Genomic DNA, 57,671 nt, shown 5'->3' on the forward strand with positions numbered 1-57,671 from the left:
TCACGGCGGCCCTCTCCGGCACCGCGCGCGACCTGATGGCAGGGGTACGGCACCTCGCCACTCCGTCGCGCCGGGAGGCCGCCTGGGCGCTGTTCACGATGACCCTGATGCGCTTCTGCTACGGCGCCCTGCTGGTCACGCTGCTGATGCTCTGCCGCTACGCCTTATCCTCGAACACCGATGACGGGCTCGCCCTGCTGGGGCTCGCGTTGGCCATCTCTGCTGCAGGATTCTTCGCCGCGGCCGTGGTAACGCCGTGGGCAGCGGGGCGACTTGGCCCGGGCCGCTGGATCATGGTGTGTGCGGCGGCCGCGGCGGTCCTGGTCCCCGCGCTCGGCCTCCCCTTCGCCACAACTCCCATGCTGGCGGCGGCATTCGTCCTGGGGCTGACGACGCAGGGGGCGAAGATCGCGACGGACACGATCGTGCAGACCTCTGTCGAGGACGGCTTTCGTGGCCGGACCTTCTCCGTCTACGACGTGCTGTTCAACGTCGCGTTCGTCGGAGCCGCCGGAGTGGCCGCACTGATACTGCCGCCTGACGGCCGCTCAGCATCGCTCGTGGTCACGGTCGCCGTTATCTACGCGGCAGTTGCGGCGGCTATGGCCCGCTTTGAGTACCGGCCAGTGTCACATCAATGACACAGAGCCACTCCTGACCGCGGAGTTGTCAGTGGGGGCCGGTAACTTACGTCCGTCTTACATCGCGCATTGTTCGCGATCACGCACCCATGTTTCCAGGGGGGACCCCAATGACAACTCCGCCGCCCCAGGGCAATCCATTCGCCCAGGGCCAGAACCCGTACGGCCAGGGCCAGCCGCCGCAGGGCGGGTACCCGCAGCAGCCGGGCCAGCCCGGGTTCCCCCAGCAGGGAGCGCCGTATGCGCCGGTTCCGCCGGCGCAGCCCGCACGCAAGTGGACCTTTAAGAAGATCAAGAACATCGTCGTGGCGGTAGTCGTTGTCTGTGTGGCCATCGGCGGCTTCATAGCCAGCCGGGATGACGCCAACACGGCAAAGGTCGGCGACTGCATGAGCATCGGCAACCCCGACAGCATCACCGACCCGGACCTTGAAGTCGTGGACTGCGGCGACTCAAAGGCCGCGTACAAGGTCGCCGAGAAGAAGGACGGCACTACCGCCGGCTGCGACCGCAACAAGTACTCCGAGTACACGCAGAGCGGCGATGGAGACTCCTTCACTCTGTGCCTTGAGGAGTACTCGTCCAAGTAAGCCTCACGCCGAGGGGCGATGTTTCACGTGAAACATCGCCCCTCGGCGCATCCGTGGACATGTTTCACGTGAAACAGCCCGCACGTCTCGACTCAGCCTTGCTCGGCCCACCATTCCTTGAGCGCCGCCACCGCCGCATCCTGCTCCATCGGCCCGTTCTCCAGCCGAAGCTCCAGCATGTGCTTGTACGCGCGGCCGATGACCGGCCCAGGACCGACACCGAGGATCTCCATGATCTGGTTGCCGTCGAGGTCGGGGCGGATGGCGTCGAGTTCCTCCTGCTCCTGGAGCTGGGAGATCCGCTCCTCCAGGCCGTCGTACGCACGGGACAGCGCCGCCGCCTTGCGCTTGTTCCGCGTGGTGCAGTCCGAGCGGGTCAGCTTGTGGAGGCGGTCCAGGAGCGGGCCGGCGTCACGGACGTAGCGGCGGACAGCGGAGTCCGTCCATTCCCCAGTGCCGTATCCGTGAAAGCGCAGGTGGAGTTCGACCAGACGTGAGACGTCCTTCACCAGCTCGTTGGAGTACTTGAGCGCGGTCATACGCTTCTTCGTCATCTTCGCGCCGACCACCTCGTGGTGGTGGAACGACACCCGGCCGTCCTTCTCGAAACGGCGGGTCCGCGGCTTGCCGATGTCGTGCAGCAGCGCGGCCAGCCGGAGGGTCAGATCGGGTCCGTTCTCCTCCAGCGCCATCGCCTGCTCCAGGACGATCAGCGTGTGCTCGTAGACGTCCTTGTGCCGGTGGTGCTCATCGCTCTCCAGCCGCAGGGCCGGCAGCTCGGGCAGGACATGTCCGGCGAGCCCGGTGTCGACCAGCAGCGTCAGCCCCTTGCGCGGGTGGGCGGAGAGGACCAGCTTGTTCAGCTCGTCCCGCACCCGCTCCGCCGAGACGATCTCGATACGCCCGGCCATCTCCTTCATGGCCGCAACGACCTCGGGAGCCACCTCGAAGTCGAGCTGCGCCGCGAAGCGCGCCGCCCGCATCATGCGCAGCGGGTCGTCCGAGAAGGAGTCCTCCGGCGTACCCGGGGTCCGGAGCACGCGCGCCGCGAGGTCCTCCAGCCCGCCATGGGGATCGATGAACTCCTTCTCCGGCAGCGCGACGGCCATCGCGTTCACCGTGAAGTCCCGGCGGACGAGGTCCTCCTCGATGGAGTCGCCATACGACACCTCGGGCTTGCGGGAGGTCCGGTCGTAGGCCTCCGACCGGTAGGTCGTCACCTCGATCTGGTAGCCGGCCTTCTGCGCCCCCACCGTGCCGAAGGCGATTCCGACCTCCCACACCGCGTCGGCCCACGGACGCACGATCTTCAGTACGTCCTCGGGGCGGGCGTCGGTCGTGAAGTCCAGATCGTTGCCGAGCCGTCCGAGCAGCGCGTCCCGGACCGATCCGCCGACCAGGGCGAGTGAGAACCCGGCCTCCTGGAAGCGGCGGGCGAGGTCGTCGGCGACAGGCGCGACCCGCAGCAGTTCACTCACCGCACGGTGCTGCACCTGGCTCAGGACACTGGGCTTGTCTTCGTTGGCGTTCGGCACAACAGAAGAGGGTACGTGGCCCCGGCGGCCGCGAGCGCCTCCATTAAACGGGCACACTTCTCGCACGGACACCTCTGTCCATACGGGCACAAGGACTGCCCTTGAGGCGCAAGGAAACGCTCCTCTTTATACCCATGCATACGGGACAGACCGACGGCGCGGCCCGATCTTGTGGAGCACTCCGCGGCACTTCCCCTCAGCGCGCATCGTTACCATGCGTGGACGCACATTCCGACGACCACTGACGACGACGAGGGACGGGCGAGCGCGTGGCCGAGGCGGCAGACTTCCAGGGGACGAGTCCCTCACCTGCCCGCCGATGGCTGCGGCGGGCCGGAGCGCTGTTCGCCGGAGCCCCTCTGCTGGCCGGCCTGCTTCAGCTGCCCGCCGCGGCTCCGGCGCACTCCGCCGGGCAGGACTCCCTGAAGGCCTCATCCGGCGGGGGCACGGTGGCCGTCGCCGTGGACTCGCTCACTCCGTCCGTCCCCGGTGACGGCGACACGCTGACCGTGTCCGGCACGGTGACCAACAACGGCAAGCAGGCGGTCACGGACGCACAGGTGGACCTGCGCCTGGGCCCCGCCCTGAACACGCGCTCCGAGATCGACTCGGTCACCCAGCGCACCTCCTACCAGCAGGGCCTGGACGGAGCCCCGGTGGGCGGAAAGTACGTCAAGGCGTTCTCCAAGCTCACTCCGGGCGTCGCCCAGCGCTTCAGCATCTCCGTGCCGGTCGACAAGCTGGACCTCGGCAGGGCAGGGGTCTACCAGTTCGCGGTCTCCCTGTCCGGCGAGACATCCGCACAGCAGTGGGACCAGGTGCTGGGCATCCAGCGGACGTTCCTGCCGTGGCAGCCCGACGACGCCGACACGAAGACGCGGACGACCGTTCTGTGGCCGCTCGTGTCCGCCTCGCACATGACGGCACAGACGGGATCGGACGAGACGCAGACGCCGGTCTTCCATGACGACGACCTGGCGAAGGAGATCTCACCGGGCGGCCGTCTGCAGCAGCTCGTGTCGCTGGGCAAGGAACTCGACGTCACCTGGGTGATCGACCCCGACCTGCTGTCCTCAGTCGACGCGATGACCGAGCCCTACCGCGTCCAGGGCGAGGGCGACAGGACCACGGCGGGCACCCATCAGGCGGTCGCAAGCCAGTGGCTCGCCGAGCTGCAGGAGGCGGTCCAGGACAAGGAGGTCGTCGCCCTGCCCTTCGGCGACCCCGACCTGGCCTCGCTGGCCCACAACGGCACGAACGTCACCGGCTCGCTCAGCCACCTCAAGGAAGCGACCGACGTCGCCGCCGACACGGTCGACTCGATCCTCCACGTGGAGCCGACCACCGACTTCGCCTGGCCCGTGAACGGCGCCGTCGACCCGTCCATCGTCAAGGTCGCCACCTCCGCCGGCGCCGACAAGGTGATCGCCCGCAGCGACAGCCTGGTGGAGACGGGCGGCCTGCCCTACACGCCCTCCGCGGCCCGCCCCATCGGCGGCGGCACATCGGCGGTCGTCACGGACGCACGGATGTCGACGGTGTTCCAGGGCAACCTGACCAGGGCGTCGAGCTCGACACTCGCCGTGCAGAGGTTCCTGGCCCAGAGCCTGGCCCTCAACCTCCAGACGGACAAGCAGCGCAGCATCGTCGTCGCCCCACAGCGGATGCCGACGGCGAGCCAGGCCCAGGCGATCGCCGAGGCGGTGACAGCGCTGCAGGACAGCACGTGGTCCGAGACTCAGGAGCTCACGGCCGCCGCGACGGCCAAGCCCGACGCAGGAGCCACCACCAAGGTGCCGGCGGCGTCCAGGTACCCCTCCTCACTGCGCAAGCAGGAGCTTCCGCGGGCGGCCTTCGAGCAGATCGCGACCACGCAGGACAAGCTCGACAAGTTCAGGGTGATCCTCAGCAACGAGGACCGCGTGGTGACCCCCTTCGGGCGGGCCATGAACCGCGAGATGTCCATGTCCTGGCGCGGCCGCTCCGCGGAGGCCGCCGACTACCGCAACGCCGTGGAGTCGTACATCGACTCCCTGGCCGGTCAGGTCACGCTGATCGACAAATCGGATACCAAGCTCTCCGGGCGCAGCGCCACGATCCCCGTGACCGTGCAGAACAACCTCGTGCAGGGTGTCGAGCACCTGGTCCTCCGGCTCACTTCGACGAGCCCGAGGCGACTCGAGATCGGCGGTGAGGACTTCTTCGAACAGCGCGTCACCGTCTCCGGCGGGCACAGCCAGACGGTGAAGTTCCCCACGTCCGCTCAGGCCAACGGCCAGGCCGAGGTGATCGCCCAGCTGTACACGGAGGACGGCCGGAAGTACGGCGCCCCCGTCAGGTTCAACGTGAAGGTCACCGAGTTCACGGCCACTGTGATGCTGGTCATCGGCGGCGGATTCCTGCTCCTCGTCCTCGCCGGCTTCCGGATGTACACGCAGCGCAAGCGCGCGGCGGCCCGTGACACCGAGGAAGACGGTCCCCAGGAGGCGGCCGAAGCCGACGGCGGACCGGAGAACGCCGATGACGGGCCGGAGAACGCCGATGACGGACCAGAGAACTCGAACGGCTCCCAGGAGCGTCTCACCCCCGAGGATGTCCTCACGGAGGAGTCCGTCACCGGAACCCGGGAAGACGCCCCGGAGCAGCCGAGTGACCCAACACCGGACACCCCAGCGGAAAACGCCGACCCGTCCGGCACGGGTGAGAGAGTGGACCGTTGAGCGATGTCGTGGCCGGTGGGCCCGGGACGATGAGGTGGGGTAACCATGAACGCGCCGTACGACGGTGACCGCGGCCAGGCCGCGGGCAGCTCGGGGCACCCCGAGGGCCCGCCGCCCGAGCCCGGCCAGGTGCCGCCGCAGCAGCCCGCGGACATGTACCTCCAGGACACCTACGCCCAGGACCCCTACCGGGCCCAGGACCTCTCCGCCCAGGACCCGGTCGCGGAGGCGCTGTACGACCGTGCCGCCCACCCGCCGCCCCCGCCGGGCACGTACCAGCCGCAACAGCAGCTGTACGCCCAGCCGCCCCAGTCGCCGTACGCCCCTGACCCGAACGTGTGGGCCCAGACCCCGGCTCCCGAGCCGGAGGCCCCGAACCAGTACCTGCCGTACGGCGACGACCCCCGCACCACCCAGTACATGGGCGTCGACGACCTCGTCTCGCACTCGGCCGGAGATCAACAGGAGCACGACGCCTTCGCTCACCTCTTCCGCGACCAGCAGCAGGGCGGCCATCCGCAGTACCAGCCACCGACCGTTCCGGGGCCTTCCCCGGCACCGGCCGAAGGCGGGCACCCCGCGCCGACGCCACCCCCGGCGGACGAGACCCCAGCCGCGACGCCCGCTCCTGCCCCGGCGCCTCCCGCGAAGAAGGGCGGGCGGGCCGGCGGTCTGCTGAAGTCGAGCGCGGTGATGGCAGCGGGCACGATGGTCTCCCGCCTCACCGGGTTCGTCCGGTCCGCAATGATCGTGTCAGCACTCGGCCTGGGCCTGCTGGGTGAGTCCTTCCAGGTGGCGTACCAGCTGCCGACGATGATCTACATCCTGACCGTCGGCGGCGGCCTCAACTCCGTGTTCGTCCCTCAGCTGGTCCGCGCCATGAAGGAGGACGAAGACGGCGGTGAGGCGTACGCCAACCGGCTGCTGACCCTCGTCATGGTGATCCTCGGTATCCTCACCGCGGTCGTCATGTTCGCCGCCCCGCTCCTGGTCCGGGCGCTGTCGACTCCTCTGGCCAACAACCCCGCGGCCAACGAGACCGCCGTCACCTTCACTCGGTACTTCCTGCCCTCGATCTTCTTCATGGGCATCCACGTGGTGATGGGACAGATCCTCAACGCCCGCGGCCGCTTCGGCGCGATGATGTGGACGCCGGTCCTGAACAACATCGTCATCATCGTGACCCTCGGCGCGTTCCTCTGGGTGTACGGCACCGCCGAGCACTCCGGCATGAAGGTCACGAGCATTCCACCCGAGGGCGTTCGGCTGCTCGGCGTCGGCGTCCTGCTCGGCCTCGTCGTCCAGGCTCTCGCAATGATCCCGTATCTGCGCGAGACCGGCTTCAAGCTGCGGCTCCGTTTCGACTGGAGGGGTCACGGTCTCGGCAAGGCCGCGATGCTCGCCAAGTGGACGATCCTGTTCGTCCTCGCCAACCAGGCGGGCGCCCTCGTCGTCACCCAGCTCGCCACCGCGGCCATCACGGACTCCGGTGTACCCGGGACCGGATTCAGCGCCTACGCCAACGCCCAGCTCATCTGGGGTCTCCCGCAGGCCATCATCACCGTCTCGCTGATGGCCGCCCTGTTGCCCCGTATCTCGCGTTCGGCCGCCGAGGACGACACCGGCGCCGTACGCGACGACATCTCCCAAGGCCTGCGCACGACAGCAGTCGCGATCGTGCCGCTCGCCTTCGGCTTCCTGGCGCTCGGCATCCCGATGTGCACGTTGATGTTCGGCTCTTCGGGCACGAGCGAAGCCACCAACATGGGCTACATGCTGATGGCCTTCGGCCTCGGCCTGATCCCCTACTCGGTGCAGTACGTCGTGCTGCGCGCCTTCTACGCGTACGAGGACACCCGTACCCCCTTCTACAACACGGTCATCGTGGCGGCCGGCAACGCCGCCGCCTCCGCCGTCTGCTACTTCGTGCTCCCGGCCCGCTGGGCCGTGGTCGGCATGGCCGCCTCGTACGGCCTGGCCTACGCGATCGGCGTCGGCGTCGCCTGGAACCGGCTGCGCAAGAGGCTCGGTGGCGACCTGGACGGCGCCCGGGTGATGCGAACGTACGCAAGACTCTGCATCGCCTCGGTACCCGCGGCGCTGCTGAGCGGCGCGGCCTGCTACGGGATCGCCCATGCCCTCGGTCAGGGCGTCCTCGGCTCCTTCGCCGCTCTGCTGGGCGGCGGAGCCGTGCTGCTCGGGGTCTTCTTCGTCGCCGCCCGCAGGATGCGCATCGAGGAGCTGAACTCACTGGTCGGCATGGTCCGCGGGCGCCTGGGTCGCTGAGGCGGGGGTACGCGCACAACCATCGTCCGCCACCGTGTGTCGTGCATAGCGGCGGACTGTGGGCACAATTGGTTTCGGCGTCGGACGGCGCGCACGCAGCCGGACGGCGCGCAACGGATGGGGAGGCAGGAACGACGGTGGCGGAACGGAGCACGGCTGCCGTCGACGTGGCAGACAACAGCGGCGACGAGCCGCTGACCGCACAAGCGGACCAGTCCACGGCCGACGGGGTGGCCAAGAATCGGGAGCGGGACACGGACACCGACGAGGCACAGGGGAGTGGCGGGACCGAGGGTCCCGGAAAGGCCTCACCACCCGAACTGCACAGCGGTCACAAACTCGCCAGACGCTACCGCCTCGAGGAGTGCGTCACCCGTCTGGACGGTTTCAGCAGCTGGCGTGCGGTCGACGAGAAACTCCGTCGCGCCGTCGGCGTGCACATTCTGCCCGCGGACCACACACGGGCCCGTTCCGTTCTCGCCGCGGCCCGCTCCTCCGCGCTGCTCGGCGACCCCCGCTTCGTCCAGGTCCTCGACGCCGTCGAGGAGAACGACCTGGTCTACGTCGTCCATGAGTGGCTCCCCGACGCCACCGAGCTGACCACGCTCCTCGCCTCCGGCCCGCTGGAGGCGTACGAGACCTACCAGATGGTCACCCAGGTGTCCGCCGCCATGGCGGCCGCCCACCGCGAGGGCCTGGCCCATCTCCGTCTCAACCCGAACGCCGTACTGCGCACCTCCTCCGGGCAGTGGCGCATCCGCGGCCTCGCGGTGAACGCCGCGCTGCGCGGCATCAGCTCCGACACCCCGCAGCGCACGGACACGGAGGCCATCGGCGCCCTGCTGTACGCCGCGCTCACCCAGCGCTGGCCTTACGAGAGCGACGCCTACGGTCTGTCCGGGCTGCCCAAGGACGTCGGTCTGATCGCTCCCGACCAGGTGCGTGCGGGCGTTCACCGCGGCTTGTCCGAGCTCGCCATGCGCGCGCTGGCCAACGACGGTGCGACCGCCTCCCGGCACGAGTCCGCGTGCACGACGCCGGAGGAACTGGTGAAGGCGATCGGCGAGATGCCCCGCATCCGCCCGCCGGAGCCCGCGTTCACCGCGCCGCCGGAGTACCAGCGCACGACGTACCAGCAGGGCACCTACGGCCGCCAGACGCCGCACCCTGGCGCCACCCAGCCGGTACCGACCCCGCCGCCCCCGCTGCAGAGCCGCACCGGCAGGGCCCTGAAGTGGGCCGTCTCGGCCCTCCTGATCGCCGCTCTGGGCCTGGGGAGCTGGCAGCTGGCGGATGCGCTCATGGATCAGGGCGGCAAGTCCGACGACACCAACCAGACGCAGACGACGGACGGCGACAACGACAAGAGCCCGGAGAAGCCGGTCAGCAAGCCGATCGCCATCGAAGGTGCCCGTGACTTCGACCCGTTGGGCTCTGACGGCTCCGAGAACCCGGAAACCATAGACAAGATCTATGACACGGCGTCGGGCACGTACTGGCAGACGAGCTTCTACACAAGCTCCGACTTCGGGCGGTTGAAGTCGGGCGTCGGAGTCATCCTCGATCTCGGCAAGGTCCAGCAGGTCGGAAAGGTGACCGTCACCTTCGTGGGCCACACCTCCGTCGAACTCCGGGCCGCCTCGGGCGACACCGGCACGGAGCCGACGTCTCTCGACAGCTACACAAAGGCAGCCGAAGGTTCCGGCGAGAGTGTGACGCTCAAGCCGGGCAAGTCCCTGAAGGCCCGCTATCTTCTGATCTGGCTGACCGATCTGCCCAAGCAGGTCGACGACGGCAAATTCCGCGGCAGGGTCGTGGATGTCAAGGTGACCAGCTGAGAGTGAGGGGGAGGGGGTCCGATGGCAGATGGCAACACATACCGTGACACGAGCGATCAGGACCTTCTCTCCCGCCACGTAGAAGGCGACCCCGACGCCTTCGGTGAGCTAGTACGGCGGCACCGTGACCGGCTGTGGGCCGTGGCGCTGCGGACGCTCGGCGACCGCGAGGAAGCCGCTGACGCCGTCCAGGACGCTCTCGTATCCGCCTACCGTGCCGCCCACACCTTCCGGGGCCAGTCGGCCGTCACGACCTGGCTGCACCGGATCACGGTGAACGCCTGCCTGGACCGCGCCCGCAAGGCGGCCTCCCGGAAGACCTCCCCGGTCGACGACACCGAGCGGCTCGAGCAGTTGCTGGAGCCGCACGAGTCCGCCTCGGCGCCCGCAGAGCGCAATGATCTGCACCGCCAGCTCCTGGAGGCGCTCGGCACACTGCCGCCCGACCAAAAGGCCGCGCTCGTCCTGGTGGACATGCAGGGGTACCCCGTCGCCGAAGCGGCCCGCATCCTCGATGTGCCGACCGGCACGGTCAAGAGCCGATGCGCACGCGGCAGAGCCAGACTTCTCCCTCTCCTCACGCATCTCCGGCCGGAAAGCACCGGAGACAGCAAGGACGCCGGCGAGAGGCGGAACCGGACGCAGGGGACATCCGTCCCACCGGCAGCGGGTCCGCACTCCACGGATCCACGCGATACCGGGCCAAGTGATTCAGCTGCAGTGAAGGGCGGAGGTGGGCGAGCGTGAGTTCCACGACAGACACGGCCGGGCACCCGGACGTCGCCGAGATCTCCGACCTCACCGAGGGCCTTCTCCCCCCGTCCAGGACCGCCGATGTACGGCGGCATCTGGACGAATGCGAGCTGTGCGCGGACGTCCACGCATCGCTGGAGGAGATCCGGGGACTGCTCGGCACACTGCCCGGCCCGGCGCGCATGCCCGCCGACGTCGCAGGACGCATCGACGCCGCCCTCGCCGCAGAGGCTCTGCTCAGCGCCACGACGCCGGATAACGACGAAAGGCCGACCCTCGCCGGCGCCCGTTCGGTCTCCGACGCGGACGACAGCGCGCATGTTTCACGTGAAACAGCGGCAGCGGCTGGCCGGCCGGCGGGACATGCCCGCTCCTCGACCACCGGCCCCGGCCGCAAGGACCGCAAGAAGGCCGGGCGACGCAAGGTCGCCATCCTGGGCGCCGCTTTCACGGCCGCCGCCCTGGGGCTCGGTTCCGTGCTGCTGACGTCGCTGATGGGTGGCACGGGGGCAGGTCCTTCGGCCGACGGAGAGCACACCACCACCGACACCTTCTCCGCAGCGAAGCTGGAGAAGCAGGTCCATGATCTCCTCGTCAAGAACGAGAGCTCGTCGGGCGGCTCCCGCACACCTGACCGCAGCATGGGCATCAAGGGCGGCCCTGACACGAAGAGCGCTCAGCCCCTCCGCGACACGGTGCCCGATTGCATCCGGAAGGGCATGGGCCGCAGCGATGCCGCCCTCGCAGCTGAGGAAGGCATCTACAAGGGCAGGGACACACTGCTCGTCGTGCTGCCCGATGCCTCCGACGCCAGCCGAATCACCGCCTACCTCATGGACGCGACGTGCGTGAAAAACCCGTCGCCCACCCCGGCCAAGGTCCTGCTGAAGGATTCCTACCCGCGTTCCTGAGAAGCCGGCGGTTCATCTTCGTCAGCGCGGCAACCCCTACGGTGTGGCGTCACCGTGTGCCCGGACACAGTGGGAATGCGCGCCCCTTAGGATCCGTTGGGTGGGGTGAGAGTTCTGAAAGGGGCTCCCACCGGTCCGACGACGCAGTCCAGAGACGAGGAATCAAGCCGTGAGCGACGTCCGTAACGTGATCATCATCGGCTCCGGGCCCGCCGGCTACACGGCGGCGCTCTACACCGCGCGCGCGTCGCTGAAGCCGCTGGTGTTCGAGGGCGCCGTCACCGCCGGTGGCGCGCTGATGAACACCACCGAGGTCGAGAACTTCCCCGGCTTCCAGGACGGCATCATGGGCCCCGAACTCATGGACAACATGCGCGCCCAGGCTGAGCGTTTCGGAGCCGAGCTCGTCCCGGACGACATCGTCAACGTCGACCTGACCGGTGAGATCAAGACCGTCACGGACACCGCGGGCACGGTCCACCGTGCGAAGGCCGTCATCGTCGCCACCGGCTCCCAGCACCGCAAGCTCGGCCTGCCGAACGAGGATGCGCTCTCCGGCCGCGGTGTCTCCTGGTGCGCCACCTGTGACGGCTTCTTCTTCAAGGACCAGGACATCGCCGTGATCGGCGGCGGCGACACCGCGATGGAGGAGGCCACCTTCCTCTCCCGCTTCGCCAAGTCCGTGACGATCGTGCACCGCCGCGACACCCTGCGCGCCTCGAAGGCGATGCAGGACCGCGCCTTCGCCGACCCGAAGATCAAGTTCGTCTGGGACAGCGAGGTCGCCGAGGTCCAGGGCGATCAGAAGCTCTCCGGCCTGAAGCTGCGCAACGTCAAGACCGGCGAGCTCTCGGACCTCGCGGTCACCGGCCTGTTCATCGCGATCGGCCACGACCCGCGCACCGAGCTGTTCAAGGGCCAGTTGGAGCTGGACGAGGAGGGCTACCTCAAGGTCGATGCCCCCTCCACCCGCACCAACCTGACTGGTGTCTTCGGCGCCGGCGACGTGGTCGACCACACCTACCGCCAGGCGATCACCGCGGCCGGCACCGGTTGTTCCGCTGCCCTCGACGCCGAGCGTTTCCTCGCCGCCCTCGCTGACGAGGAGCAGGCCGAGCCCGAGAAGACCTCTGTCTGACCCCCACCCGCCCCACGCAACACACAGTTAAGGAGCCCGCCGTGGCCGGCACCCTGAAGAACGTGACCGACGACTCCTTCGAGCAGGACGTCCTCAAGAGCGACAAGCCCGTACTGGTGGACTTCTGGGCCGCCTGGTGCGGACCGTGCCGCCAGATCGCGCCGTCCCTCGAGGCCATCGCCGCCGAGCACGGTGACAAGATCGAGATCGTCAAGCTCAACATCGACGAGAACCCGGGTACGGCCGCCAAGTACGGCGTCATGTCCATCCCGACGCTGAACGTCTACCACAACGGCGAGGTCGCCAAGACGATCGTCGGCGCGAAGCCGAAGGCCGCGATTCTTCGCGACCTTGAGGACTTCATCGCCGAGTGATGTTTCACGTGAAACACGAATGGGCCAACCCGATCGGGTTGGCCCATTCGCTTTGAGAGGCAGCTGGCTCTAGAGCGGCCTGAGCGCCGGTTCCTTCTGGACGGCCCCCAACAGCCGGTCGATCGCCATCTCCACGTCCTCCTTCCAGGACAGCGTCGTCCGCAGCTCCAACCGCAAGCGCGGAAAAGTCGGGTGCGGGCGAACCGTCTTGAAGCCCACGGCCAGGAGATGCTCTGCGGGCAGAACACACGCCGGCTCCTTCCAGCGCGCGTCACCGAAGGCCTCGATCGCCTTGAAGCCCCGCCGCAGCAGATCCTTGGCGACCGTCTGAACCATCACCCGGCCCAGTCCCTGGCCCTGGTAGCCCGGCATGATGAACGCGGTCATCAGCTGCACTGCGTCCGATGAGACGGGGCTTGTGGGGAACGCTGTCGCGCGGGGCACATAGGCCGGAGGCGCATAGAGCACGAAGCCCACCGGCACGTCGTCGACGTAGACAACGCGACCGCAGGAGCCCCAGTCCAGCAGGACGGCGGAGATCCAGCCTTCCTTCTCCAGGGCGGATGTCCCTGCCTTTACCGCGGCTTCACCGCTGACCGGGTCCAACTCCCAGAAGACACACGCGCGGCAGCGCTTGGGAAGGTCCTGAAGGTTGTCCAGCGTGAGCGGTACGAGCCGACGCCCCATGAAGGCTGATCCTCGCTTCCTTCGCCCGCAGCGTCGCGAGCGGCTGTCAGGGCGCTGCGTTCCCTGAGCAGGCTGCCGACGAATCCGCCGACCGCGCCCAGCCCAAGGCCCGCGCTCACCAGTCCGGTGCGGCTCACCGTTCGCATGGACCCCGCCTCCCCTAAGAGGTCTGCCAGGTGGATGCGCCATACCCGAACGCATCGTATCCACGATGTGATTCCATCGATACCGCCAGAAAGCAAAGAGCGGGCCGTGTTCCGGACACACCGGACACGGCCCGCATGCGTAGGCCGGAAAAGCACGCTCCCGGCCTACGCAACCTCAGCTCTCGTCTTCCTCCGCGTCATCGTCCAGAAGGCTCTTCTGGAGAGCCAGCCTCTCGCCGGGAGCGAGAGTGCTGAGGATCCGCTCAAGGTCCTCCGGAGAGGCGAACTCGACGGTGATCTTGCCCTTCTTCTGGCCCAGCTCGACCTTCACCCGCGTCTCGAAGCGGTCCGAGAGCCGGGTCGCGAGGTCGGACAGCGCCGGGGAGGGCACAGAGCCGGCCCGCGGCCCGCGGGAACGCTGGGTCTTCTGCGGGCGCGACCCCATCAGGGTCACGATCTCCTCAACGGACCGGACCGACAGCCCCTCGGCCACCACCCGGTACGCCAGCCGCTCCTGCTCCTCCGGATCCTCCACAGAGAGAAGCGCCCGCGCGTGGCCGGCAGACAGGACCCCGGCTGCCACCCGGTTCTGAACCTTGGGCGAGAGCTTCAGCAGACGCAGGGTGTTGGAGACCTGCGGCCGTGAACGGCCGATGCGATCCGCCAACTGATCGTGCGTGCAGTTGAAGTCCTTCAGCAGCTGATCGTAGGCAGCGGCCTCTTCGATCGGGTTCAGCTGAGCCCGGTGCAGGTTCTCCAGGAGCGCGTCCAGGAGGAGCTTCTCGTCATCCGTGGCCCGCACGATCGCCGGGATGGCGTCGAGTCCGGCCTCACGGCAGGCCCGCCAGCGACGCTCACCCATGATGAGCTCATAGCGGGACGGACTGATCTGCCGTACCACGACGGGCTGGAGGAGACCGACCTCCTTGATGGAAGTGACGAGCTCCTGCAGCGCATCCTCGTCGAAGACCTCACGTGGCTGACGCGGGTTCGGCGTGATGGCGTCAAGGGGGATCTCGGCGAAGTGCGCGCCGATCGGAGGGGCGGGGACCTCCACGCCTCCGCTCGGCGACAGGTCCTCGGTTTCACGTGAAACAGGCGGCAGGGTAGCGACCTTCGCCGCAGCCACCCCTCGGTCGCTCAGCAGCGGCACAGCCGCCGACGACGAGGAAGCAGCGCTCCCTGCCCCAGGTGGAGCCACCGTCGTCTCTGTCGCCGCTGCAGGGATCAGTGCGCCGAGACCACGGCCCAAACCCCTCCGTCGCTCGCTCACTGGATCCCCTCCACCATGCTCGGGTTGCTCTGGGCGCCGATGTGGGCATGCGTCGGGTCGTAACTGACGCCGACACCCTTCAGCGCGATTTCTCGTGCCGCCTCAAGATAGGACAGGGCACCACTCGAACCCGGATCGTACGTCAGCACCGTCTGTCCATAGCTCGGCGCCTCGGAGATACGGACTGAACGCGGAATGCTCGTCCGCAGCACCTCGTTGCCGAAGTGGCTGCGTACCTCGTCCGCCACCTGGGACGCAAGCCGCGTTCGGCCGTCGTACATGGTGAGCAGGATCGTCGATACATGCAGGCCGGGGTTGAGGTGCCCCCGCACCAGATCGACATTGCGCAGCAGCTGGCCGAGGCCCTCCAGTGCGTAGTACTCGCACTGGATCGGGATCAGAACCTCCTGCCCGGCCACCAGGGCGTTGACCGTCAGCAGACCGAGCGAGGGCGGGCAGTCGATGAGGATGTAGTCCAGCGGCTGCTCGTAGGCCTGGATCGCCCGCTGCAGCCGGCTCTCACGTGCCACCAGGGACACCAGCTCGATCTCCGCACCGGCGAGATCGATCGTGGCCGGGGCGCAGAAGAGACCCTCGACATCGGGGACCGGCTGGACGACTTCTGCGAGCGGCTTGCTCTCGACCAACACGTCGTAGATGGATGGGACTTCGGCGTGATGGTCGATCCCCAGGGCAGTGGACGCGTTGCCCTGCGGGTCGAGGTCGATGACCAGCACGCGGCCGCCATGCAAGGCGAGCGACGCGGCAAGATTGACTGTCGTCGTCGTCTTGCCCACGCCCCCCTTCTGGTTGGCGACCACGATGACGCGGGTCTGCTCGGGCCGCGGCAGGCCCTCGCCGGCGCGGCCCAGAGCCTCCACCGCCAGTTGGGCAGCACGACCGATGGGAGTGTCGTCCATCGGGGGCGGTGTTTCACGTGAAACATCCTCCCCCATCGACTCGGTACGGGGACCGGGGACCGGATCGGTCATCGGTCCCGCGATGTTGGCGTTGGACCGCAAGGATTCACTCTCCTCGACTTCAGGCTCGCAATGAACAGAGCCTCCCATGTCTTCGGGGTCGTGAACCAGTGAGGCCTGTTGTTCTGTGGAGAAATCCACCTCTGTGGAAAACTCCGTACCCCTCAAGGGGGACGCAGTGTCGTCAGAAGAACCCTCTCCGAGGGAGCCGAGAGGCTTTCGGTCGCGCGGTTCGGCCGCAGCGCGGCCGCGACTGATGATGCCGTGCAGCAGTGAGCGACGTTTCACGTGAAACACGATGCACAGCAGCCGTGGCCGAACTGCCGCGACACTCCGACCTACATGGGTTTGGCAGCTTGTGTGGAGTACGTCTCGTCGTCAGGACGGATCAGCGACGACGGCGTGCTCGTCCTGTCCGGGCCGCCTTGGCTCGCTTCGCCGCGAAGCGCACACCGCCCGGGCTCTCTCCGACCTCGACGCGCACGACGGTGGACATCGGATCCACGACCCCCTCCCCTACATGGAGGATCGACGTCTCGACCGCGCCCAGCTTGCTCAGAGCCGCAGACGCGCTCTTCAGCTCCTCCTCGGCGGTGTCGCCCTTGAGCGCGAGCATCTCGCCGTAAGGACGCAGCAGCGGGATGCCCCAGGTGGCCAACCGGTCCAACGGCGCCACCGCACGCGCGGTCACGACATGCACCGGCTGCAGCTTCCCCATGACCTCTTCGGCACGACCCCGGACGACCGTCACATGATCCAGCCCCAGCAGCTCCACAACCTCCGACAGGAAGTTCGTACGCCGGAGCAGGGGCTCCAAGAGCGTGATCTTCAGATCCTCCCGGACCAGCGCCAGGGGAATGCCCGGCAGCCCAGCGCCCGAGCCGACGTCGCACACCGTCACGCCCTCGGGAACGACCTCGGAGAGCACCGCACAGTTCAGCAGATGCCGCTCCCACAGGCGGGGCACCTCACGCGGACCGATCAGGCCACGCTGCACACCCGCCTCTGCGAGTAGTTCGGCGTAGCGGACCGCATCAGCGAAGCGATCGCCGAACACTTCACGTGCCTGCTCAGGCGCAGGGGGAAGCTCCGCTGCCTCCGTCACGGGGGGACCGTCCTTCCGTACCGCGTCGGCGCACCGGGCGCCGACACCAGAACCACCAGAACTATCAGGCTGACAAAGTTCGGCCCCGTCTGCGGGCAGACGGGGCCGGGAGAAACGTACGGACCGATCAGGCGGGAAGCACAACGACGAACCGCTGCGGCTCCTCGCCCTCGGACTCGCTGCGCAGACCCGCGGCCTTGACCGCGTCGTGCACGACCTTGCGCTCGAACGGCGTCATCGGCTTCAGCTTCACGGGCTCGCCAGAGCTCTTCACCTCGGCGGCGGCCTTGGCGCCCAGCTCGCTGAGCTCGGCGCGCTTCTTGGCCCGGTAGCCCGCGATGTCGAGCATCAGGCGGCTGCGGTCCCCGGTCTCCCGGTGCACGGCCAGGCGCGTGAGCTCCTGCAGCGCCTCCAGCACCTCGCCGTCGCGCCCGACCAGCTTCTGCAGGTCTCGGCTGCCCGTGTCGCTGATGATCGAGACAGCGGCGCGGTCGGCCTCGACGTCCATGTCGATGTCGCCGTCGAGATCGGCGATGTCGAGCAGACCCTCGAGGTAGTCCGCCGCGATCTCGCCCTCCTGCTCCAGGCGGGTCAGGGTGTCTGCACCCTCGACAGCGGCGGAGGTGGTGCCTTCCGTCACGGGATGGGCTCCTTCTTACTTCTTGGACGGGGACTTGGGGCGCTGCGGGCCGCCCTTGCGCTGCCCGGACTGTGCCTTGCTGCGGGTTCCGCCGCCGGGCTTCGAGGCGGCCTTCTTAGCAGCGGCGGGCTTGGCGTCCTCAGGCTCGTCGGACTTGCTCAGCGACGTCTTCGGCTCGGGTTCGCCTGCCGCCTTCGCACCGGACTGACGCTGGGCCTTCGTCTGCCGCTTGGGCTGCTGACGCTTCGGGGCGCCACCGCCGGCTACCGGCATACCGTCCTCGGTCTCGACGGCGACAGCACCCTCGCTCTTCACCACGGTGCCGTCCGCCTGGGCCGCGAGGCCCGCCTTGCTCAGGCCGTTGATGAACTTGCGCTCGTACTCGTTGCGGTCGCGGCCCTTGGCGACGATCGCCTTGATGATGGTCCGCTCACTGCGCCTGCGGGTCTTGCCGTGGTGCGTGACGTGCTTGGTCAGGCGCTCCAGGTACGCGGCCTGTGCCTTGGAACCCGGGGTCGGGTTGTTGTGGATGACGTACATCTGCTGGCCCATGGTCCACACGTTGGTGGTCAGCCAGTAGACGAGGACACCGACCGGGAAGTTGATACCGAAGACGGCGAACATGATCGGGAAGATGTACATCAGCATCTTCTGCTGCTGCATGAACGGCGTCTTCACCGTGGTGTCGACGTTCTTCGTCATGAGCTGGCGCTGCGTGTAGAACTGCGACGCCGACATCAGGACGATCATGACCGCAGTGACGATGCGGACGTTGGTCAGCGAGGCATCCAGCGCGGCGACGTCAGCAGAGCTGTCGGTGAACTTCGCGGCCAGCGGGGCCCCGAAGATGTGCGCCTTCTGCGCGCTCGCCAGCAGGCTCTGGTTGATGACACCGACGGTGTCGTTGTTCGCGATGCCGTTGAGCACGTGGTACAGGGCGAAGAAGAACGGCGACTGCGCCAGGATGGGAAGGCACGAGGAGAGCGGGTTGGTGCCCGTCTCCTTGTACAGCTTCATCATCTCTTCGGACTGACGCTGCTTGTCGTTCTTGTAGCGCTCCTGGATCTTCTTCATCTCGGGCTGGAGCGTCTGCATGGCCCGGGTCGCCTTGATCTGCTTCACAAAGAGCGGGATCAGGCAGATACGGATCAGAATCACCAGGGACACGATGGACAGGCCCCAGGCCCACCCGGTGTCGGGGCCGAAGATGGCGCCGTACACCTTGTGGAACTGGACGATGACCCAGGAGACAGGTGTCGTGATGAAGCTGAAGAGGCTGGCAATCGTGTCCACTAATCATGCTCCTTGGGCATGGGACGGTGTCTCTGCGGCCGGGCTCGAAGCAACATTGTCTTCGGTGGCCGTTTCGGCGGCGGAGGGCCCGCCCTTGCGTGCGCGCCACGCGTTGCGCAGCAACTCGTGCCACCGCGGGCGCTTACGCGGCGGGACATGATCCACACCGCCCAGCGACCACGGGTTGCACCGCAGGATGCGCCAGGCGGTGAGCGCCGTGCCCTTGATCGCACCGTGCCGGTCGATGGCCGTATAGCCGTAGTGGGAGCACGACGGGTAGTACTTGCACACCGGCCCCAGCAGCGGACTGATCGTCCACTGGTACAGCTTGATCAGAGCCAGCAGCGGGTACTTCATCGCGCGCCCCCTCCCAGCAGCCGCTGCAGAGCGGCATCCAGGTCTCGGGCCAGCTGTGCATGGTCGGCGTCACCCGCACCGGGCAACGCTCGTACGACTACCAGGCTACCGGGGGGCAGCCGGTCGACTCGGTCGCGCATCAGATGGCGAAGCCTGCGCTTCACCTTGTTGCGGACGACCGCACCGCCGACAGCCTTGCTCACGACGAAACCCGCACGCGTCGGGGGAGCGCTCTCCCCAGGCGCATGCGGGTCCGTGGCACCGCTACGAAGGTGTACGACGAGATGCTGGCGTCCTGCCCTGCGTCCCCGTCGTACCGCGGTCGCGAAGTCCTCGCGCCGCCTCAGCCGGTTCTCGGTGGGCAGCACGATGTCATGACCTGACCGGGATCAGGCGGACAGACGGGCGCGACCCTTGCTACGGCGGGACGCGAGAATCGCGCGGCCGGCACGGGTGCGCATACGCAGCCGGAAGCCGTGGGTCTTCGCGCGACGACGGTTGTTCGGCTGGAAGGTGCGCTTGCTCACTCGGGGGCTCCAGAAATAAATCGGTAGTGGCGGGGTGCCGTCCTGGCTGTCACCGTGCGCCCACGAGTAGCTCGCAGTTACGCCCGAGTGCACCGCTTCCCGATCACCTGACGTGATCTGTGCCCATCGGAGGCAGGCGGCAGCAGCCATCGACAACTCGACCTGGTTACGGTACGCGCGGCTAAGCCATCCGGTCAAACCAGGGGCGGCTGGGAGACACTATCCACAGCCTGGGGACAACAACTTGAACCGCACCCGCCGCGCTGACTACCGTGACTGAACTCCGATTCGTTCCTTTGTCCCCTTGTTCGTTCGGCTCCACCCGATCCGAACCCCCGACCCGTCCCACCATCACACGTTCGTGGGACCCGTGAGAGAGCGTGCCCTGTGGCTGACGTACCTGCCGATCTTGCCGCAGTGTGGCCACGAGTACTGGAGCAACTCCTCGGTGAGGGCCGCGGGCAGGGTGTCGAGGCGAAGGACGAGCACTGGATCCGCCGCTGCCAGCCGCTCGCGCTGGTCGCCGACACCGCCCTGCTCGCCGTACCGAACGAGTTCGCGAAGGGCGTACTGGAAGGCCGCCTCGCCCCGATCGTCAGCGAGACCCTGAGCCGCGAGTGCGGCCGCCCGATCCGCATCGCGATCACCGTCGACGACTCCGCGGGCGAACCCCCGGCCCCGCCCGCGCCCCCCACACCACCCCAGCCGCGCTACGAGGAACCCGAGCTTCCCTCGTACGAGGGCTACGGCCGCCACCGCGCCGACGACCACCTGCCCGGCCCCTCCGCCGACCCGCTGCCCACCGCCCGCCCGGCCTACCCGAGCGAGTACCAGCGCCCCGAACCCGGTCCCGGCAGCTGGCCGCGCCCGACGCAGGACGACTACAGCTGGCAGCAGCAGCGGCTCGGCTTCCCGGAGCGGGACCCGTACGCATCGCCGTCGCAGGACTCCTACCCACAGGACTCCTACGGCCCGCCCTCCCAGGACTACCGCCCGCAGCCGATGGAGCGGCCGTCCTACGACGGGCACCGCCCCGACTACGACGGACGCCGCTCCGACTACGAACAGCAGCGGCCCGACTACGACCAGCCCCGCGCGGACTACGACCGCGACGGCCGCCGCGACCTGCCCGAACCGCCCCCGGGCTCCGGCCATGTGCACCGCGGCGGACCCGTCGGCGCGAACCTGCCCACCACCGGCGCCCCCGGCCCGCTGGCCGCACAGCCCGCACCCGCGCCCGGCCCCGGTGAGCCCACCGCGCGCCTGAACCCGAAGTACCTCTTCGACACGTTCGTCATCGGCGCCTCCAACCGCTTCGCGCACGCCGCCGCGGTCGCCGTCGCCGAGGCACCGGCGAAGGCGTACAACCCCCTCTTCATCTACGGAGAGTCCGGGCTCGGCAAGACGCACCTGCTGCACGCGATCGGGCACTACGCGCGCAGCCTCTACCCGGGCACACGCGTGCGGTACGTGAGCTCCGAGGAGTTCACCAACGAGTTCATCAACTCCATCCGCGACGGAAAGGGCGACAGCTTCCGCAAGCGCTACCGCGAGATGGACATCCTGCTCGTCGACGACATCCAGTTCCTGGCGGACAAGGAGTCGACGCAGGAGGAGTTCTTCCACACCTTCAACACGCTCCACAACGCGAACAAGCAGATCGTGCTGTCCTCCGACCGGCCGCCCAAGCAGCTGGTGACCCTGGAGGACCGACTGCGGAACCGTTTCGAGTGGGGCCTGATCACCGACGTCCAGCCGCCCGAGCTGGAGACGCGTATCGCGATCCTGCGCAAGAAGGCCGTGCAGGAGCAGCTCAACGCCCCGCCGGAGGTACTGGAGTTCATCGCCTCCCGCATCTCGCGCAACATCCGCGAGCTGGAGGGCGCGCTGATCCGGGTGACGGCGTTCGCGTCGCTCAACCGGCAGCCGGTCGACCTGGGCCTGACGGAGATCGTCCTGAAGGACCTGATCCCCGGCGGAGACGATGCGACACCGGAGATCACCTCGACGGCCATCATGAGCGCCACCGCCGACTACTTCGGCCTCACGGTCGAGGACCTGTGCGGCAGCTCCCGCGGCCGCCAGCTCGTCACGGCACGCCAGATCGCCATGTACCTGTGCCGTGAGCTGACCGATCTGTCGCTGCCGAAGATCGGCGCGCTGTTCGGCGGCCGTGACCACACCACCGTGATGCACGCCGACCGCAAGATCCGCAATCTGATGGCCGAGCGACGCTCCATCTACAACCAGGTCACCGAGCTGACGAACCGCATCAAGAACGGCTGACGGAGCCGGTCCACAGACCGCCGACAAGACCGCCGGCAGGCGGCCGGCGAGCCGTCGTACGACGCCGAGGGCGCCCCCGGAGGAGATTCCGGGGGCGCCCTTCGTCATGTCCAGGTCCCCGGCTGTTCGAATAGCCGCCGGGTTACGGCCACTCTCCACAGATTCGGGGACTTTCTGCCGTCCACACCCTGGGGACCGGGAAGTTGTCCAGAGTGTGTCCACAGGGGCCCGTGCTGAAAGACGATCACACCAGGTCACCCGGGTGTGGATTCGTGGACGAACGATCTCCACAGACTGTGGACAGAGCGGGGATCCACAGGCTGTGCATCAAGTTGTCCACGGGCAACCCACAGGCTGGGGTCGGTTGTCCCCAATGATCGCCCTCTTCTCCACAGCGCTGTCCACTGTTCGGCAACGCGACGCGCCTCCTCACCGCCTTGAGTGAAAGGCGTCACATGAAGTTGCCTGGTTGGGCTGTGGGAAAGGTGGGTAAAGCTGGGGACGGCACTGGGGAGAAGTCGCCGCAGGCTGTGCATGGGGTGTGCAGAACTTTCCGTTCTCCACAGAGATGCCAAGTTGTCCACTGCTTCCGCCCACAGGGCCCGTGGACAAAATCTCCGCTCTGACCTGGGCGAACAGGGTTATCCACGGTTTCCACAGGCCCTACTACTACTCCCGACTAGAGAGAGCCTGGAATCCGTTTCGAAGAGGGGCCTGTGCACAACTCGCTGTCCGGCTGCCTGCTGCCCCTCGTCACGACTTGACCCCGAGAGGCACCTACTGTCAGTGCGGTGCGTCAGACTGGTCCCCGGTGTCCTTCCCGTCACAGGGACCGACGACACCGAGACAGACGACGAAGCCAGGCAGGCCGTAGAAGCGCCGGCAACAGCAGGAGGCGGCAACAGTGAAGATCCGGGTGGAACGCGACGTACTCGCGGAGGCAGTGGCCTGGGCGGCGCGCAGCCTCCCGGCCCGTCCGCCGGCGCCTGTCCTCGCCGGCCTCCTGCTCAAGGCGGACGACGGTCAGCTGAGCCTGTCCAGCTTCGACTACGAGGTCTCCGCACGTGTGAGCGTCGAGGCGGAGGTCGAGGAAGAGGGCACGGTCCTCGTCTCCGGCCGTCTCCTCGCGGACATCTCCCGCGCTCTGCCCAACCGGCCGGTGGAGATTTCCACAGACGGTGTACGGGCGACCGTGGTCTGCGGTTCTTCCCGGTTCACACTCCACACCCTGCCTGTGGAGGAGTACCCGGCGCTCCCCCAGATGCCGAACGCGACCGGCACGGTCCCCGGCGAGGTCTTCGCCTCCGCCGTGCAGCAGGTCGCCATCGCGGCCGGCCGTGACGACACGCTGCCCGTCCTCACCGGCGTACGCATCGAGATCGAGGGCGACACGGTGACGCTGGCGTCCACCGACCGCTACCGCTTCGCGGTCCGCGAGTTCCTGTGGAAGCCGGAGAACCCGGAGGCGTCCGCGGTCGCTCTGGTCCCCGCCAAGACGCTCCTGGACACCGCCAAGGCGCTGACCAGCGGTGACAGCGTCACCCTGGCGCTCTCGGGTTCGGGAGCGGGCGAGGGCCTGATCGGTTTCGAGGGCGCGGGCCGCCGGACGACGACCCGTCTGCTGGAGGGCGACCTCCCGAAGTACCGCACGCTGTTCCCGACGGAGTTCAACTCCGTCGCCGTGATCGAGACCGCCCCCTTCGTGGAGGCCGTCAAGCGTGTGGCCCTGGTCGCCGAGCGCAATACCCCGGTGCGGCTGAGCTTCGAGCAGGGCGTGCTGATCCTGGAGGCCGGCTCCAGTGACGATGCACAGGCTGTGGAGAGGGTGGATGCGCAGCTGGAGGGCGACGACATCTCGATCGCCTTCAACCCGACGTTCCTGCTGGACGGTCTGAGCGCGATCGACTCCCCGGTGGCGCAGCTGTCCTTCACGACGTCCACGAAGCCGGCGCTGCTGAGCGGCAAGCCGGCGGTGGACGCGGAGGCGGACGAGGCCTACAAGTACCTGATCATGCCGGTGCGCCTGAGCGGCTGAGCAGCCGAAGGAGCCGGGAGTTGTCCACAGGCCGTGGAGAAGTTACCCGCGGCCTGTGGGGGAAACCGCAGGTGAGGGTGTACGTATGAGCGCGTATGCCCACAGCTGTGCGCGGACGTCCGGGTTTAGGCTCGGACAGGGGTACGAAGGTGCCCCAGGGGTGCGAGAGCGCCCCGCACGCCACACAGCGACCTAAGGAACACAACTGATGGAGCTCGGTCTCGTCGGCCTCGGCAAGATGGGCGGCAACATGCGCGAGCGGATCCGCCGCGCGGGCCACACCGTCGTCGGATACGACCGCAACCCTGACCTCGCGGACGTCCACAGCCTGGAAGAGCTTGTGGGCAAGTTGTCCGGCCCGCGGGTGGTCTGGGTGATGGTCCCGGCGGGTGCGCCGACCCAGTCGACCATCGACGAGCTGGCCGAGCTGCTGGAGCCCGGTGACGTCGTCGTGGACGGCGGCAACTCACGCTGGACGGACGACGAGCGGCACGCCGAGGAGCTGGCGGCCAAGGGCATCGGCTTCGTCGACTGCGGTGTCTCGGGCGGCGTCTGGGGCCTGGAGAACGGCTATGCGCTGATGTACGGCGGCGACACGGAGAACGTGGCCAAGGTGCAGCCGGTCTTCGACGCCCTGAAGCCGAAGGGCGACTTCGGTGCGGTGCACGCCGGCAAGGTCGGTGCGGGGCACTTCGCGAAGATGGTCCACAACGGCATCGAGTACGCGATGATGCAGGCCTACGCCGAGGGCTGGGAGCTGCTGGAGAAGGCCGACTCCGTGACCGACGTCCGTGAGGTCTTCCGGTCCTGGCAGGAGGGCACGGTCATCCGTTCCTGGCTGCTGGACCTGGCGGTGAACGCCCTCGACGAGGACGAGCACCTCGACGGGCTGAAGGGTTTTGCACAGGACTCCGGCGAGGGACGCTGGACTGTGGAAGCCGCCATCGACCACGCGGTGCCGCTGCCGGCGATCACCGCGTCGCTGTTCGCGCGGTTCTCCTCCCGCCAGGAGGACTCGCCGCAGATGAAGATGATCGCGGCGCTGCGGAACCAGTTCGGCGGCCACGCGGTCGAGAAGAAGTGACCGTCGGAAACGAGAAGAAGTAATCCACACCCTGAGGATGCCGACCTGGCACCCTCAGGGGTGGCCCGGTTGTCCACAGCTGGGGAAAGTTGAACGCCATGGTGGCCCGGGCAACCGGGGCACCTGAACCACACGTTGGGGGAGGTCGGCGAAACGACCATGCACGTCACGCATCTGTCGCTGGCCGACTTCCGCTCGTACGCCCGGGTCGAAGTGCCGCTCGACCCGGGCGTCACCGCCTTCGTCGGGCCGAACGGTCAGGGCAAGACGAACCTCGTCGAGGCCGTCGGCTATCTCGCCACCCTCGGCAGCCATCGCGTCGCTTCCGACGCCCCCCTGGTCCGCATGGGCGCCGAGCGGGCGGTCATCCGGGCGCAGGTGCGGCAGGGCGACCGGCAGCAGCTGGTCGAGCTGGAGCTGAACCCCGGCAAGGCGAACCGGGCCCGTATCAACAGATCCTCGCAGGTCAGACCCCGTGATGTGCTCGGCATCGTGCGGACGGTCCTGTTCGCGCCGGAGGATCTCGCCCTGGTCAAGGGCGACCCCGGTGAGCGGCGCCGTTTCCTCGACGAGCTGATCACCGCCCGCTCGCCGCGTATGGCGGGCGTCCGCTCCGACTACGAGCGGGTCCTCAAGCAGCGCAACACCCTCCTGAAGTCGGCCGCACTGGCCCGGCGGCACGGCGGCCGTTCCATGGATCTGTCCACCCTCGACGTCTGGGACCAGCATCTCGCGCGCGCGGGCGCCGAGTTGCTCGCGCAGCGTCTCGACCTGATCGCGGCGATCCAGCCACTGGCCGACAAGGCGTACGAGCAACTGGCTCCCGGTGGCGGCCCTGTCGCCCTCGACTACAAGCCGTCGGCCCCCGGTGAGGCGCACACGCGTGAGGATCTCTTCGAGCAGATGATGGGGGCGCTGGCCGACGCCCGTAAGCAGGAGATCGAGCGCGGGGTCACCCTCGTGGGCCCGCATCGGGACGATCTGCTTCTCAAACTCGGTCAGTTGCCCGCCAAGGGGTATGCCTCGCACGGCGAGTCCTGGTCCTATGCGCTGGCGCTGCGTCTGGCGTCGTACGACCTGCTCAGGGCGGAGGGCAACGAACCGGTGCTGGTTCTCGACGATGTCTTCGCCGAGTTGGACAGCCGGCGCCGTGAGCGTCTGGCCGAACTGGTCGCGCCGGGCGAGCAGGTGCTGGTGACGGCCGCGGTCGACGACGACGTACCGCATGTGCTGGCGGGGGCGCGGTACGCGGTGTCGGAAGGGACGGTGGAGCGCGTATGAGCGAGAACCCTTCCGGGGGCCCCTCCGAGAGCGCACCGAAGAAGACCCCCGAGCCCTCCGGCGTCGACCTCGCGCGCGTGGCGTTGCGGGCGGCCAAGGAGCAGGCACGCGCGCGTGGGGACGCTGCACGGCAGAAGAAGCAGGCGCGGCGCGGGGGGCTGCGCTCCGGCGCGCGGGCCGACGGCCGCGATCCCCTGGCGCTGGGCGCTGCCATTAACCGCTTGATCACCGAGCGGGGCTGGGAGACCCCGGCCGCGGTGGGCGGTGTGATGGGGCGCTGGCCGCAGATCGTCGGCGAGGACGTCGCCAAGCACTGTGTGCCGGAGAAGTACGACGAGGACGAGCGGATCCTGGTCGTGCGCTGTGACTCGACGGCTTGGGCGACCAACCTGCGGCTGCTCGCCCCGACGCTGGTCGCCCGCCTCAACGAGGACCTGGGCCACGGCGCCGTGCGGCAGATCAAGGTGCACGGCCCGGGCGGCCCCGCCCGCCGCTACGGACCTCTGCGGGCCCCCGGCAGCACGGGGCCCGGGGACACCTACGGCTGATCGGACCGGCCGGCGGTCCGTGATTGTGGCGCCTCGCAGGCGACCGCCGGCCCACCTGTCTGCGGACCCACTCCCTCCGGTTGAGGCGTCACAGCAGTCCCTCCAGCCTCGCCAGGCACAGGTGACGGACATCACATCAACAGCCGCCGACCGTCCCGATGGGCCGTCGGCGGGCTGCTCGTCGTACAACCGCACGCGGTTGCGAATCGGGACCTGACTCCGAAGTAGCCAAGGGTTGACGGCCGGAAGCGCTGAGTGGCTCTGTGAGCCTCTTGGAGCCCCCATCCGCATATCGGGAGTCGGGCGAGCCGGGTTCAGGGCGGCACATGAGGACTCAGGTACCGGCAAACCCCCATCACTGTCGGCGCTACCGGTAGACTGGAGCCCAATCCCGCCCCATTCGTGGGGACCGTCCGGGAAAAGCTGAGCAACGCTGATCAAGGCTTACCAACGCAACATGCCGCAGCCGCTCCGGCAACCCGCCGACGAGCCCGGCTCGTGCTGTGCCAGAAAGGGCGCTTCGTGGCCGATTCCGGCAACCCCAACGAGAACATCCCGTCCACCGAGGCCCCGGCCCAAGGCGCTGAGGCCTCAGTCGCAGCGTCGTACGACGCCAGCGCCATCACCGTCCTCGAAGGCCTGGACGCGGTCCGCAAGCGACCCGGTATGTACATCGGTTCCACCGGCGAGCGCGGTCTGCACCACCTCGTGTACGAGGTGGTCGACAACTCCGTCGACGAGGCGCTGGCCGGGCACGCGGACACGATCGACGTGACGATCCTCGCCGACGGCGGCGTGCGGGTCGTCGACAACGGCCGTGGCATCCCGGTGGGCATCGTCCCCTCCGAGGGCAAGCCGGCCGTCGAGGTCGTGCTGACCGTGCTGCACGCGGGCGGCAAGTTCGGTGGCGGCGGTTACGCCGTCTCCGGCGGTCTGCACGGCGTGGGTGTGTCCGTCGTGAACGCGCTGTCCTCCAAGGTCGCCGTCGAGGTCAAGACCGACGGTCACCGCTGGACGCAGGACTACAAGATGGGCGTCCCGACGGCTGCGCTCGCCCAGCACGAGGCCACGGACGAGACCGGGACGTCGGTCACCTTCTGGGCCGACGGCGACATCTTCGAGACCACGGAGTACTCCTTCGAGACGCTTTCGCGGCGTTTCCAGGAGATGGCGTTCCTCAACAAGGGTTTGACTATCAAACTCACGGATGAGCGCGAGTCGGCGAAGGCCACCTCCGGTGCGGACGAGGCCGGTGCCGACGAGAAGGCCGAGGTCAAGCACGTCACGTACCACTACGAGGGCGGCATCGTCGACTTCGTGAAGTACCTGAACTCCCGCAAGGGAGACCTGGTGCACCCCACCGTGATCGACCTGGAGGCCGAGGACAAGGACAAGAGCCTGTCCCTCGAGGTCGCGATGCAGTGGAACAGCGGCTACAGCGAGGGCGTGTACTCCTTCGCGAACATCATCCACACCCACGAGGGCGGTACGCACGAGGAGGGCTTCCGTGCGGCGCTGACCTCGTTGATCAACAAGTACGCGCGCGACAAGAAGCTGCTGCGCGAGAAGGACGACAACCTCACGGGTGACGACATCCGCGAGGGTCTGACGGCGATCATCTCGGTGAAGCTGAGCGAGCCGCAGTTCGAGGGGCAGACGAAGACCAAGCTGGGCAACACGGAGGCGAAGACCTTCGTGCAGAAGGCGGTCTACGAGCACCTCAACGACTGGCTGGACCGCAACCCGGTCGAGGCCGCGGACATCATCCGCAAGGGCATCCAGGCGGCCACCGCGCGCGTGGCGGCCCGCAAGGCGCGCGACCTGACCCGTCGCAAGGGCCTGCTGGAGTCGGCGTCGCTGCCGGGCAAGCTGAGCGACTGCCAGTCCAACGACCCCACCAAGTGCGAGATCTTCATCGTCGAGGGTGACTCCGCCGGCGGCTCGGCCAAGTCCGGCCGCAACCCGCAGTACCAGGCGATCCTCCCGATCCGAGGCAAGATCCTCAACGTCGAGAAGGCGCGGATCGACAAGATCCTGCAGAACCAGGAGATCCAGGCTCTGATCTCCGCCTTCGGCACGGGCGTGCACGAGGACTTCGACATCGAGAAGCTCCGCTATCACAAGATCATCCTGATGGCGGACGCCGACGTCGACGGCCAGCACATCAGCACCCTGCTGCTGACCTTCCTGTTCCGCTTCATGCGGCCGCTGGTCGAGGCCGGGCACGTCTACCTGTCCCGTCCCCCGCTGTACAAGATCAAGTGGGGCCGCGACGACGTGGAGTACGCCTACTCGGACCGCGAGCGCGACGCACTGATCGAGATGGGCCGTCAGCGCGGCAAGCGCGTGCGCGAGGACTCGATCCAGCGCTTCAAGGGTCTCGGCGAGATGAACGCCGAGGAACTGCGCGTGACCACGATGGACCAGGAGCACCGCGTCCTCGGCCAGGTCACCCTGGACGACGCCGCCCAGGCCGACGACCTGTTCTCGGTCCTGATGGGCGAGGACGTCGAGGCCCGGCGCCAGTTCATCCAGCGCAACGCCAAGGACGTCCGCTTCCTCGACATCTGAGTCGGTCTCAGCTGACCGCACCAGGAAGGACCTTCACCAGCAATGACCGACGAGAACACTCCCGTCACCCCTGAAGAGGGCGGCGAACTCGCGATGCGTGTCGAGCCCGTCGGGCTCGAGACGGAGATGCAGCGCTCGTACCTCGACTACGCGATGTCCGTCATCGTCTCGCGTGCGCTGCCGGACGTCCGCGACGGCCTCAAGCCCGTCCACCGCCGCGTCCTGTACGCGATGTACGACGGCGGCTACCGGCCCGAGCGCGGCTTCTACAAGTGCGCCCGCGTCGTCGGCGACGTCATGGGCAACTACCACCCGCACGGCGACAGTTCGATCTACGACGCGCTGGTGCGTCTCGCGCAGCCGTGGTCGATGCGGATGCCGCTGGTGGACTCCAACGGCAACTTCGGCTCTCCGGGCAACGACCCTGCGGCCGCCATGCGCTACACCGAGTGCAAGATGGCGCCGCTGTCGATGGAGATGGTCCGTGACATCGACGAGGAGACCGTCGACTTCACGGACAACTACGACGGCCGCTCCCAGGAGCCGACCGTCCTGCCGGCCCGCTTCCCGAACCTGCTGATCAACGGCTCGGCCGGTATCGCGGTCGGCATGGCGACCAACATCCCCCCGCACAACCTGCGCGAGGTCGCGGCCGGCGCCCAGTGGTATCTGGAGAACCCCGAGGTCTCCCACGAGGAGCTGCTGGACGCGCTCATGGAGCGCATCAAGGGCCCCGACTTCCCGACCGGCGCTCTGGTGGTGGGCCGCAAGGGCATCGAGGAGGCGTACCGCACGGGCCGCGGCTCGATCACCATGCGTGCGGTCGTCGAGGTCGAGGAGATCCAGAACCGCCAGTGCCTGGTGGTCACGGAGCTGCCGTACCAGACCAACCCGGACAACCTCGCTCAGAAGATCGCCGACCTGGTGAAGGACGGCAAGATCGGCGGTATCGCCGACGTCCGCGACGAGTCGTCGTCCCGCACCGGTCAGCGCCTGGTCATCGTGCTCAAGCGCGACGCGGTCGCCAAGGTCGTCCTGAACAACCTGTACAAGCACACGGACCTGCAGACCAACTTCGGCGCCAACATGCTGGCGCTGGTCGACGGCGTCCCGCGCACCCTCTCCCTGGACGCGTTCATCCGCCACTGGGTGACGCACCAGATCGAGGTCATCGTCCGCCGTACGCGCTTCCGCCTGCGCAAGGCCGAGGAGCGCGCGCACATCCTGCGCGGCCTGCTGAAGGCCCTGGACGCCATCGACGAGGTCATCGCGCTGATCCGGCGCAGTGAGACCGTCGACGTCGCGCGCACGGGCCTGATGGACCTCCTGGAGATCGACGAGATCCAGGCCAACGCCATCCTCGAGATGCAGCTGCGCCGACTGGCCGCTCTGGAGCGCCAGAAGATCGTCCAGGAGCACGACGAACTCCAGGCGAAGATCAACGAGTACAACGAGATCCTGGCCTCGCCCGTCCGCCAGCGCGGCATCGTCAGCGCGGAGCTCAACGCGATCGTCGAGAAGTACGGCGACGACCGCAAGACCATGCTGGTGCCCTACGACGGCGACATGTCCATCGAGGACCTGATCGCCGAGGAGGACATCGTCGTCACGGTCACGCGCGGCGGTTACGTCAAGCGCACCAAGACCGTCGACTACCGGGCGCAGAAGCGCGGCGGCAAGGGCGTACGCGGCACGAAGCTGAAGGAAGACGACATCGTCGACCACTTCTTCGTGTCCACGACGCACCACTGGCTGCTGTTCTTCACCAACAAGGGCCGCGTGTACCGCGCGAAGGCCTACGAGCTTCCCGACGCCGGCCGTGACGCCCGCGGGCAGCACGTGGCGAACCTCCTCGCCTTCCAGCCGGACGAGGCGATCGCCGAGATCCTCGCGATCCGTGACTACGAGGCGGCGCCGTATCTGGTGCTCGCCACGAAGGCCGGACTTGTGAAGAAGACGCCGTTGAAGGATTACGATTCGCCCCGCTCCGGCGGCGTGATCGCGATCAACCTGCGTGAGCGGGAGGACGGTTCCGACGACGAACTGATCGGAGCCGAACTGGTCTCGGCCGACGACGATCTGCTTCTGATCAGCAAAAAGGCACAGTCGATCAGGTTCACGGCCACGGACGAATCACTGCGCCCCATGGGCCGTGCCACCTCGGGTGTCAAGGGCATGAGCTTCCGTGAGGGAGACGAGCTGCTCTCGATGAATGTTGTTCGACCCGGTACGTTCGTGTTCACTGCCACCGACGGTGGGTACGCGAAGCGGACTCCCGTCGACGAGTACCGCGTTCAGGGTCGCGGCGGCCTCGGAATCAAGGCCGCCAAGATCGTGGAGGACCGCGGATCGCTCGTCGGAGCGCTGGTGGTCGAGGAGACCGATGAGATCCTCGCCATCACGCTGGGCGGCGGTGTGATTCGTACGCGAGTCAACGAGGTCAGGGAGACGGGCCGTGACACCATGGGCGTCCAACTGATCAACCTGGGCAAGCGCGATGCCGTGGTCGGCATCGCACGTAACGCCGAGGCGGGACGCGAGGCGGAGGAGGTCGACGGCGACGTGGCCGTCGACGAGACCGCCGAGGGTGCCGCCGCGACCATCGGCACGGACGAGGGTGAGTCGCCCTCGGCCGAGTAGCACGAGGAGAGAGTCATCGTGAGCGGAGCCACGGGCGCCGGATCGTCCGGTACCTCGACCGGTTCTACGGCCGGTAAGGACACGGACGGCGGCGGCCGTGGCTCCGCCGCGCGTGCGACGGACACGCACACGACCCAGCTGAAAGCGATCAAGTCGCCCGCGAAGGACTCGCCCTCGCCCGACACACCTGGATCCCAGGGGGGAACCGTGACGGACTCCCGAGGCCCGCAGGCGCAGCAGTACGCGGCCGGCGCGGGCTCGGCTGCCCCGGGCGCCCAGCAGCCGGCGCCCACAGGGGCTCAGCAGGCGGCCTCCGCGCCGTCGGCGTCGCCGCTGCCGGGGGAACGGCAGCCGCAGCAGCCCGCAGGGCCCTACCACCCGCCGCAGGCCTACCAGACGGCCGCTCCGGCGGGCGCGACGCGCAAGCCGCGCACGGGGGCGCGTACGACGCCCCGCACGCGCAAGGCACGTCTGCGCGTGGCCAAGGCCGACCCCTGGTCGGTCATGAAGGTCAGCTTCCTGCTCTCCATCGCGCTGGGCATCTGCACGATCGTCGCGTCCGCGGTGCTGTGGATGGTCATGGACGCGATGGGCGTCTTCTCGACGGTCGGCGGCACGATCTCCGAGGCGACCGGCTCGAACGAGTCGAACGGCTTTGACCTGCAGTCCTTCCTGTCGCTCCCGCACGTCCTGATGTTCACGTCGATCATCGCGGTCATCGACGTCGTCCTCGCGACGGCACTGGCCACGCTCGGCGCGTTCATCTACAACCTCTCCGCCGGCTTCGTGGGCGGCGTCGAGCTGACGCTGGCCGAGGACGAGTGAACCCGCTGCTGAACCGCGGCTGACGGTCCCCCGACAACCGATTTTGGGACTGCCCCGGTCGTGCGCTAATCTTCAGGAGTCAGCGCGCGGGACACACACCGCAGAGCGCGGCGGGGCTATAGCTCAGTTGGTTAGAGCGCATCCCTGATAAGGATGAGGCCACAGGTTCAAATCCTGTTAGCCCCACCAGCGAGAAGACCTCCAGTCCATACCGGCTGGGGGTCTTTTGCATGCCCGGTTGTCAGTGCCGGATGAGAGCCTGGCGGCATGATCGTCGAACGGGCATACGCGCATGTCGCCGAGGGCGAGCCGGGGGAAGGCAGCCCGTGGCCGTGGTCCGTGCCGTGCGTGCGGCAGTTGCTGGAGGACGGCCTGAAGTTCACCGCGCCGGTCACGTTCCTGGTGGGGGAGAACGGCTCTGGCAAGTCGACGCTCGTCGAGGCGCTGGCGGAGGGGTTCGGGCTGGACTCCTGGGGCGGATCCGCGGGCTACCGGTACGCCGGCCCGCGCGAGCCTTCGGTGCTGGGCGGGCGGATACGCTTCGAGGCGACGGCGGCCGGGCGCCGTATGCTGCGCGGTCCTCGAACGCGCCGCAGAGGGTTCTTCCTGCGGGCGGAGACCGCGCTGGACGCGCTGGGCCGGGAGCAGCAGACCGGAAGGCTGTCCGGGGCCGTGGACGAGATGAGCCACGGGGAAGGCTTTCTGATGGCCTTCCGTGAGCGGTTTCAGGAGCCTGGGCTGTACGTCCTGGACGAGCCCGAGGCCGCGCTGTCCTTCGCTTCCTGCCTTCAACTCGTCGGGCTGCTGGACGAACTGGGCCGTTCCGGCGCGCAGATCATCTGCGCCACGCACTCACCTGTGCTGACGGCGCTGCCCGGCGCCGAGATCATCGAGGTGGGCGACCACGGAATGCGGCCCGTGGACTGGGGGGATCTGGAACTCGTCGACCACTGGCGGCGTTACCTCAACGATCCGGGGGCCTATCTCCGGCACATCCTGGACGCGGGATGAGGTTCGCCGCGGTACTGCCGTACTGCCTGACAGGTCCTGCGTGAGCTGGTGCTTCGTACGCAAGCTCGCTGGGGTGCGGTCTGGAATAAGGGGTGGTGCCGTGCTGGGAAAAGGGGTGACGGCTCGGGGGCGAGCCCTCGGTCAGCGCTGGTGCGGGACGAGGGGCCGGGCCGGAGCGGCGACTGAGTCGCATCCGCCGGTGGGCGAGGTGGCCGTGGCCGCTTCCGTCTCCGTGAGCGGGCGGTGACGGCAACCTGGGGTTCTGCCGTGGGCCTCGGCGCGGATGCGCTGCTTCATCGTGGGAGGCAGTGACCTGGCGTAGGACCAGGCCCACTGGGGCATCGCCGGCACCGTCAGCTGCGCGCCGCGGTCGCTGTCGTCGCTGTCGCTCTTGCGCGCCGTCTCCGTGTGCGGTACGGCCGCGGCGGCGGGGGTCGTGACGAATCCGAGCGCCGTGAACAGCGCGAGGAAGGCGGTGACGATGGTGGTCCACAGGTTCATGACCTTGTTCCGGGCCATGGCCCCTCACTTTCGGGTTGGGCGATTTGCGTACTTTCCTCATGATGTGTATGAGGGCCGCGAAATCATGGACCGACGCCCGTGACGCGTCGATCTTCAGATGAACACCACTCGGATGGGCGTAAGAGGCCTCGAAAGTCCCCGAAAATGCGGGAAGCGGGCGGACCGGGAGCAAAGTCACCGTCCGTCCAGGTGTGATCACCGTCCGATCGGAGCGGTGTCGTCCGCTTCTACTGCGCTGCTCCGGACGGCAGTTGAGCTCGCGACGCAGGTCACCGATCGATATCGGTCGGTGTGTATAGTCGGGCGCCAGAGGTCCCCTACGTCAAGGAAAGACGAGGTCGCGCGGTGAAGAAGCTTCTCCTGGTCGCACTGGCCGCCATCGGCGGGCTCCTCGTGTACCGCCAGATCCAGGCGGATCGCGCCGAGCAGGATCTGTGGACGGAGGCGACTGACTCCGTGCCCACGGGTTCGTGAGTCCCCACAACGGATTCTGAAGCAGACCCCGGCCGCCTCGCGGTCGGGGTTTTGTGCGCTCGGGGCGCGCTGTGGAGCGTCGCGGAGTGGCGTTGAGTGCCGCGGAGTGGCGTGGAGTGGTGTGGACTGCCGTGGCTTCGAGTTGCGGGAGCAGACCGGTTGTCTTAGAGCCGGTCTTACAGCCGGGCGTATCGGACGGCCGTACGGATTGCGTGGGTGACGCATGGCCGGGCTGGGCAGGATGGGCGACGTCCATGGTCCGGTGACGACGAGGGGTGGCGCGTGATGGGGCGGCGGCGTACGGCACGGTGGCGCCGGGAGAGTGAGCGGCGTGGTCATCCGTTGCGCTCGGCACGCGCGCGTGCGGCCCTCGTAGGGGCGCTGCTGCTGTGCATGACGGCCGCCCTGCCGGGGGGCCAGGCCACAGCCACAGCCACAGCCGCGGCCGCGGCCGCGGCCGAAACGCCCAGCCCTTACGCCTTCACGCCTGACGCCCGTTCCGTCACCGGCGCGCCAGGCCCCACGGACGCCACGCCGCTCGCGCCGGGCGCGACGTACAAGAGCTCCCTGCCGAGCAGCGGAGAGATCTACTACAGCCTCCGTCTCGACGCCACCTCCGACACATATGTCTCCGTGACCGCCGTCCCCGCCCCCGGCAGCACCGTCTCCGCGAGCGACGGCATCAAGGTGTCCATGAAGGACGCCGAGGGCGGCACCTGCTCCCTCGAAACCAAGAGATTCGGCGTCGTCCACAGCGCCCGCCCGATCGCGGCGTGGGCCAGACGTGAGTCCTCCGGCAACCGGAACCGCTGCAAGAGCGCGGGTACCTACTACCTGACTATCGAGCGCGTCGGTACGACGGCTGCCGCGGCGGACGCCTGGGACCTGGAGCTCTTCGCCACCTCCGAGCCGCCCCTGAAGAAGGCCGAAGCGACCAGCGCCCCCGAGACCTGGAACTCCGCCTCACCCACCCCTCCCACCGGCGACGACGTACCCCGCGAAGGCGGCTCGGGCTTCGCGTCCGCGGCATTCGTCGGCCAGGGCGTCTGGAGCTCGGGTCTCAGGCCCGGCCAGACGCTCTTCTACAAGGTGCCCCTCGACTGGGGCCGGCAGTTGTACGCCACCGCCGAACTGGACAGCTCGAACGGCGGCGACGGCTACCTCGGCAACGCCCTGAGCCTGGCCCTCTACAACCCGGCGCGCGGACTCGTCGACTACGCGAGCGCCAACTACGACCTGAGGCGGCAGGACACCGCCGAACTCGACCCACTGCCGCCGGTCGCGTACGAGAACCGGTACGCCATCCCGGAGCGGTACAAGGGCATGCGGTTCGCCGGGTCGTACTACCTCGTGGTGCACCTCGCCGCCGAGATGGCCGAGAAGTACGGCAACGGGCCGTTCGGGATGACGCTGCGTGTGCGGGTGGGGGGCGAGACGGAGGCCGGTCCCGGCTATGCGGGGGAGTCCGAGCCGCGGGGGGTCTTCGAGGTGTCGCCGGGCGATCGGGCTGCGGCTGCGGCTGCGGCTGCGGCCGGTGACGGGGCCGGTGGCGGGGCCGGGGGTGGTGGTGACGCTGCGATGACCGTGCTCGCGGTGAGCGGGATCGGGGCGGGGACTGTGGTGCTCTTGGTGCTGGGGGTGTGGGCCGTGGTGGCACGGCGGAGGGCTGAGGGCCAGGTAGCGGGCAGGTAGCGGGCGGGTAGCGGGCGGTCTCGTGGCCCTCGGGGCCCTCGGGGCGCGGCTCGGTTGATCTCGGAGATCCCGGTCCCGAGCAGAGAGAGGCCCCGGTGCGGGGGTTTCGCAGCCGGGAGGCTTGTGGGCGTCGAGCCCAGCAGGGGCCGGTCGGTTCGCCGGCTCACGGTCCTTCCGCGTCTCGGCGAGGTCAGATGTGGGCCAGCGCCCAGAACCCCACGGCGTAGCAGGCAAGCGCGAGCAGCAGAAGCGGGACTGCCACCTTGGCGGGTGGGCCGGGGCGGTGGGTGAGGCCGTGGGCCGCGCGGCGGGCGGCGCGGTGGCCACCTCGGCGGTGCGACTGGGGAATTGAGGGTGCCGAAGGTGGAACCTGCGGGCTCTGAGCGGTGTACGAAGCAGTAGAGGCATCGACGCGCTGGTGTGCTGCAGGCGTCGGCGGCTCAGCCGGGTAGTGCGGTGCGTACGAATGAGGGGAGGACAGGACGTGGGTGGTGTCGTAGGGGGAGCTGTGAGCGCGAGCGGCGTGGTGCTGGGCGTCCTGGTGCCCCTGGGGCTGCGCCTGGTCCTGAGGCTGTACCTGGGCCTGTGCCTGGGCTGCCTGCTTCGGGCCGGGTGTCTGGGGCTGGGGCCCGTACGGCCCCGGGATCGGATGCGGGCTCCTGGATCCGCGTACCGGCTGTGGCGGGGGCGTTCGACTCTGCTGCGAGGAGCCGGTGGCCTGAGGCGGTGGCAGATGGAAGCTGCCGGTGTCCGACATGGAGAGCGGCCCGCTGCTGTCGCCGGGCTGCGACGGGCTGGATGGCTCCTGCGGGGTCGGCAACGGGGGCCCGGGCTGGGGGACGTGTGGGGCACGCGAGGACTGGGACGCCGTGACGTCAGAAGCCGGGACAGATCCGGCCACGCCTCGGCGCGGGTCGCCCGGTGCGGTGCCCGAGCCGGGGCCGCGAGCCACCGACCCTGTATCTGTCGGTCCAGAATCGGTTCCGCTCGGTACGGGGCCTGCGCCCCCCGGTACGGAGCCGGCACCTGGCGGTTCCGACCCGGCGCCCATGGGCCCGGACCCGGCGCCCGTCGGCCCGGACCCGGCGCCCGGCGATACCGAGCCGGGGGTGCCCCTCCCCACGGTGCCCATGTCGAAGTGCCGCGAGCCGCCCGTACCCCCTTCGACACCCGGCGCCGTTTTGAGCGGCCCGTCCGGTGCGAACCCCGGTGGCAGCGGACCGATTTGGTCGAAGATCTCGATCAGCTCGTCGTCGGGCCCGGGCTCCGGCAGGAGCTCGACGGCCGAGGCGAGGGCCTTGCGCGCCCCGGTGGCCGTGCGGAACCGCGCCTGCGGATCCGGCTGCAGCAGCGAGGCCACGACCTGCCACAGCGGTTCGGGAATTCCCTTGGGCGCACCGGGAGTTCCGTGGTCGGCGAAGTACTGGATGAGCGCCTTGGCGTCCGGCTTGGCGCCCTCCAGCAGATACAGCGCCACCAGCCCTACGGCGAACAGGTCGGCGGGGAAGTCCGGTTCCGCGCCCATGAGTTGCTCGGGAGCGAGGTAACCGGGCGTTCCCACCACGAGGTTGGTCTCGGTCAGGCGGGGCTCGCCCAGCCGCATGGCGATGCCGAAGTCGGACAGGCGCAGTCGCGGGCGCGCCGTACCGGTGGCCTCGAGGAGCAGGTTGGCGGGCTTGATGTCGCGGTGGACGACGCCCTCCGCGTGCACCGCGGCCAGCCCCGAGAGGAGCTGGTCGAGGAGTGTGCAGACGAAGGAGGGCGGCAAGGGGCCGTAGTCCCCGACGAGATGGACCAGCGATCCGCCGGCCACCAGGTCCATGGTGAACAGGACCTTGTCGTCGTCGGCGGCCCAGCTGGCAGGCGCGAGCACATGGGGGTGATCGATCCGCAGGGCCTGTTCGCGGACGAACCGCAGCAGCGAGTGCGCGTCACTCTGCTGCAGCACCTTGGCGGCCACGTAGCGGCGGCGGCGGTGGTCCCAGGCGCGCCAGACCGCGCCGACGCCGCCGCGCCCGATCGGGTCGACCAGTTCGTACCGGCCGGCGAAGACCTCACCCATGGCTGTGCGTCGCTCCTCCCCCTTCGGTTACCCCCTTGCTTCCCCCGCGACGAGCGATACGACTCCCCTCGCGGACGTCCTCCCCCTGGCGGACCGCGGCTGAATCGCACGATCCCCCTGGTCCCTCAGAACGCAGACCGTGGGCCCGGCTGCCGAACCCCCTTCGGCGACCGGGCCACGGGGTCAGTTCTGGTGGGACTGGTAGTGCGCGACCGCGTCCGAGGTCCGGCCGGCGCCGTACACCCGGAGGAACTCTGCCAGTTCTGGGTGGGTGGGGGCGAGGGTGTCCGCCGCTTCGATGATGTCTCCCGCGGCCGCCACCGAGCGCAGCAGCGACTGGATCTCACGAACCACCCGCTTGACCGTCGGCGCCCCCGAACTGCTCGTCGTGTGCGTGGTGTTGCTGAGCACCGAGCCCCCCTGCGACTTCTTGATCTCCTCCATGCGCTCGGTGGCCTCGGCCGCGCTCACGCTGCCGTCCGCGACCTGCCCCGCCAGGTCCTGCAGTAGCTGCACCCGCTGCACCACGGCAGGATTGCCGATCTTCGCCCGCTGGCCGCTCATCAGCTGCGACAGCATCGGTGCGGACAGTCCCAGAACCCCCGCGAGACGAGCCTGGTTGAGACCAAGATCGTCTATGAGCTTACGGAAGAGGCCCCCCAGCGGCTCCCCGTACCAGTTCCGCTGCAGTTCCCGCGCTCTTGCGGTGGCTTCCTGCTGTGCGGCGTCCATTGCGTCTCCCCATCGCTTCCCCAAAAACCGTGGTTCGCTGTAGCGAACCACGCCGAGCATCTTACGGAGAGTGGTCGTTCATCGGGACCCCCAATCTTTTTGCGAGATACGGGGTGCGACCCGGTACTCTGGTCTGCGGCGCCCGCCGGAATGCGGTTCCTCCGGCTGGACGCTCCTCTTTCGGGGCCTTAGCTCAGTTGGTAGAGCGCTGTCTTTGCATGGCAGATGTCAGGGGTTCGACTCCCCTAGGCTCCACACCTCGGACCGGTCAGAGGCCCTCACGGCCTCTGGCCGGTTTCCGTTTGTCGCGCGCCACGGTGGACCTTGTCAGCGGGTGACGTCCGTCACTCAGGGGAGGTCGGCACTCGTTGCGGATGTTTGCGCAAACGGGCAGGGCAGCGGCTGTGCAGGGTGAGGATCGCCTCGCCGACGGGCGCGACGGGGGCATGTTGCAGCGCCCATACCTTGCGTGAGCTGGCATGAGCAAGTTCCGGTAATCACATGGATGCGCACCGTTAAGAAATTCCGCGCGGGCTCACATGCGTGGGTCGTTGCAAATGTCATCGCGGGCGAAGGGCGTAAAGCCGCGCCGCGCGTCGTCCGGCCGCCCATGTTCCACGTGAAACATGACCGTGGGGCGGAAGACCCTCAAGTCTCCCGCCCCACGGCCCACTTCACCATGTTGGCCGTCACCGGCCCTCAGATCACCGGCCCTCGTCGCGCCGGGCCGCCTCCTCGTCCGCCTCCTTCGCCTGGACCTCGGGATCAAGGTCCGACTGGCCACTGCCGTCCACCGACGTGAGACGGCCCGACTCGGGCACCTCCGTCGCGGCAGGCGGCTCGACCAGCCAGTCCGGGTTGGCCTGCTTGTCCCACCACTTCCAGGCGGCGAACGCGGCGCCCGCGAGGGCACCGAGCATCGCCAGCGCCTTCGCGGCACGGCCTGCCCTGGCACGCCTCTGGTGCTTGCGGGCCAGCTTCTGAATATCCCTCGGCGAGACTTGACCGCGCAGCGCGGCCAACGCGGCAGCCCCGCGCGCAGCGGCCTCGTCCCTGACGGGCCCGGCCACGGCAACCGCCTGCTCGATCCTCGGCCGGGAGTAGTCGGCAGCCTGGCGGGCAGCCTTCCGTGTACGAGCGGCTGCCTCATGAGCGGCATGGTCGACCTTCGGCGGCACATGTGCACGGGCCTGCTCCAAGCGCGGCGCGACATGCGTGCCGTACTGCAGAAGCGCCTGCGCGCGGGCCTGCTCGGTGGCCTGCGACACCTTGGGCGCGAGCCGTACGCGTGCCTCGTGCGCGTAGTGCGCGGCCCTGTCCTTGGCGGTGTCGGCGTAGGGCGCCACCACTTCCGCGGCGTGCAGCACGCTGTCCTTCGCCGAGCCGGTCGCGGCGCGCACGCTGTCAATGCGGGTCACGGGTTCCTCCTCCTCGGTGGCGTACGGTTTTCGACTTTCCACCCTTTTACGGATCATGCCTTCCAGAACGCTCCGCGGCATGTGAGGGCGGGCATATGGGTGCCGATGCACTTGATCAAGTGCAATAACGGATTAATGCGGGTCAACATGGGCTTGTCGTCGACAATGCCACGGTTCGCCGCTGCGCGCCCCCGCCACGGCCTTTCTCGACCGGTTTTCTGCAAGCGATCACCAGGGATGCGGGCCGGTCCACAAGAGCCGGGCGACGCAAGCCACCGTCCATGCAAGGATCGGGGGGTCACGGAAAGACAACGGAAGGCAGATCGTGGCTGAGCAGCTCTACGCCACCCTGAAGACCAACCACGGCGACATCGAGGTCCGGCTCTTCCCGAACCACGCGCCGATCACGGTCAAGAACTTCGTCGAGCTTGCCACGGGCGAGCGTGAGTGGACGAACCCCGCCACCGGCGAGAAGTCCACGGCCAAGCTCTACGACGGCACGGTCTTCCACCGCGTCATCAGCGGCTTCATGATCCAGGGCGGAGACCCGCTGGGCAACGGCACCGGTGGCCCCGGCTACCAGTTCCAGGACGAATTCCACCCGGACCTCCGCTTCGACAAGCCCTACCTGCTCGCCATGGCCAACGCCGGCCCGGGCACCAACGGCTCCCAGTTCTTCATCACCGTCTCCCCGACGACCTGGCTCAACCGCAAGCACACCATCTTCGGCGAGGTCACCGACGCCGCCAGCCAGAAGGTCGTCGACGCCATCGCGGGCACCCAGACCAACCCCCGCACCGACCGCCCGCTCAACGACGTCGTCATCGAGTCGGTCGTCGTCGAGACCCGCGAAGGCTGAGTCCGACACCTCCCAGAGGGAACCAAACGCCCCGCTCGTCCGTAAGGATGAGCGGGGCGGTGCATGAGGACGTGCACTGCACAGGACGACCTAGGGGACCTCATGGATCAGCCGGCAGGCAGCCCGCAGGACGCCCAGAACCTGCCCGTCTGCTACCGCCACCCGGACCGCGAGACCGGCATCCGCTGCACCCGCTGCGAGCGCCCGATCTGCCCCGAATGCATGGTCAGCGCGTCCGTCGGATTCCAGTGCCCCCACTGCGTCCGCAGCAGCTCCGGGACGGGACAAGCCCCCACCGCCTCCCAGCCCCGCACACTGGCCGGCGGCACCATCGCCGCCGACCCCCGCCTGTTCACCAAGATCCTCATCGGGATCAACATCGCGGTGTTCATCGCCGTACAGGCAGGGTCCGACACTCTGCTCAATGACCTGGTTCTCCGCGGCGCCTGGCCCCCGGCGCCGTTCACACCCACCGAGGGTGTCGCGGCAGGCGAGTGGTACCGCCTGGTCACCTCGATGTTCACGCACGAGGAGCCCTGGCACATCGGCTTCAACATGCTCAGCCTGTGGTGGCTCGGCGGCCCTCTCGAAGCAGCCCTCGGCCGCGCCCGCTACCTCACCGTCTACTTCGTCTCAGGACTGGCCGGCAGCGCCCTCGCCTATCTCCTCACCCCAGCGGCCACGGCCACACTCGGCGCCTCCGGCGCCGTCTTCGGCCTCTTCGGCGCCACCGCTGTCCTGATGCGACGACTCAACTACGACATGCGGCCGATCATCGCCCTGCTGGTGATCAACCTGCTCTTCACCTTCGCCCCGGGCTTCCACATCTCCTGGCAGGCCCACATCGGCGGTCTCGTCGCCGGCGTCATCACGGGGTACGCGATGGTCCACGCCCCACGCAAACACCGCTCCCTCGTGCAGTACGGAACATGCGCCCTCGTGCTGGCCGTCGTGGTGCTCATGACCCTGCTCAGGACGGCTCAGCTCACCTGACGTACCTGGTTGTCCACAGCGTGTGGCGGATCTTGTGCACACTGCGTAGGAACAACTGTGCCCCCTGTCGCTGACCGTCGTTTCCGCAGGTCAGACAGGGGGCGAACAAAGTTTCGACAGATCGCGGCTGCCTGGTAGTTCCGTCACACCGGCGTCAACGCTGGATGGGTTATCCACAGATCGTCGTTCTTTTTCAACACTGTGGAAAACGGCTGTGGATAACTCACCGGATACCCCTGGGCAGAGCTGCGTTTACCGCCGGGTGGCCGCCGCTTCGACCGCTACTTCCACTGTGTGGAGACGCCGAATCCGGCGGCAATGAAGCCGAAGCCGACCACGATGTTCCAGTTGCCCAGTGCGTCGATGGGCAGCGAACCGTCGGTGACGTAGAAGACGACGATCCAAGCGAGGCCGATGATGAACATGGCCAGCATCACCGGGGCGACCCAGGCGCGGCTGTTCAGTTTGATGGCGGTCGCCTGCTTCGACGGCGGCGGCGTGTAGTCGGCCTTCTTGCGGATACGTGACTTCGGCACGAGGGTCTCTCCTGTCGATGCGCTGCGTGGCCGCGCAGGGAACTGGGGCTGGCTCGGGGCAGCGTACAAGGGGACTCTGATTGCTCCCCCGGGCGTCCGTTAGCGTAGTGCTTCCGTGGCGCTGAAGGAGATAAGGGTACGTTGAGCAATTCTGCCGACTCCCCCGGGACGGGATCCAGCCCTGTCCGCGGCCGCTTCCGGCCGGTGCGGGTGCTGACCGCGGCCGTCTTCGCTCTGGCGGGGCTCATTTTCTTCACCAGTTTCAATACGGCCAAGGGCACCAATATCCGCACGGATGCCTCGCTGCTGAAGCTCTCCGACCTCATCCAGGAGCGCAGCCACGAGAACGGCAGGCTCAATGAGTCCAACGCCGCCCTGCGGGATGACGTGGAGGCGCTGGCCGAGCGGGACGACGGCAGCACGAAGGCCGAGGACGAGAAGCTGGCGGCGCTGGAGCGGAGGGCCGGTACGCAGCAGGTGAGGGGCGAGGCGGTCACGGTCACGCTCAACGACGCCCCGCCTGATGCCACGGCCAAGCTGCCGGGGTATCCCGAGCCGCAGCCCGACTACCTGGTCATTCATCAGCAGGACCTGCAGGCCGTGGTGAACGCGCTGTGGCAGGGCGGTGCCAAGGGCATCAAGGTCATGGACCAGCGGCTGATCTCCACCAGTGCGGTGCGCTGTGTGGGCAACACCCTGATTCTCCAGGGCCGGGTCTATTCGCCGCCGTACAAGATCACGGCGGTGGGGGATCCGGAGGAGCTGCAGAAGGCGCTCGCGGCCTCGTCGGCGATCCAGAACTACATGGTGTACGTCAATGTGTACGGCCTCGGCTGGAAAGTCACCGCGGACGGGACGGTGACTCTGCCGGGCTACTCGGGCACAGTGGATCTGCGGTACGCCAAGCCTGTGGAGTGAGCCTTCTCTGGAGCTGCCGGTGCGTGTTGTCGTCAGGACCGTCAGCGAGCTGTGTATCACCGTCGGCACCGTGATCGTGCTTTTCGTGGTCTATGTGCTGTTCTGGACGGGTGTGAAGGCCGACGGCGTCATGGACGACCAGATCGATCGGTTACAGGAGCAGTGGGCGCGGGGGGCGGTACGGCCGACGGCCGCGGCACCCGGCAATCCCGTGAGTCCGGGCGAGGGCTCGCCGACGAGTCCGCCCAAGCCCGCCCCGTACACCGCTGACGAGCCGTTCGCGATCATGTACATCCCGCGTCTTGGTTTCACGTGGAACAAGCCGGTCCTCGAGGGCACCGCCACCAAGACCCTCAAGAAGGGCCTCGGCCACTACGCGAACACCGCCCAGCTCGGTCAGAAGGGGAACTTCTCGGTGGCCGGCCACCGGCGTACGTACGGCGATCCCTTCAAGGATTTCCCCAGGCTGCGGCCCGGTGACGCGGTGGTGCTGACGGATGGAACGACCTGGTTCACGTATCGGATCGACAAAGGCCCTTACAAAACCCTGCCCACTGACATTGAGGTGATCGACGCTGTGCCCCGTAAGTCGGGGTACACGCGTGAGGGCCGCTATCTGACCCTGACCACGTGTGATCCGGAGTGGGGACACAGCCACCGGCTGATCGTGTGGGCCCATCTGGACTCCACACAGCCTGTGGAGGCTGGGAAACCGGAGGCGTTGCGCCGTTAGTCTGTTGGCTGTACGGCGTGTGTCTGGTGCCGTGGTGCGACGGAAGGGACGGCATGTACGGCTGGATCTGGCGGCATCTGCCGGGGAATGCGTGGGTGAAGGCGTTCATCTCACTCGTGCTGGTCGTGGCAGTGGTCTACGTCCTTTTCCAGTACGTCTTCCCGTGGGCCGAGCCGCTGCTTCCCTTCGGCGATGTGACGGTGGAGGGCGAGTGAGCGCGCGCATTCTGGTTGTGGACAACTACGACAGCTTCGTCTTCAACCTGGTCCAGTACCTGTACCAGTTGGGCGCCGAGTGCGAGGTGCTGCGCAACGACGAGGTGTCGACGGCGCATGCCCAGGACGGCTTCGACGGGGTGCTGCTGTCGCCGGGCCCGGGTACGCCGGAGGAGGCGGGGGTGTGCATCGAGATGGTGCGGCACTGTGCCTCGACCGGGGTGCCCGTCTTCGGTGTCTGTCTGGGCATGCAGTCGATGCAGGTGGCGTACGGCGGCGTGGTGGACCGTGCGCCGGAGCTGCTGCACGGCAAGACGTCGCTGGTGGAGCACGAGGGCAGGGGCGTCTTCGCCGGCCTGCCGACGCCCTTCACGGCGACGCGCTACCACTCCCTCGCCGCCGAGCCGCAGACGGTGCCGGCCGAGCTGGAGGTCACGGCTCGTACGCACGACGGGATCATCATGGGTCTGCGGCACCGTGAACTCCCGGTCGAAGGTGTGCAGTTCCACCCTGAGTCGGTGCTGACCGAGCACGGTCATCTGATGCTGGCCAACTGGCTGGTGGAGTGCGGCGACCAGGGTGCGGTGGCGAGGTCGGCGGGGCTCGCCCCGGTGGTGGGCAGGGCCACGGCGTGACCGCGCTGCGCCCCGAGCGCGAGTCCGGCGCCGCGTACGGGGAGTCCTTCACGGATTCCTACAGCGACACCGGCGAGCAGGGCACCTCGTACGGGCAGCAGCCGTACGGGGAGTCCGGTGCGCTCGGGGAGTGGTACGGCGGGGAGGGGTACGTCGCTCAGGGGCCGGGTGCCGAGGGGTACGGCGCCGAGGGGCATCCCGGTGACGGCTATGGCGGCGACGGTTACGGCACTGACGGGCACGGTGCCGAGGGCTACGAGGCTGTCGGTCACGGTCGTGAGAGGGCTGCCGCGTCTCAAGAGCCGTACGCAGAGCCGTACATACCGCCTCCCGACGACGAGACCGTAGCGCTGCGGATCCCGGGTCCGCCCGCGGGCGAGGCCATATCGGCTTCTGCCGCCTCTTCCGCCACGTCGGCCACCGGAACCCCTACCGGCGGCCGTGCGGCCCGCAGAAAGGCCGCCAAGCGGCGTCACGGGCGCCATGGGGGCTCCCGGACGGCGTCGGAGGCCGCCGAGGCCGCCGAGAGTGGCTCGGAGGGTTCGCAGGCGCCCCTGTCGCGCGTGGAGGCCCGTCGGCAGGCCCGGGCGCGCAAGCCCAGCGCGGGTGTCCTGGCCAGCCGGGCGATCGGTGAGGTGTTCATCACCACCGGCGTGCTGATGCTGCTGTTCGTCAGCTACCAGCTGTGGTGGACGAACGTCCGGGCGCATGCGCAGGCGGACAAGGAGGCGAGCAGCCTTCAGAACGACTGGGCGAGCGGCAAGCGGAACCCGGGGACCTTCGAGCCGGGTCAGGGCTTCGCCATCCTCCACATCCCGAAGCTCGACGTCGTCGTGCCGATCGCAGAGGGCGTCAGCAACAAGAAGGTGCTCGACCGGGGCATGGTCGGCCACTACGGCGAGGGCAAGCTGAAGACGGCGATGCCGGACGCCAAGACCGGCAACTTCGGGCTGGCGGGGCATCGCAACACGCACGGCGAGCCGTTCCGGTACATCAACCGGCTCACTCCGGGCGACGCGGTCGTCGTCGAGACGCAGGACAAGTACTTCGTGTACAAGATGGCGTCGGTCCTGCCGGTGACGTCGCCGAGCAATGTGAGCGTGCTGGACCCGGTCCCGCGGGACTCGGGTTTCACCAAGCCGGGCCGCTACATCACGCTCACCACCTGCACACCGGAGTTCACCAGCAAGTACCGGTTGATCGTCTGGGGCAAGATGGTCGAGGAACGGCCGCGCAGCAAGGGCAAGCCGGATGCGCTCGTCAGTTAAGGGCAGATGAAAAGTGGCAGCGACCACCGAGGGCACGGAAGAACACACGGCCGCCCCTGCGTCACGGCGCCGTCCGGCACGCCGCCGGATGGGCCGGATCGCGATGGCGGTCAGCGTCTTCGGTGAGCTCCTCATCACGGCGGGCCTGGTGCTCGGCCTGTTCGTCGTCTACTCGCTGTGGTGGACGAACGTCATCGCCGACCGGGCGGCGGACAAACAGGCCGACAAGGTCCGCGACATCTGGGCCCACCAAGAGGGCTCCGACCGTCCCGTCCAGTTCGACTCCAAGAACGGCATCGGCTTCCTCCACGTGCCCGCCATGGGCGGCGACGACATTCTGGTCGAGAAGGGCACGTCGTCGAAGATCCTCAACGACGGCGTCGCCGGCTACTACACCGACCCGGTCAAGGCGACGCTGCCCACGTCCGGCAAGAAGGGCAACTTCTCGCTCGCGGCCCATCGCGACGGTCATGGCGCCAAGTTCCACAACATCCACAAGATCAAGAAGGGCGACCCGATCGTCTTCGAGACGAAGGACAAGTGGTACGTCTACAAGGTCTACGCCGTCCTTCCCGAGACCTCGAAGTACAACGTCAAGGTCCTCTCCGCGGTCCCGAAGGAGTCGGGGAAGGAGAAGGCGGGCCACTACATCACGCTGACGACGTGCACGCCGGTGTATACGAGTCGGTACCGGTATGTGGTGTGGGGGGAGCTGGAGCGGGTGGAGAAGGTGGACGCGGAGCGGACGTTGCCGGAGGAACTGCGCGGCTGACAGAGGCTCCGGTTCGTCGCGGTTCACGGTGATGACCCCGCTCAGATCCGCGATCACCTGAGCTTCGTGGCTGAAGTTGCAGGTGGCGACGAACAGCGCGACATCCACCTGGCCGAGGGCTCGCGAGGCATCGGCGAACTTCTGCATGTCGGCGCTGGAGAACAGCTCAGTTCTGAACCTGACAGAACCCGGTAGCCGGCGGCTTCCAACTCCTCACGGTGACATGACTGAGCCCCGGCGCCCTGCTCAGGGCACCGGGGCTCACTCGCGTGGGTCGGGGTCAGTCCTCCGTGCGGGCCGACGTTCCGGTGACGCCGCCGAAGATCTGGCCGCCGTTGTCGCCGCCGCCGTTGTTGTTGCCGCCCTGGTCGAAGGCGACCAGGTTGACCGCTGTGCCCTTGGCAACCGGGGTGTTCGGTTGCGGGTCCTGCTGGAAGACGATGGCCTGGTCGTTCGAGGAGCCGGTGATGCTGCCCACCGTCAGGCCCACGTCCTGCAGGGCCTTCCTGGCGTCCTTGACCGACAGCTGGGTCACGGTCGGTACTGGCACCTGCTCCTGCTCGGCGGCCTTGCCGATCCGGATCTGCACCTGCGAGTTCTTGGGGACCTGGGAGTTGATCGCCGGGTTGGTGTCGATGACCTTGCCGACCTGGTTCGGGTCCTGGGTCTCCACATCGATGCAGGTGCCGACCAGTTCGTTGGCCGACATCTGGGCCTTCGCCTCGTCACAGGACTTCCCAGTGACGTCCGGAACCGTGGACTGCGCCTTCGCCTTGGCGACGGTGAGGGTGATCGTCGTGCCCTTTTCCTGTTCCGTATCGCCCTCTGGGTCCTGGCTGATGACGATGCCGGCCTTCCGGTCGGACTCCTCGGTCTCCTTCTCGACCACGAAGCCCTTGCCCTCGAGGTCGGCCTTGGCCTTCTCGAAAGTCAGGCCCTCGACGTTCGGCACGGTGACCTTCGGGGCACCGGTCGACACCACCAGATTGACGGTGGAGTTCTTCGGGACCTTTGTGTTGAAGTCGGGGTCCTGGTCGCAGACCTGGCCCTTGGGCTGCTTCTCGCAAGCCTTCGGCGTGATCTCGCCGACCTTGAGGTCGACGTTCTCCAGCGACTGCTTGGCGCTGGCCTCGGTCTGGCCCACCAGGTTGGGTACGGGGACTGTTTCGTTGCCCGCGTTCTTGCCGTCGAACACCCACCGGCCGATCAGCACCGCACCCACAAGCACCAGCACCGCCGCCACGACCAGCAGGATCGTCGACGTGTTGGACTTCTTCTGGCGCCGCCGGTCCGGGCGGTCGTCGTAGCCGAAGCCGCCGTCGTCGGGGTTCATGGGCGGCAGCATCGACGTGGCGCCGGCGTCCGCCTGGCGCAGGGCCGTGGTCGGCTGGTCGTCGGGGTAGCCGCCGTAGCCGACGGAGCCCATGGCGGCCGTGGCGGCGACGGGCTGGCCGTCGAGGCAGGCCTCGATGTCGGCACGCATCTCGTCGGCCGACTGGTAGCGGTAGTTCGGGTCCTTGACCAGCGCCTTCAGGACGATCGCGTCCATCTCGGGCGTGATCTCGGGGTCGAAGACCGACGGGGGCTGTGCTTCCTCCCGTACGTGCTGGTACGCGACCGCGACCGGGGAATCGCCGACGAAGGGCGGGCGGACCGTCAGGAGCTCGTAGAGGAGGCAGCCGGTCGAGTAGAGGTCCGACCTCGCGTCGACCTGCTCGCCCTTCGCCTGCTCCGGTGAGAGGTACTGGGCGGTGCCGATGACCGCGGCCGTCTGCGTCATGGTCATGCCGGAGTCGCCCATGGCGCGGGCGATGCCGAAGTCCATCACCTTGACCTGGCCGTTGCGGGTCAGCATGACGTTCGCCGGCTTGATGTCGCGGTGGACGATGCCGTTGCGGTGGGCGTACTCCAGGCCCTGGAGGATGCCGATGGTCATCTCCATGGCGCGCTCCGGCAGCAGCTTGCGGCCGGAGTGGAGCAGCTCGCGGAGCGTCGAGCCGTCTACGTACTCCATGACGATGTACGGGATCGACACGTTGTCGATGTAGTCCTCGCCCGTGTCGTAGACCGCGACGATCGCGGGATGGTTGAGCGAGGCGGCCGACTGGGCCTCCCGGCGGAACCGGGCCTGGAAGGACGGATCGCGCGCGAGGTCCGCGCGCAGCGTCTTCACTGCCACGGTGCGGCCGAGGCGGGTGTCATGCGCGAGGTAGACCTCCGCCATGCCACCACGACCGAGCACCTGGCCCAGTTCGTACCGGCCGCCGAGGCGACGCGGCTCTTCCATAGCTACCTACCAGCCCTCTCCGTCGGTCCCGACTTCACCCTTGTGGGTGTGTCGGTGTGCCGTCCGGGCATACCGTACCCGGCTCATCTTGTGTGACCTGGCCAAGCCCAGAACCCGATACAGGACCGGTATCGCAACGTGCACCGTTGTGAAGGGGACGTGAGCGGGGTCACTTCTTGTTGCCGATGACCGCCTCCATGACGCTCTTGGCGATGGGGGCCGCGAGGCCGCCACCTGAGATGTCGTCGCGGACCGCATTGTCGTCCTCGATCACCACGGCCACGGCGACGGGCGAACTGCCGTCGGCGAGCTTGGCGTAGGAGATGAACCACGCGTAGGGGTTCTCGCTGTTGTCGACACCGTGCTGGGCGGTGCCGGTCTTGCCGCCCACCTTGACGCCGTTGATCTGTGCGTTCTTGCCGGTGCCGTCCTGGACGACCGTCTCCATCATCGACTGCAGGATCTGCGCGTTGTCCGGCGAGAGCGGCTTGCTCAGCTCCTCGGGAGTGGTCTTCTCGATGGGGTCGACGTTGTTCGTCTGGATCTCGTCGACCATGTACGGCTTCATCAGCGTGCCGTCGTTGGCGACTGCCGAGGCGACCATGGCCATCTGCAGCGGGGTGGCAGCGGTGTTGAACTGGCCGATGGAGGACAACGCGGTCTGCGAGGGGTTCATGTCGTCGGGGAAGACCGACGCGCTCGTGCGGATCGGGGTGAACTGTTCCTCGGTGAAGCCGAACTTCTTGGCTTCCTCCAGCATCTTGTCGTTGCCGAGGTCGGAGCCGACCTTGCCGAAGACGGTGTTGCAGGAGTACCGCAGAGCGACCCGGAGCGTGGCGTTCTTACAGGGGATGTTGCCCTCGTTCTTCAGCTCGGTCGTGGTTCCCGGCATGGTCCACGGCAGCGGCGTCCTGGTGTTCTGGTCCGCGTCCGTGTACAGGCCGTTCTCCAGCGCCGCGGCCGCGGTGACGACCTTGAAGGTGGAGCCCGGCGGGTAGACCTCGCGCAGCGCCCGGTTGAGCATCGGGTCGTCGGGGTTGTTCTTCTTCTGGAGCTTCGCCCAGGCCTCTTCGTCGGACTTGCTGCCGCCGGCGATCGTGGAGGGGTCGTACGACGGGAAGGACGCGAGCGCGAGGATCTTGCCGGTGGACGGCTCGATGGCGGCGACGGCACCCTTGCCGCCCTGCCTCTTCAGGCCGTTGTAGGCGGCCTTCTGCGCGGCGGCGTTGAGGGTGGTGACGACGTTGCCGCCCTCCTTGTCCTTGCCGGTGATCATGTCGAGGGTGTTGCGGAAGAAGAGCCGGTCGTCGGTGCCGCTGAGGATGCCGTCCTCGATGGACTCCAGCTGGTTGGCGCCGTAGGCCTGCGAGACGAAGCCGGTGACGGGCGCCCACATCGCGCCGTTCTTGTACGTGCGCTTGAACTTGAAGTCGCCCGTCGTCGTTTCCTTGTGCCCGGTGATCGGGTTGCCGCCGATGATGATGTCGCCGCGGGGCGTTGCGTAGCGGGCGATGAGGACGCGGCGGTTGTCGGGGTCGTCCTTCAGGGTGTCGGCCTTGACGTACTGGAGCCAGTTGTCGCGGATGAGCAGGGTGAGGATCAACAGGCCGCAGAAGATGGCGATCCGGCGCAGGGGCTTGTTCATGACGGGCGGACCACCTGGGTCATCTCGGCGTCGGGGTTGGGGGCCGGGGCGGGGGCCGGGCGGCGCGCGGTGTCGCTGATGCGGATCAGGATGCCGATCAGGGCCCAGTTGGCGATGACGGAGGAACCTCCGGACGCCAGGAACGGCATCGTCATACCGGTCAGCGGGATCAGGCCCATGACGCCGCCGGCGACGACGAAGACCTGGAGCGCAAAAGCGCCGGAGAGGCCGACGGCCAGCAGCTTGCCGAACGGGTCGCGGGCGGCGAGGGCGGTGCGCACGCCGCGCTCCACGATCAGGGCGTAGATCAGCAGGATCGCCATGACGCCGGCCAGGCCGAGCTCCTCGCCGAAGGTGGCGAGGATGAAGTCGGAGTTGGCGGCGAACCGGATGAGCTCGGAGTGGCCCTGGCCCCAGCCAGTGCCGAGGGTGCCGCCGGAGCCGAACGCCCACAGGGCCTGCATGGCCTGCTCGGAGTGGCCGCCGACGCCCTGCCGGCTGAGGGTGTACTCGCGCATCGGGTCGAGCCAGGCATCGACACGCTGCTGGATGTGCGACTCGAAGGAGGCCACACCGACGGCGCCGACCGCGGACATCAGCAGACCGAAGACGATCCAGCTGGTCCGCTCGGTGGCGACGTACAGCATGACGACGAACATTCCGAAGAACAGCAGCGACGTACCGAGGTCGGTCTCGAAGACCAGGATGAGGATCGAGATCGCCCAGACGACCAGGATCGGCCCGAGGTCGCGGCCGCGCGGCAGGTACAGGCCCATGAAGCGGCGGCTGGCGAGGGCGAGGGCATCGCGCTTGACCATCAGGTAGCCGGCGAAGAAGACCGCGAGGACGATCTTCGCGAACTCGCCGGGCTGGATGGAGAATCCGGCGACCGAGATCCAGATCTTGGCGCCGTAGAGGTTCTTGCCGAGGCCCGGCACCAGCGGCAGCAGCAGCAGGAACAGCGCTCCGGCCATGGAGATGTAGGTGTAGCGCTGCAGGACGCGGTGGTCCTTGAGGAAGATCAGCACAGCGACGAACAGCGCGATACCCAACGCCGTGTACATCAGCTGGCGCGGCGCGGCGCTGCCGGCCTGTCCGATCTGCTGGAGCAGCTTGGACTGGTCGAGCCGCCAGATGGCGACGAGCCCGAGCCCGTTCAGCAGCGTCGCGAGCGGCAGCAGCAGCGGGTCCGCATACGGCGCGAACTTGCGTACGACGAGATGGCCGATGCCGGCCAGCAGCCCGAGCCCCACCCCGTAGCTCAGCAGTCCGGGCGGCACCTGGTCGTTGATGGCCAAGCCCACGTTGGCGTAGGCGAACACCGGGATGACAACCGCGAACACCAGGAGCGCGAGTTCGGTGTTGCGCCGGCTCGGCGCGCCGATCGCGCCGATCGTGGATGTGTGGTGCGTCGGCGAGTTCGTAGTACTGCTCATCGTGTGACGGGGCCTCTCACGGCTTGCCTACTGCGTGCCGCAGTTCGTGACGACCTTCTGCTCTTCCTCCGAGAGTGTGGGGCCGGGGTTCGGCGTCGCAGTTGGTGTCGGGGAGGTGGAGGTGGACGGGTTCGGGTTGGCGGACTTGGACGCCGACGGGTTCGGCGTCGGTGTCGCCTTGGACGTAAGGGAGGTACGGGTGGTTCCCGTGGTGCCTCCGGCCTCGCCCTCGCCCGTCTTGGAGTTCTGCTCGCTCTCGGCAGCCTGCTGCTCGGACCGCTTCTTGCATGCGGAGGCCTGTACGGCGAGCTCGTCGATCTTCGTCTGGGCGTCCTTCAGGCCGCCTTCGGCGATGGTCTCCTCGACGAGCTTCCGCTGGTACGGCGGCAGGTACTTGAGTTCGATCTCGGGGTGGTCCTTCTCGACCTTCGACAGCGACACCCAGGCCAGGTCCTGGCTGATCCCCCGGTACAGGGCGACGTGCTGGTCGTTGGTGCCGACGTAGTACTGGGTCTGCGTCCAGCGCCAGCCGCCGTACAGGCCGCCGCCGATCACACCGAGGGCGAGCGCGATGTAGAAGGATCTCTTCAGCCACTTGCGGCCCTTGCGGGGCTTGACGAAGTCGTCGTCGGTGTAGCCGAAGCCGTCGGTCGGGATGAACCCTGTGACGTCGCCGGAGCCGGGCGGGCCGAACTCGCCGCCGCCCTGTCCGGGGACCTGGCGGCCGAGCCCGGAGGCGCGTCCGGCGGGGGTCTGCATGATGCCGTTGTCGTGCAGGTGGTTCTGGTTCTCGGCGACGGCGCCGACCACGACCGGGGTGTCGTGCAGCTGTCCGGCGAGGGTGTCGCCGGTGTCGAGGTCGAGGACGTCGGCGACGATGACGGTGATGTTGTCGGGGCCGCCGCCGCGCAGCGCGAGCTCGATGAGCTGCTGGACGGTCTCCTGGGGGCCCTGGTAGCTGGCGAGGGTGTCCTCCAGGGTCTGGTGGGACACCACTCCGGACAGGCCGTCGGAGCAGATCAGGTACCGGTCGCCGGCGCGGACCTCGCGGATGGACAGGTCGGGATCGACATGGTCACCGCTGCCCAGCGCGCGCATCAGCAGGGAGCGCTGCGGGTGGGTGGTGGCTTCCTCTTCGGTGATCCGGCCCTCGTCGACGAGGCGCTGCACCCAGGTGTGGTCCTGGGTGATCTGGGTGAGGACGCCGTCGCGGAGCAGGTAGGCGCGTGAGTCGCCGACGTGGACGAGGCCGAGGCGCTGTCCGGTCCACAGCAGGGCCGTGAGCGTGGTGCCCATGCCTTCGAGCTGCGGGTCGTCCTCGACCATGGCGCGCAGCTGGTCGTTGGCGCGCTGGACGGCCGTACCGAGGGAGGTGAGGACGTCGGAGCCGGGGATGTCGTCGTCGAGGGCGACGATGGTGGAGATCGCCTCGGAGGAGGCGACCTCGCCGGCGGCGGCGCCGCCCATGCCGTCGGCGATGGCGAGCAGGCGGGGTCCGGCGTATCCGGAGTCCTCGTTGCCCTCCCGGATCATGCCTTTGTGCGATCCGGCGGCGAAGCGCAGTGACAGACTCATGCGCACCTCGCCTGTCGGCTCCGGGTACATCCGCACGGTGCCCACCCTCCGGTCGGGAGCGCGCCGGGGCCCGTCGTGCGGTCCTCCGCTGCGTGCTCGCTCCGCTCGCGCCTAATCATGATGTAGCACTACTTCCGCAGCTCGATGACGGTCTTGCCGATGCGGATCGGCGCGCCCAGCGGAATCGGTGTGGGGGTCGTCAGCCGCGTTCGGTCGAGGTACGTGCCGTTGGTGGAGCCCAGGTCCTCGACGATCCACTGGCCGTCGCGGTCCGGGTAGATCCTGGCATGCCGGCTGGAGGCGTAGTCGTCGTCCAGCACGATCGTGCTGTCGTGCGCCCGGCCCAGGGTGATGGTCTGGCCCTGCAGCGCGACGGTGGTGCCGGTGAGGGTGCCCTCGGACACGACCAGCTTGGTGGGGGCGTTACGGCGCTGGCGGCCGCCGCCCTGCTGGCCGCGCTGCTGGGGAGGTGCCGCCTGCCGGGCGGCCTGCTGCGGTCGGGCGGCCTCGCGGCGCGATCCGCGCTGGGTGACACGCGTACCGAACAGGTCGCTGCGGATGACCTGCACGGCCACGATCACGAACAGCCACAGGACGGCCAGGAAACCCAGCCGCATGACCGTGAGGGTCAGCTCTGACATTGCCCCCGCTTCACCCTTCGGCTTGCCTATAGATAACGGTGGTGCTGCCCACGACGATCCGCGAGCCGTCGCGGAGCGTAGCGCGGGTGGTGTGCTGCCCGTCCACCACGATGCCGTTGGTGGAGCCGAGATCCTGGATCGTCGAGGGCGTTCCGGTCCGGATCTCGCAGTGCCGGCGGGAGACGCCGGGGTCGTCGATCCGCACGTCGGCCTCGGTGCTGCGGCCCAGCACCAGCGTCGCGCGGGAGATCTGGTGGCGGGTGCCGTTGATCTCGATCCAGTAGCGGGTGCGTCCGCCGGCCGCGGGGGCCGTGGGGCGCTGGCCGCCCGCGGGCTGCGGGTAGCCGTAACCGCCGGGGCGGCCGCCGGGGGGCGGCGCGGCCGGCATGGGCGGGGCTCCCGCGGGCGCGGCGGCCGGCGGGTAGCCGTAGCCGCCCGGGGCGCCGGGCCGCCCGGCCGGGGCGGCGGGTGCGGGGGCCTGGCCCTGCTGGTTGGTGGAGCCGGCGAGCGTACGGCTGCGCACGCGGTACAGGCCGGTGTCGAGGTCGTCGGCCTTCTCCAGGTTGACCTTGATCGGGCCCATGAAGGTGTAGCGCTGCTGCTTGGCGTAGTCGCGGACCATGCCGGCGAGCTCGTCGCCGAGCTGGCCGGAGTAGGGGCTCAGGCGCTCGTGGTCCGGCGCGCTGAGCTCCACGATGAAGTCGTTGGGGACGACCGTGCGGTCGCGGTTCCAGATGGTCGCGTTGTTGTCGCACTCGCGCTGGAGCGCTCCCGCGATCTCCACGGGCTGGACCTCGGACTTGAACACCTTGGCGAAGGTGCCGTTGACCAGACCTTCGAGACGCTGCTCGAACTTCTTCAGGACTCCCATGGGGCACCTCCTCCGTAGCCTGCTTCGTCCTGCATCCCGCCGGGCGGGTACTGCCTTACCTGGTACTGCTTACTGATCGTATCCACGCGCCGGTCAATCGGCTGGTTCCCCCTGTCGGCCCGGTCGACGGGTGTCGACGCCCTCGAAGTTCCCTGTGGAGCTCCCGTTCGAACTCCGCACGGACACAGTCTTGCCATGGATCGTAGAGGCGGCCGCAAACCAGTGTCCCGCACCTGACTGTGGACCTGGACCTGCTCCTGGGGAGATGGGCGGTACCGGTACGAGGTTGATACGTGAACAGGTACTCGTTGATACGGAGCGGGCGGCGCCGCGAGCCGGGCGGCGTCCGGGGGCGGGTGCCGACTGTGCTGGTGGGCGGGCGCACGGCGGTTGTACGGCCCGCTGCACGGCGGCTGCCTGGGGATAAGGGATGTGAATCCACCCTGGACGGCGTGCTAATGTTCTGGGTGTCGGAAGGCGCCAGGCCCCAAGGGGCAGGGAGCCGGAGGACACACCCAATGCGCGGGTGGCGGAATAGGCAGACGCGCTGGATTCAGGTTCCAGTGCCCGCAAGGGCGTGGGGGTTCAACTCCCCCCTCGCGCACCGTCGAAGAGGCGGCATCGTAATCACGATGCCGCCTCTTCTTTTGTTTTCTGTTGCGTTCGACACGTTGCCCCTCGGCAGACCTCCGCAGCGGCCGTGACCTGTGACGAAGCTCTCAGGTCACGGCCCTGGTCAGCCGGCCGCGATGACCGTGGCGAGGGTCACGGCGGCCGGCAGGGCCTGGGCGAAGAGGATGCGGCGGTTGGCGGTGGCCGCGCCGTAGACGCCCGCGACGACGATGCAGGACAGGAAGAAGATCTGGGCGCGGTAACCGGTCGGGTCGTCGGCTATCAGGCCCCAGACCAGGCCCGCGGCCAGGAAGCCGTTGTAGAGACCCTGGTTGGCGGCCAGCTTCGCGGTGGAGCGGGCGAGCTCGGCGTCGAAGCCGGAGAAGCGGCGGCCCGGGCCGCGCTGCCACAGGAACATCTCCAGGACCAGGATGTAGGCGTGCAGCAGCGCCATGAGGGCGACGAGAACGACAGAGATCAGATGCATGGGGTGATTGTGCCGTGCCGTGATCGTGGTCGATCGGTCGGTCTTTCGGCTGAGCCGCCCGTCGCAAGGGCCGTGAACGGTGGCCCTTCGGCCGAGGTGGCCGGCCCTGCCCCGGCGCGAGATTGGGGCTCCCCTTCCCCAGGAGCCCACCGATGCCACCCGAGACTCTCTCCGCCCTCGCTCCTCCCGTACGGCACAAGGCCCTTCACCGCG

General features: G+C 68.3%; 51 protein-coding genes and 3 tRNA genes (2 of these 54 cut by a window edge). 32 read left to right on the top strand and 22 right to left on the bottom strand.

The genetic code is table 11. The features are described from left to right. A protein-coding gene (locus tag ACIBU0_RS06265) for an MFS transporter (protein WP_398812423.1) crosses the window boundary here: on the top strand, window positions 1-641 show its 3' portion. The gene continues 637 nt to the left of window position 1, outside the view; only the last 641 of its 1,278 coding nucleotides appear in the window; its start codon lies off the left edge, out of view; it ends in the stop codon at window positions 639-641. 110 nt (window positions 642-751) lie between these two features. Beyond that, complete coding sequence (locus ACIBU0_RS06270) at window positions 752-1,231, top strand: hypothetical protein (protein ID WP_398812426.1); 480 nt, start codon at window positions 752-754, stop codon at window positions 1,229-1,231. Between the two features lie 92 nt (window positions 1,232-1,323). Here the strand turns inward: ACIBU0_RS06270 and ACIBU0_RS06275 are convergent, their stop codons facing one another. Further along, the gene (locus tag ACIBU0_RS06275; protein WP_398812429.1) at window positions 1,324-2,766 is read right to left on the bottom strand and encodes a CCA tRNA nucleotidyltransferase; all 1,443 of its coding nucleotides are present in this window, start codon (window positions 2,764-2,766) and stop codon (window positions 1,324-1,326) included. A gap of 269 nt (window positions 2,767-3,035) precedes the next feature. Between ACIBU0_RS06275 and ACIBU0_RS06280 the strand changes: the two genes are divergently transcribed. The 7 genes from ACIBU0_RS06280 (at window position 3,036) to trxA (ending at window position 12,786) form a co-directional block, all read left to right on the top strand. Continuing rightward, window positions 3,036-5,486 carry a DUF6049 family protein gene (locus ACIBU0_RS06280; protein WP_398812432.1) on the top strand — a complete coding sequence of 817 codons (2,451 nt, stop codon included), beginning with the start codon at window positions 3,036-3,038 and terminating at the stop codon, window positions 5,484-5,486. A 45-nt stretch (window positions 5,487-5,531) separates the two neighbouring features. After that, a complete protein-coding gene (gene murJ / locus ACIBU0_RS06285; RefSeq protein WP_398812435.1) occupies window positions 5,532-7,772 on the top strand; it encodes a murein biosynthesis integral membrane protein MurJ in 2,241 nt (746 codons plus the stop codon). Window positions 7,773-7,909: 137 nt separating this feature from the next. After that, window positions 7,910-9,610, top strand: coding sequence for a protein kinase family protein (locus ACIBU0_RS06290; protein ID WP_398812438.1), 1,701 nt, complete (start codon window positions 7,910-7,912; stop codon window positions 9,608-9,610). A gap of 21 nt (window positions 9,611-9,631) precedes the next feature. Continuing rightward, window positions 9,632-10,357: an RNA polymerase sigma factor SigM gene (sigM, locus tag ACIBU0_RS06295; RefSeq protein WP_398812441.1), complete on the top strand. Its 726-nt coding sequence runs from the start codon at window positions 9,632-9,634 to the stop codon at window positions 10,355-10,357. Further along, complete coding sequence (locus tag ACIBU0_RS06300) at window positions 10,354-11,274, top strand: anti-sigma factor family protein (protein WP_398812444.1); 921 nt, start codon at window positions 10,354-10,356, stop codon at window positions 11,272-11,274. Before sigM ends, ACIBU0_RS06300 begins: the two co-directional genes overlap by 4 nt. 169 nt (window positions 11,275-11,443) lie before the next feature. Further along, window positions 11,444-12,412 (top strand): thioredoxin-disulfide reductase, encoded by a 969-nt coding sequence (gene trxB / locus ACIBU0_RS06305; protein WP_398812447.1) that lies wholly within the window; start codon window positions 11,444-11,446, stop codon window positions 12,410-12,412. 41 nt (window positions 12,413-12,453) lie between these two features. Next, window positions 12,454-12,786, top strand: a complete 333-nt coding sequence (gene trxA, locus ACIBU0_RS06310) for a thioredoxin (RefSeq protein WP_031484651.1) — start codon at window positions 12,454-12,456, stop codon at window positions 12,784-12,786. A gap of 69 nt (window positions 12,787-12,855) precedes the next feature. Here trxA and ACIBU0_RS06315 read toward each other — a convergent pair whose 3' ends face one another. The 9 genes from ACIBU0_RS06315 to rpmH all read right to left on the bottom strand — a co-directional run bounded on the left by ACIBU0_RS06315 (window position 12,856) and on the right by rpmH (window position 19,794). Further along, window positions 12,856-13,473 carry a GNAT family N-acetyltransferase gene (locus ACIBU0_RS06315; protein WP_398812450.1) on the bottom strand — a complete coding sequence of 206 codons (618 nt, stop codon included), beginning with the start codon at window positions 13,471-13,473 and terminating at the stop codon, window positions 12,856-12,858. A 321-nt stretch (window positions 13,474-13,794) separates the two neighbouring features. Then, window positions 13,795-14,892 carry a ParB/RepB/Spo0J family partition protein gene (locus ACIBU0_RS06320; RefSeq protein WP_398812453.1) on the bottom strand — a complete coding sequence of 366 codons (1,098 nt, stop codon included), beginning with the start codon at window positions 14,890-14,892 and terminating at the stop codon, window positions 13,795-13,797. Continuing rightward, the gene (locus ACIBU0_RS06325) at window positions 14,889-15,962 is read right to left on the bottom strand and encodes a ParA family protein (RefSeq protein WP_398813973.1); all 1,074 of its coding nucleotides are present in this window, start codon (window positions 15,960-15,962) and stop codon (window positions 14,889-14,891) included. Before ACIBU0_RS06325 ends, ACIBU0_RS06320 begins: the two co-directional genes overlap by 4 nt. A gap of 298 nt (window positions 15,963-16,260) precedes the next feature. Continuing rightward, window positions 16,261-16,977 carry a 16S rRNA (guanine(527)-N(7))-methyltransferase RsmG gene (rsmG, locus tag ACIBU0_RS06330; protein WP_398812455.1) on the bottom strand — a complete coding sequence of 239 codons (717 nt, stop codon included), beginning with the start codon at window positions 16,975-16,977 and terminating at the stop codon, window positions 16,261-16,263. Window positions 16,978-17,104: 127 nt separating this feature from the next. Then, window positions 17,105-17,617: a protein jag gene (locus ACIBU0_RS06335; protein ID WP_398812457.1), complete on the bottom strand. Its 513-nt coding sequence runs from the start codon at window positions 17,615-17,617 to the stop codon at window positions 17,105-17,107. A 15-nt stretch (window positions 17,618-17,632) separates the two neighbouring features. After that, window positions 17,633-18,910, bottom strand: a complete 1,278-nt coding sequence (yidC, locus tag ACIBU0_RS06340) for a membrane protein insertase YidC (protein WP_398812460.1) — start codon at window positions 18,908-18,910, stop codon at window positions 17,633-17,635. Between the two features lie 3 nt (window positions 18,911-18,913). Then, complete coding sequence (gene yidD, locus ACIBU0_RS06345; protein ID WP_398812463.1) at window positions 18,914-19,267, bottom strand: membrane protein insertion efficiency factor YidD; 354 nt, start codon at window positions 19,265-19,267, stop codon at window positions 18,914-18,916. Continuing rightward, on the bottom strand, window positions 19,264-19,635 hold the full coding sequence (gene rnpA, locus ACIBU0_RS06350; RefSeq protein WP_007492554.1) for a ribonuclease P protein component: 372 nt from the start codon (window positions 19,633-19,635) through the stop codon (window positions 19,264-19,266). Before rnpA ends, yidD begins: the two co-directional genes overlap by 4 nt. 21 nt (window positions 19,636-19,656) lie before the next feature. Beyond that, window positions 19,657-19,794: a 50S ribosomal protein L34 gene (rpmH, locus tag ACIBU0_RS06355; protein WP_003956500.1), complete on the bottom strand. Its 138-nt coding sequence runs from the start codon at window positions 19,792-19,794 to the stop codon at window positions 19,657-19,659. A 387-nt stretch (window positions 19,795-20,181) separates the two neighbouring features. On the opposite strand from rpmH, the gene dnaA reads away from it, so the two are divergent. From dnaA to ACIBU0_RS06405, 10 genes are all read left to right on the top strand, one after another. Then, window positions 20,182-22,080 carry a chromosomal replication initiator protein DnaA gene (gene dnaA, locus ACIBU0_RS06360; RefSeq protein WP_398812466.1) on the top strand — a complete coding sequence of 633 codons (1,899 nt, stop codon included), beginning with the start codon at window positions 20,182-20,184 and terminating at the stop codon, window positions 22,078-22,080. 904 nt (window positions 22,081-22,984) lie between these two features. After that, window positions 22,985-24,115, top strand: a complete 1,131-nt coding sequence (dnaN, locus tag ACIBU0_RS06365; protein ID WP_398812470.1) for a DNA polymerase III subunit beta — start codon at window positions 22,985-22,987, stop codon at window positions 24,113-24,115. A gap of 208 nt (window positions 24,116-24,323) precedes the next feature. After that, window positions 24,324-25,199 (top strand): phosphogluconate dehydrogenase (NAD(+)-dependent, decarboxylating), encoded by an 876-nt coding sequence (gene gnd / locus ACIBU0_RS06370; protein ID WP_398812473.1) that lies wholly within the window; start codon window positions 24,324-24,326, stop codon window positions 25,197-25,199. 159 nt (window positions 25,200-25,358) lie between these two features. After that, entirely contained in the window at window positions 25,359-26,480 is a 1,122-nt protein-coding gene (recF, locus tag ACIBU0_RS06375) for a DNA replication/repair protein RecF (RefSeq protein WP_398812476.1), read from the top strand. Continuing rightward, complete coding sequence (locus ACIBU0_RS06380; RefSeq protein WP_398812479.1) at window positions 26,477-27,028, top strand: DUF721 domain-containing protein; 552 nt, start codon at window positions 26,477-26,479, stop codon at window positions 27,026-27,028. Before recF ends, ACIBU0_RS06380 begins: the two co-directional genes overlap by 4 nt. Window positions 27,029-27,526: 498 nt before the next feature. Then, window positions 27,527-29,599 carry a DNA topoisomerase (ATP-hydrolyzing) subunit B gene (gyrB, locus tag ACIBU0_RS06385; RefSeq protein ID WP_398812482.1) on the top strand — a complete coding sequence of 691 codons (2,073 nt, stop codon included), beginning with the start codon at window positions 27,527-27,529 and terminating at the stop codon, window positions 29,597-29,599. A gap of 42 nt (window positions 29,600-29,641) precedes the next feature. Beyond that, entirely contained in the window at window positions 29,642-32,239 is a 2,598-nt protein-coding gene (gene gyrA, locus ACIBU0_RS06390) for a DNA gyrase subunit A (protein WP_398812485.1), read from the top strand. A gap of 18 nt (window positions 32,240-32,257) precedes the next feature. After that, window positions 32,258-33,064, top strand: coding sequence for a DUF3566 domain-containing protein (locus tag ACIBU0_RS06395; protein ID WP_398812487.1), 807 nt, complete (start codon window positions 32,258-32,260; stop codon window positions 33,062-33,064). A gap of 112 nt (window positions 33,065-33,176) precedes the next feature. After that, a tRNA-Ile gene (locus ACIBU0_RS06400) sits at window positions 33,177-33,253 on the top strand. Between the two features lie 78 nt (window positions 33,254-33,331). Then, a complete protein-coding gene (locus ACIBU0_RS06405; protein WP_398812490.1) occupies window positions 33,332-34,075 on the top strand; it encodes an AAA family ATPase in 744 nt (247 codons plus the stop codon). 141 nt (window positions 34,076-34,216) lie between these two features. On the opposite strand, the gene ACIBU0_RS06410 is transcribed toward ACIBU0_RS06405, so the two are convergent. Next, a complete protein-coding gene (locus ACIBU0_RS06410) occupies window positions 34,217-34,594 on the bottom strand; it encodes a DUF6344 domain-containing protein (protein WP_398812493.1) in 378 nt (125 codons plus the stop codon). A gap of 348 nt (window positions 34,595-34,942) precedes the next feature. Here ACIBU0_RS06410 and ACIBU0_RS06415 point away from each other — a divergent pair, with 348 nt between their 5' ends. Beyond that, window positions 34,943-35,071 carry a DLW-39 family protein gene (locus ACIBU0_RS06415; protein ID WP_003999697.1) on the top strand — a complete coding sequence of 43 codons (129 nt, stop codon included), beginning with the start codon at window positions 34,943-34,945 and terminating at the stop codon, window positions 35,069-35,071. Between the two features lie 342 nt (window positions 35,072-35,413). Beyond that, the gene (locus tag ACIBU0_RS06420; protein ID WP_398812496.1) at window positions 35,414-36,763 is read left to right on the top strand and encodes a hypothetical protein; all 1,350 of its coding nucleotides are present in this window, start codon (window positions 35,414-35,416) and stop codon (window positions 36,761-36,763) included. Between the two features lie 190 nt (window positions 36,764-36,953). Here ACIBU0_RS06420 and ACIBU0_RS06425 read toward each other — a convergent pair whose 3' ends face one another. Together ACIBU0_RS06425 and ACIBU0_RS06430 are read right to left on the bottom strand one after the other, a co-directional pair. Further along, window positions 36,954-38,825 (bottom strand): protein kinase, encoded by a 1,872-nt coding sequence (locus ACIBU0_RS06425; RefSeq protein WP_398812499.1) that lies wholly within the window; start codon window positions 38,823-38,825, stop codon window positions 36,954-36,956. Window positions 38,826-39,008: 183 nt separating this feature from the next. Next, window positions 39,009-39,557 (bottom strand): DNA-binding protein, encoded by a 549-nt coding sequence (locus ACIBU0_RS06430; RefSeq protein WP_398812502.1) that lies wholly within the window; start codon window positions 39,555-39,557, stop codon window positions 39,009-39,011. 182 nt (window positions 39,558-39,739) lie between these two features. On the opposite strand from ACIBU0_RS06430, the gene ACIBU0_RS06435 reads away from it, so the two are divergent. After that, window positions 39,740-39,812, top strand: a tRNA-Ala gene (locus tag ACIBU0_RS06435). Between the two features lie 449 nt (window positions 39,813-40,261). Here ACIBU0_RS06435 and ACIBU0_RS06440 read toward each other — a convergent pair. After that, window positions 40,262-40,975 carry a DUF5324 family protein gene (locus ACIBU0_RS06440; protein ID WP_398812505.1) on the bottom strand — a complete coding sequence of 238 codons (714 nt, stop codon included), beginning with the start codon at window positions 40,973-40,975 and terminating at the stop codon, window positions 40,262-40,264. A 325-nt stretch (window positions 40,976-41,300) separates the two neighbouring features. Between ACIBU0_RS06440 and ACIBU0_RS06445 the strand changes: the two genes are divergently transcribed. Together ACIBU0_RS06445 and ACIBU0_RS06450 are read left to right on the top strand one after the other, a co-directional pair. Then, the gene (locus ACIBU0_RS06445; RefSeq protein WP_398812508.1) at window positions 41,301-41,834 is read left to right on the top strand and encodes a peptidylprolyl isomerase; all 534 of its coding nucleotides are present in this window, start codon (window positions 41,301-41,303) and stop codon (window positions 41,832-41,834) included. 102 nt (window positions 41,835-41,936) lie between these two features. Then, entirely contained in the window at window positions 41,937-42,827 is an 891-nt protein-coding gene (locus ACIBU0_RS06450) for a rhomboid family intramembrane serine protease (RefSeq protein ID WP_398812511.1), read from the top strand. 281 nt (window positions 42,828-43,108) lie between these two features. Here ACIBU0_RS06450 and crgA read toward each other — a convergent pair whose 3' ends face one another. Then, complete coding sequence (crgA, locus tag ACIBU0_RS06455) at window positions 43,109-43,363, bottom strand: cell division protein CrgA (RefSeq protein ID WP_384765806.1); 255 nt, start codon at window positions 43,361-43,363, stop codon at window positions 43,109-43,111. Between the two features lie 141 nt (window positions 43,364-43,504). Between crgA and ACIBU0_RS06460 the strand changes: the two genes are divergently transcribed. The 6 genes from ACIBU0_RS06460 to ACIBU0_RS06485 are packed head-to-tail and all read left to right on the top strand — an operon-like array spanning window position 43,505 to window position 47,904. Further along, a complete protein-coding gene (locus tag ACIBU0_RS06460; RefSeq protein WP_398812515.1) occupies window positions 43,505-44,281 on the top strand; it encodes a DUF881 domain-containing protein in 777 nt (258 codons plus the stop codon). A gap of 19 nt (window positions 44,282-44,300) precedes the next feature. Then, window positions 44,301-45,014 (top strand): class E sortase, encoded by a 714-nt coding sequence (locus tag ACIBU0_RS06465; RefSeq protein ID WP_398812518.1) that lies wholly within the window; start codon window positions 44,301-44,303, stop codon window positions 45,012-45,014. Between the two features lie 53 nt (window positions 45,015-45,067). Beyond that, complete coding sequence (locus ACIBU0_RS06470) at window positions 45,068-45,229, top strand: hypothetical protein (protein WP_398812521.1); 162 nt, start codon at window positions 45,068-45,070, stop codon at window positions 45,227-45,229. Next, window positions 45,226-45,864, top strand: a complete 639-nt coding sequence (locus ACIBU0_RS06475) for an aminodeoxychorismate/anthranilate synthase component II (RefSeq protein WP_398812524.1) — start codon at window positions 45,226-45,228, stop codon at window positions 45,862-45,864. The genes ACIBU0_RS06470 and ACIBU0_RS06475 overlap by 4 nt, the downstream gene beginning before the upstream one ends. Continuing rightward, a complete protein-coding gene (locus ACIBU0_RS06480) occupies window positions 45,861-47,132 on the top strand; it encodes a class E sortase (protein WP_398812527.1) in 1,272 nt (423 codons plus the stop codon). Before ACIBU0_RS06475 ends, ACIBU0_RS06480 begins: the two co-directional genes overlap by 4 nt. Window positions 47,133-47,145: 13 nt before the next feature. Then, on the top strand, window positions 47,146-47,904 hold the full coding sequence (locus ACIBU0_RS06485; protein WP_398812530.1) for a class E sortase: 759 nt from the start codon (window positions 47,146-47,148) through the stop codon (window positions 47,902-47,904). 280 nt (window positions 47,905-48,184) lie between these two features. On the opposite strand, the gene pknB is transcribed toward ACIBU0_RS06485, so the two are convergent. From pknB to ACIBU0_RS06515, 6 genes are all read right to left on the bottom strand, one after another. Beyond that, window positions 48,185-50,191 carry a Stk1 family PASTA domain-containing Ser/Thr kinase gene (gene pknB / locus ACIBU0_RS06490; RefSeq protein ID WP_398812532.1) on the bottom strand — a complete coding sequence of 669 codons (2,007 nt, stop codon included), beginning with the start codon at window positions 50,189-50,191 and terminating at the stop codon, window positions 48,185-48,187. Window positions 50,192-50,360: 169 nt separating this feature from the next. Then, on the bottom strand, window positions 50,361-51,836 hold the full coding sequence (locus ACIBU0_RS06495; RefSeq protein WP_398812535.1) for a peptidoglycan D,D-transpeptidase FtsI family protein: 1,476 nt from the start codon (window positions 51,834-51,836) through the stop codon (window positions 50,361-50,363). Next, on the bottom strand, window positions 51,833-53,272 hold the full coding sequence (locus ACIBU0_RS06500) for an FtsW/RodA/SpoVE family cell cycle protein (protein WP_398812539.1): 1,440 nt from the start codon (window positions 53,270-53,272) through the stop codon (window positions 51,833-51,835). The genes ACIBU0_RS06495 and ACIBU0_RS06500 overlap by 4 nt, the downstream gene beginning before the upstream one ends. Window positions 53,273-53,299: 27 nt before the next feature. Further along, on the bottom strand, window positions 53,300-54,877 hold the full coding sequence (locus tag ACIBU0_RS06505; RefSeq protein WP_398813976.1) for a Stp1/IreP family PP2C-type Ser/Thr phosphatase: 1,578 nt from the start codon (window positions 54,875-54,877) through the stop codon (window positions 53,300-53,302). A gap of 98 nt (window positions 54,878-54,975) precedes the next feature. Further along, window positions 54,976-55,488: an FHA domain-containing protein gene (locus ACIBU0_RS06510; protein WP_003999678.1), complete on the bottom strand. Its 513-nt coding sequence runs from the start codon at window positions 55,486-55,488 to the stop codon at window positions 54,976-54,978. A 10-nt stretch (window positions 55,489-55,498) separates the two neighbouring features. Beyond that, on the bottom strand, window positions 55,499-56,359 hold the full coding sequence (locus ACIBU0_RS06515; RefSeq protein ID WP_398812542.1) for an FhaA domain-containing protein: 861 nt from the start codon (window positions 56,357-56,359) through the stop codon (window positions 55,499-55,501). Between the two features lie 520 nt (window positions 56,360-56,879). Between ACIBU0_RS06515 and ACIBU0_RS06520 the strand changes: the two genes are divergently transcribed. After that, window positions 56,880-56,963 (top strand) — tRNA-Leu (locus ACIBU0_RS06520). 132 nt (window positions 56,964-57,095) lie between these two features. Here ACIBU0_RS06520 and ACIBU0_RS06525 read toward each other — a convergent pair. Then, window positions 57,096-57,458 (bottom strand): DUF1304 domain-containing protein, encoded by a 363-nt coding sequence (locus ACIBU0_RS06525; protein ID WP_398812545.1) that lies wholly within the window; start codon window positions 57,456-57,458, stop codon window positions 57,096-57,098. A gap of 152 nt (window positions 57,459-57,610) precedes the next feature. On the opposite strand from ACIBU0_RS06525, the gene ACIBU0_RS06530 reads away from it, so the two are divergent. Next, on the top strand, window positions 57,611-57,671 hold the 5' end (the start) of the coding sequence (locus tag ACIBU0_RS06530) for a glycosyltransferase 87 family protein (protein ID WP_398812548.1). It continues 1,118 nt past the right edge of the window; 61 of the gene's 1,179 nt are visible here — the first part of the coding sequence; its start codon is at window positions 57,611-57,613; its stop codon lies off the right edge, out of view.

Source organism: Streptomyces sp. NPDC049627 (assembly GCF_044465645.1).
GTDB lineage: Bacteria > Actinomycetota > Actinomycetes > Streptomycetales > Streptomycetaceae > Streptomyces.

Excerpts from the sequence above, each read along its gene's own strand:
- ACIBU0_RS06515 (WP_398812542.1), bottom strand. The coding sequence starts at position 56,359 with ATGGGAGTCCTGAAGAAGTTCGAGCAGCGTCTCGAAGGTCTGGTCAAC.
- ACIBU0_RS06270 (WP_398812426.1), top strand. The coding sequence starts at position 752 with ATGACAACTCCGCCGCCCCAGGGCAATCCATTCGCCCAGGGCCAGAAC.
- ACIBU0_RS06425 (WP_398812499.1), bottom strand. The coding sequence starts at position 38,825 with ATGGGTGAGGTCTTCGCCGGCCGGTACGAACTGGTCGACCCGATCGGG.
- ACIBU0_RS06430 (WP_398812502.1), bottom strand. The coding sequence starts at position 39,557 with ATGGACGCCGCACAGCAGGAAGCCACCGCAAGAGCGCGGGAACTGCAG.
- ACIBU0_RS06405 (WP_398812490.1), top strand. The coding sequence starts at position 33,332 with ATGATCGTCGAACGGGCATACGCGCATGTCGCCGAGGGCGAGCCGGGG.
- ACIBU0_RS06525 (WP_398812545.1), bottom strand. The coding sequence starts at position 57,458 with ATGCATCTGATCTCTGTCGTTCTCGTCGCCCTCATGGCGCTGCTGCAC.
- ACIBU0_RS06505 (WP_398813976.1), bottom strand. The coding sequence starts at position 54,877 with ATGTACCCGGAGCCGACAGGCGAGGTGCGCATGAGTCTGTCACTGCGC.
- ACIBU0_RS06500 (WP_398812539.1), bottom strand. The coding sequence starts at position 53,272 with ATGAGCAGTACTACGAACTCGCCGACGCACCACACATCCACGATCGGC.
- ACIBU0_RS06380 (WP_398812479.1), top strand. The coding sequence starts at position 26,477 with ATGAGCGAGAACCCTTCCGGGGGCCCCTCCGAGAGCGCACCGAAGAAG.
- ACIBU0_RS06315 (WP_398812450.1), bottom strand. The coding sequence starts at position 13,473 with ATGGGGCGTCGGCTCGTACCGCTCACGCTGGACAACCTTCAGGACCTT.
- yidD (WP_398812463.1), bottom strand. The coding sequence starts at position 19,267 with ATGAAGTACCCGCTGCTGGCTCTGATCAAGCTGTACCAGTGGACGATC.
- gyrA (WP_398812485.1), top strand. The coding sequence starts at position 29,642 with ATGACCGACGAGAACACTCCCGTCACCCCTGAAGAGGGCGGCGAACTC.
- ACIBU0_RS06450 (WP_398812511.1), top strand. The coding sequence starts at position 41,937 with ATGGATCAGCCGGCAGGCAGCCCGCAGGACGCCCAGAACCTGCCCGTC.
- gnd (WP_398812473.1), top strand. The coding sequence starts at position 24,324 with ATGGAGCTCGGTCTCGTCGGCCTCGGCAAGATGGGCGGCAACATGCGC.
- ACIBU0_RS06410 (WP_398812493.1), bottom strand. The coding sequence starts at position 34,594 with ATGGCCCGGAACAAGGTCATGAACCTGTGGACCACCATCGTCACCGCC.
- ACIBU0_RS06470 (WP_398812521.1), top strand. The coding sequence starts at position 45,068 with ATGTACGGCTGGATCTGGCGGCATCTGCCGGGGAATGCGTGGGTGAAG.
- murJ (WP_398812435.1), top strand. The coding sequence starts at position 5,532 with ATGAACGCGCCGTACGACGGTGACCGCGGCCAGGCCGCGGGCAGCTCG.
- ACIBU0_RS06325 (WP_398813973.1), bottom strand. The coding sequence starts at position 15,962 with ATGGGAGGCTCTGTTCATTGCGAGCCTGAAGTCGAGGAGAGTGAATCC.
- pknB (WP_398812532.1), bottom strand. The coding sequence starts at position 50,191 with ATGGAAGAGCCGCGTCGCCTCGGCGGCCGGTACGAACTGGGCCAGGTG.
- ACIBU0_RS06495 (WP_398812535.1), bottom strand. The coding sequence starts at position 51,836 with ATGAACAAGCCCCTGCGCCGGATCGCCATCTTCTGCGGCCTGTTGATC.
- sigM (WP_398812441.1), top strand. The coding sequence starts at position 9,632 with ATGGCAGATGGCAACACATACCGTGACACGAGCGATCAGGACCTTCTC.
- recF (WP_398812476.1), top strand. The coding sequence starts at position 25,359 with ATGCACGTCACGCATCTGTCGCTGGCCGACTTCCGCTCGTACGCCCGG.
- ACIBU0_RS06510 (WP_003999678.1), bottom strand. The coding sequence starts at position 55,488 with ATGTCAGAGCTGACCCTCACGGTCATGCGGCTGGGTTTCCTGGCCGTC.